At 43.0% G+C, this 57,671-nt stretch carries 50 protein-coding genes (1 of these 50 running past the window's edge); 23 read left to right on the top strand and 27 right to left on the bottom strand.

Annotated features, from left to right (window positions below; translation table 11 throughout):
- The 5 genes from R7P80_RS21245 to R7P80_RS21225 all read right to left on the bottom strand — a co-directional run.
- A protein-coding gene (locus tag R7P80_RS21245; protein WP_005388172.1) for a sulfite exporter TauE/SafE family protein crosses the window boundary here: on the bottom strand, nucleotides 1-110 show its 5' portion. It extends 661 nt beyond the left edge of the window; the window shows 110 of its 771 coding nt (coding positions 1-110); the start codon lies at nucleotides 108-110; the stop codon falls past the left edge of the window.
- Between the two features lie 81 nt (nucleotides 111-191).
- Nucleotides 192-707 (bottom strand): adenylate kinase, encoded by a 516-nt coding sequence (locus R7P80_RS21240; protein WP_149192504.1) that lies wholly within the window; start codon nucleotides 705-707, stop codon nucleotides 192-194.
- Between the two features lie 279 nt (nucleotides 708-986).
- Entirely contained in the window at nucleotides 987-2,513 is a 1,527-nt protein-coding gene (locus R7P80_RS21235; protein ID WP_005388177.1) for a tripartite tricarboxylate transporter permease, read from the bottom strand.
- A 19-nt stretch (nucleotides 2,514-2,532) separates the two neighbouring features.
- Nucleotides 2,533-3,027, bottom strand: a complete 495-nt coding sequence (locus R7P80_RS21230) for a tripartite tricarboxylate transporter TctB family protein (protein WP_005377273.1) — start codon at nucleotides 3,025-3,027, stop codon at nucleotides 2,533-2,535.
- Between the two features lie 238 nt (nucleotides 3,028-3,265).
- Nucleotides 3,266-4,237: a tripartite tricarboxylate transporter substrate binding protein gene (locus tag R7P80_RS21225; protein WP_005388181.1), complete on the bottom strand. Its 972-nt coding sequence runs from the start codon at nucleotides 4,235-4,237 to the stop codon at nucleotides 3,266-3,268.
- A 266-nt stretch (nucleotides 4,238-4,503) separates the two neighbouring features.
- Between R7P80_RS21225 and R7P80_RS21220 the strand changes: the two genes are divergently transcribed.
- From R7P80_RS21220 to R7P80_RS21175, 10 genes are all read left to right on the top strand, one after another.
- Nucleotides 4,504-4,902 carry a GFA family protein gene (locus tag R7P80_RS21220; RefSeq protein ID WP_213969897.1) on the top strand — a complete coding sequence of 133 codons (399 nt, stop codon included), beginning with the start codon at nucleotides 4,504-4,506 and terminating at the stop codon, nucleotides 4,900-4,902.
- 264 nt (nucleotides 4,903-5,166) lie between these two features.
- A complete protein-coding gene (locus R7P80_RS21215) occupies nucleotides 5,167-5,880 on the top strand; it encodes a GntR family transcriptional regulator (protein WP_005377279.1) in 714 nt (237 codons plus the stop codon).
- A 12-nt stretch (nucleotides 5,881-5,892) separates the two neighbouring features.
- The gene (prpB, locus tag R7P80_RS21210) at nucleotides 5,893-6,789 is read left to right on the top strand and encodes a methylisocitrate lyase (protein WP_005388185.1); all 897 of its coding nucleotides are present in this window, start codon (nucleotides 5,893-5,895) and stop codon (nucleotides 6,787-6,789) included.
- A gap of 132 nt (nucleotides 6,790-6,921) precedes the next feature.
- Nucleotides 6,922-8,064 (top strand): 2-methylcitrate synthase, encoded by a 1,143-nt coding sequence (gene prpC / locus R7P80_RS21205; RefSeq protein WP_005377283.1) that lies wholly within the window; start codon nucleotides 6,922-6,924, stop codon nucleotides 8,062-8,064.
- Nucleotides 8,065-8,220: 156 nt separating this feature from the next.
- Complete coding sequence (gene acnD / locus R7P80_RS21200; RefSeq protein ID WP_033906151.1) at nucleotides 8,221-10,812, top strand: Fe/S-dependent 2-methylisocitrate dehydratase AcnD; 2,592 nt, start codon at nucleotides 8,221-8,223, stop codon at nucleotides 10,810-10,812.
- 9 nt (nucleotides 10,813-10,821) lie between these two features.
- Complete coding sequence (prpF, locus tag R7P80_RS21195) at nucleotides 10,822-12,018, top strand: 2-methylaconitate cis-trans isomerase PrpF (RefSeq protein ID WP_005377286.1); 1,197 nt, start codon at nucleotides 10,822-10,824, stop codon at nucleotides 12,016-12,018.
- A 77-nt stretch (nucleotides 12,019-12,095) separates the two neighbouring features.
- Nucleotides 12,096-13,973, top strand: coding sequence for a propionyl-CoA synthetase (locus R7P80_RS21190; protein WP_170893401.1), 1,878 nt, complete (start codon nucleotides 12,096-12,098; stop codon nucleotides 13,971-13,973).
- A 189-nt stretch (nucleotides 13,974-14,162) separates the two neighbouring features.
- Nucleotides 14,163-14,642, top strand: a complete 480-nt coding sequence (locus R7P80_RS21185; RefSeq protein WP_005377290.1) for a GNAT family N-acetyltransferase — start codon at nucleotides 14,163-14,165, stop codon at nucleotides 14,640-14,642.
- A 191-nt stretch (nucleotides 14,643-14,833) separates the two neighbouring features.
- On the top strand, nucleotides 14,834-16,165 hold the full coding sequence (locus tag R7P80_RS21180; RefSeq protein WP_205461545.1) for a trypsin-like serine protease: 1,332 nt from the start codon (nucleotides 14,834-14,836) through the stop codon (nucleotides 16,163-16,165).
- Nucleotides 16,166-16,550: 385 nt separating this feature from the next.
- Nucleotides 16,551-17,996, top strand: coding sequence for a bifunctional NUDIX hydrolase/phosphatase PAP2 family protein (locus tag R7P80_RS21175; RefSeq protein WP_205461547.1), 1,446 nt, complete (start codon nucleotides 16,551-16,553; stop codon nucleotides 17,994-17,996).
- Nucleotides 17,997-18,156: 160 nt separating this feature from the next.
- Here the strand turns inward: R7P80_RS21175 and R7P80_RS21170 are convergent, their stop codons facing one another.
- Nucleotides 18,157-18,966, bottom strand: a complete 810-nt coding sequence (locus R7P80_RS21170) for a Cof-type HAD-IIB family hydrolase (RefSeq protein ID WP_017821691.1) — start codon at nucleotides 18,964-18,966, stop codon at nucleotides 18,157-18,159.
- A gap of 216 nt (nucleotides 18,967-19,182) precedes the next feature.
- Between R7P80_RS21170 and queE the strand changes: the two genes are divergently transcribed.
- Nucleotides 19,183-19,833: a 7-carboxy-7-deazaguanine synthase QueE gene (queE, locus tag R7P80_RS21165; RefSeq protein ID WP_205461549.1), complete on the top strand. Its 651-nt coding sequence runs from the start codon at nucleotides 19,183-19,185 to the stop codon at nucleotides 19,831-19,833.
- A gap of 312 nt (nucleotides 19,834-20,145) precedes the next feature.
- Here the strand turns inward: queE and queC are convergent, their stop codons facing one another.
- The 3 genes from queC to eamB all read right to left on the bottom strand — a co-directional run bounded on the left by queC (nucleotide 20,146) and on the right by eamB (nucleotide 22,101).
- Nucleotides 20,146-20,802, bottom strand: coding sequence for a 7-cyano-7-deazaguanine synthase QueC (gene queC / locus R7P80_RS21160; protein WP_005377298.1), 657 nt, complete (start codon nucleotides 20,800-20,802; stop codon nucleotides 20,146-20,148).
- A 67-nt stretch (nucleotides 20,803-20,869) separates the two neighbouring features.
- Nucleotides 20,870-21,208: a helix-turn-helix domain-containing protein gene (locus tag R7P80_RS21155; RefSeq protein WP_005388200.1), complete on the bottom strand. Its 339-nt coding sequence runs from the start codon at nucleotides 21,206-21,208 to the stop codon at nucleotides 20,870-20,872.
- A 308-nt stretch (nucleotides 21,209-21,516) separates the two neighbouring features.
- Nucleotides 21,517-22,101 carry a cysteine/O-acetylserine transporter gene (gene eamB, locus R7P80_RS21150; protein WP_005388201.1) on the bottom strand — a complete coding sequence of 195 codons (585 nt, stop codon included), beginning with the start codon at nucleotides 22,099-22,101 and terminating at the stop codon, nucleotides 21,517-21,519.
- Between the two features lie 112 nt (nucleotides 22,102-22,213).
- Between eamB and R7P80_RS21145 the strand changes: the two genes are divergently transcribed.
- Complete coding sequence (locus tag R7P80_RS21145) at nucleotides 22,214-23,113, top strand: LysR family transcriptional regulator (protein WP_033906147.1); 900 nt, start codon at nucleotides 22,214-22,216, stop codon at nucleotides 23,111-23,113.
- A 1,224-nt stretch (nucleotides 23,114-24,337) separates the two neighbouring features.
- Here the strand turns inward: R7P80_RS21145 and R7P80_RS21140 are convergent.
- From R7P80_RS21140 to R7P80_RS21130, 3 genes are all read right to left on the bottom strand, one after another.
- The gene (locus R7P80_RS21140) at nucleotides 24,338-25,267 is read right to left on the bottom strand and encodes a LysR family transcriptional regulator (protein ID WP_205461551.1); all 930 of its coding nucleotides are present in this window, start codon (nucleotides 25,265-25,267) and stop codon (nucleotides 24,338-24,340) included.
- A 145-nt stretch (nucleotides 25,268-25,412) separates the two neighbouring features.
- Nucleotides 25,413-28,553, bottom strand: a complete 3,141-nt coding sequence (locus tag R7P80_RS21135; RefSeq protein WP_225491910.1) for an efflux RND transporter permease subunit — start codon at nucleotides 28,551-28,553, stop codon at nucleotides 25,413-25,415.
- 12 nt (nucleotides 28,554-28,565) lie between these two features.
- Nucleotides 28,566-29,735 carry an efflux RND transporter periplasmic adaptor subunit gene (locus R7P80_RS21130; RefSeq protein WP_053307041.1) on the bottom strand — a complete coding sequence of 390 codons (1,170 nt, stop codon included), beginning with the start codon at nucleotides 29,733-29,735 and terminating at the stop codon, nucleotides 28,566-28,568.
- 378 nt (nucleotides 29,736-30,113) lie between these two features.
- Here R7P80_RS21130 and R7P80_RS21125 point away from each other — a divergent pair, with 378 nt between their 5' ends.
- The gene (locus tag R7P80_RS21125) at nucleotides 30,114-31,037 is read left to right on the top strand and encodes a LysR family transcriptional regulator (RefSeq protein WP_017821684.1); all 924 of its coding nucleotides are present in this window, start codon (nucleotides 30,114-30,116) and stop codon (nucleotides 31,035-31,037) included.
- A 140-nt stretch (nucleotides 31,038-31,177) separates the two neighbouring features.
- Complete coding sequence (locus tag R7P80_RS21120; protein ID WP_225491911.1) at nucleotides 31,178-32,152, top strand: porin; 975 nt, start codon at nucleotides 31,178-31,180, stop codon at nucleotides 32,150-32,152.
- 610 nt (nucleotides 32,153-32,762) lie between these two features.
- Here R7P80_RS21120 and R7P80_RS21115 read toward each other — a convergent pair.
- The gene (locus R7P80_RS21115; protein WP_005377323.1) at nucleotides 32,763-33,107 is read right to left on the bottom strand and encodes a DUF3316 domain-containing protein; all 345 of its coding nucleotides are present in this window, start codon (nucleotides 33,105-33,107) and stop codon (nucleotides 32,763-32,765) included.
- Between the two features lie 461 nt (nucleotides 33,108-33,568).
- Between R7P80_RS21115 and R7P80_RS21110 the strand changes: the two genes are divergently transcribed.
- The 4 genes from R7P80_RS21110 to R7P80_RS21095 all read left to right on the top strand — a co-directional run bounded on the left by R7P80_RS21110 (nucleotide 33,569) and on the right by R7P80_RS21095 (nucleotide 37,367).
- Nucleotides 33,569-34,357, top strand: a complete 789-nt coding sequence (locus tag R7P80_RS21110; RefSeq protein ID WP_005377324.1) for a transporter substrate-binding domain-containing protein — start codon at nucleotides 33,569-33,571, stop codon at nucleotides 34,355-34,357.
- Nucleotides 34,358-34,492: 135 nt separating this feature from the next.
- Entirely contained in the window at nucleotides 34,493-35,440 is a 948-nt protein-coding gene (locus R7P80_RS21105) for an amino acid ABC transporter permease (protein WP_005377325.1), read from the top strand.
- Between the two features lie 14 nt (nucleotides 35,441-35,454).
- Nucleotides 35,455-36,189, top strand: a complete 735-nt coding sequence (locus tag R7P80_RS21100; RefSeq protein WP_005377326.1) for an amino acid ABC transporter ATP-binding protein — start codon at nucleotides 35,455-35,457, stop codon at nucleotides 36,187-36,189.
- Nucleotides 36,190-36,464: 275 nt separating this feature from the next.
- Complete coding sequence (locus R7P80_RS21095; RefSeq protein WP_053304412.1) at nucleotides 36,465-37,367, top strand: homocysteine S-methyltransferase family protein; 903 nt, start codon at nucleotides 36,465-36,467, stop codon at nucleotides 37,365-37,367.
- A gap of 147 nt (nucleotides 37,368-37,514) precedes the next feature.
- Here R7P80_RS21095 and R7P80_RS21090 read toward each other — a convergent pair whose 3' ends face one another.
- On the bottom strand, nucleotides 37,515-38,507 hold the full coding sequence (locus tag R7P80_RS21090) for a zinc-binding dehydrogenase (RefSeq protein ID WP_104975339.1): 993 nt from the start codon (nucleotides 38,505-38,507) through the stop codon (nucleotides 37,515-37,517).
- Nucleotides 38,508-38,842: 335 nt separating this feature from the next.
- On the opposite strand from R7P80_RS21090, the gene R7P80_RS21085 reads away from it, so the two are divergent.
- Nucleotides 38,843-39,916, top strand: coding sequence for a permease (locus tag R7P80_RS21085; RefSeq protein ID WP_263856727.1), 1,074 nt, complete (start codon nucleotides 38,843-38,845; stop codon nucleotides 39,914-39,916).
- Between the two features lie 98 nt (nucleotides 39,917-40,014).
- Here the strand turns inward: R7P80_RS21085 and R7P80_RS21080 are convergent, their stop codons facing one another.
- The gene (locus R7P80_RS21080; protein ID WP_005388903.1) at nucleotides 40,015-40,776 is read right to left on the bottom strand and encodes a transporter substrate-binding domain-containing protein; all 762 of its coding nucleotides are present in this window, start codon (nucleotides 40,774-40,776) and stop codon (nucleotides 40,015-40,017) included.
- Between the two features lie 120 nt (nucleotides 40,777-40,896).
- Complete coding sequence (locus R7P80_RS21075; protein ID WP_005377333.1) at nucleotides 40,897-41,415, bottom strand: cysteine hydrolase family protein; 519 nt, start codon at nucleotides 41,413-41,415, stop codon at nucleotides 40,897-40,899.
- A 114-nt stretch (nucleotides 41,416-41,529) separates the two neighbouring features.
- Here R7P80_RS21075 and R7P80_RS21070 point away from each other — a divergent pair, with 114 nt between their 5' ends.
- On the top strand, nucleotides 41,530-42,441 hold the full coding sequence (locus R7P80_RS21070) for a GlxA family transcriptional regulator (protein WP_115386010.1): 912 nt from the start codon (nucleotides 41,530-41,532) through the stop codon (nucleotides 42,439-42,441).
- Nucleotides 42,442-42,646: 205 nt separating this feature from the next.
- Here R7P80_RS21070 and R7P80_RS21065 read toward each other — a convergent pair whose 3' ends face one another.
- The 3 genes from R7P80_RS21065 to R7P80_RS21055 form a co-directional block, all read right to left on the bottom strand.
- Nucleotides 42,647-43,696, bottom strand: a complete 1,050-nt coding sequence (locus tag R7P80_RS21065; protein WP_182039736.1) for an alcohol dehydrogenase family protein — start codon at nucleotides 43,694-43,696, stop codon at nucleotides 42,647-42,649.
- Nucleotides 43,693-44,214: a TetR/AcrR family transcriptional regulator gene (locus R7P80_RS21060; protein WP_031777252.1), complete on the bottom strand. Its 522-nt coding sequence runs from the start codon at nucleotides 44,212-44,214 to the stop codon at nucleotides 43,693-43,695. The genes R7P80_RS21065 and R7P80_RS21060 overlap by 4 nt, the downstream gene beginning before the upstream one ends.
- A 143-nt stretch (nucleotides 44,215-44,357) precedes the next feature.
- Nucleotides 44,358-45,539 carry an MFS transporter gene (locus R7P80_RS21055; RefSeq protein WP_017635963.1) on the bottom strand — a complete coding sequence of 394 codons (1,182 nt, stop codon included), beginning with the start codon at nucleotides 45,537-45,539 and terminating at the stop codon, nucleotides 44,358-44,360.
- Between the two features lie 159 nt (nucleotides 45,540-45,698).
- Here R7P80_RS21055 and R7P80_RS21050 point away from each other — a divergent pair, with 159 nt between their 5' ends.
- A complete protein-coding gene (locus R7P80_RS21050) occupies nucleotides 45,699-46,583 on the top strand; it encodes a LysR family transcriptional regulator (protein WP_005377338.1) in 885 nt (294 codons plus the stop codon).
- A 115-nt stretch (nucleotides 46,584-46,698) separates the two neighbouring features.
- Here R7P80_RS21050 and R7P80_RS21045 read toward each other — a convergent pair whose 3' ends face one another.
- Together R7P80_RS21045 and R7P80_RS21040 are read right to left on the bottom strand one after the other, a co-directional pair.
- On the bottom strand, nucleotides 46,699-47,604 hold the full coding sequence (locus R7P80_RS21045) for a TIGR03571 family LLM class oxidoreductase (RefSeq protein ID WP_047102674.1): 906 nt from the start codon (nucleotides 47,602-47,604) through the stop codon (nucleotides 46,699-46,701).
- 132 nt (nucleotides 47,605-47,736) lie between these two features.
- Nucleotides 47,737-48,642: a LysR family transcriptional regulator gene (locus R7P80_RS21040; RefSeq protein WP_005377343.1), complete on the bottom strand. Its 906-nt coding sequence runs from the start codon at nucleotides 48,640-48,642 to the stop codon at nucleotides 47,737-47,739.
- Between the two features lie 112 nt (nucleotides 48,643-48,754).
- On the opposite strand from R7P80_RS21040, the gene dkgB reads away from it, so the two are divergent.
- Nucleotides 48,755-49,555, top strand: coding sequence for a 2,5-didehydrogluconate reductase DkgB (gene dkgB, locus R7P80_RS21035; RefSeq protein ID WP_047102673.1), 801 nt, complete (start codon nucleotides 48,755-48,757; stop codon nucleotides 49,553-49,555).
- 198 nt (nucleotides 49,556-49,753) lie between these two features.
- Here dkgB and R7P80_RS21030 read toward each other — a convergent pair whose 3' ends face one another.
- From R7P80_RS21030 to R7P80_RS21005, 6 genes are all read right to left on the bottom strand, one after another.
- Complete coding sequence (locus tag R7P80_RS21030) at nucleotides 49,754-50,446, bottom strand: SDR family oxidoreductase (protein ID WP_054575005.1); 693 nt, start codon at nucleotides 50,444-50,446, stop codon at nucleotides 49,754-49,756.
- A gap of 106 nt (nucleotides 50,447-50,552) precedes the next feature.
- Nucleotides 50,553-51,251: an IclR family transcriptional regulator gene (locus R7P80_RS21025; protein WP_225491913.1), complete on the bottom strand. Its 699-nt coding sequence runs from the start codon at nucleotides 51,249-51,251 to the stop codon at nucleotides 50,553-50,555.
- Between the two features lie 87 nt (nucleotides 51,252-51,338).
- Nucleotides 51,339-53,309, bottom strand: a complete 1,971-nt coding sequence (locus R7P80_RS21020) for a diguanylate cyclase domain-containing protein (protein ID WP_213899504.1) — start codon at nucleotides 53,307-53,309, stop codon at nucleotides 51,339-51,341.
- 186 nt (nucleotides 53,310-53,495) lie between these two features.
- Nucleotides 53,496-53,849, bottom strand: a complete 354-nt coding sequence (locus tag R7P80_RS21015) for a DUF2750 domain-containing protein (protein WP_005377352.1) — start codon at nucleotides 53,847-53,849, stop codon at nucleotides 53,496-53,498.
- A gap of 175 nt (nucleotides 53,850-54,024) precedes the next feature.
- Nucleotides 54,025-54,639, bottom strand: coding sequence for an OmpA family protein (locus R7P80_RS21010; protein ID WP_005377354.1), 615 nt, complete (start codon nucleotides 54,637-54,639; stop codon nucleotides 54,025-54,027).
- A gap of 2 nt (nucleotides 54,640-54,641) precedes the next feature.
- Complete coding sequence (locus tag R7P80_RS21005) at nucleotides 54,642-55,952, bottom strand: TolC family outer membrane protein (protein WP_017821962.1); 1,311 nt, start codon at nucleotides 55,950-55,952, stop codon at nucleotides 54,642-54,644.
- Nucleotides 55,953-56,352: 400 nt separating this feature from the next.
- Between R7P80_RS21005 and R7P80_RS21000 the strand changes: the two genes are divergently transcribed.
- Nucleotides 56,353-57,671, top strand: a 1,319-nt coding sequence (locus R7P80_RS21000; protein ID WP_225491914.1) for a cadherin-like domain-containing protein, incomplete at its 3' end; no start/stop codon positions are given.

The raw sequence follows: 57,671 nt of genomic DNA, 5'->3' as shown, positions 1-57,671 counted from the left end.
CCTACTGCCAATAGAGCCGGAAAAGTAATAAAGCTTCCGCCTCCCGCTATGGAGTTAATGATCCCACCAATTACGCCAGCAACGAATAAAAGTGCTAGTTCTAAAAGCATAAGCAATCCTTGTTATGTTCTTTTTCATTGTTAGAGCTTCAGATGATCTAACCCACATGCTCTAACGTTCTGATATGAGGTTTACTTTACCCGCTCTAAAACAAAATTGTTCAGTTCTGTAACGTTTTTGATGACATGAACGGCTTTAGTTTGAGAGTACCCCTCGAGGCGAGACATAAAGTCATCATTCCAGAATGCAGGGCATTGCTGAAGAACTTTGTAGCTTTGTAACGTTCCTTTCAGTACCGAACTACCATCAGGCCATCCTTCAGGTTTAATGAATAGTCCTTTAAGGAGACGTTTCGTCACAAACCAATAGCTTACTGAGTATGGTAGATCAATATAAATGAGAGTATCGGCTGCATCTAAACGAGCGTTGAAAGAGCTGATCGGTCCAAGGCCATCTATAATCCAACGATCTGAGCTTAGTATATTGCTATGAGCTTCATCAAAAACGCTACGCTCAACGGGATCACCGTTTGGTTTATAGACTATTGAATCTAATTGATGAAGAGGAAGACCGGTAGCAGACGCGATTGCTTTACTTACCGTCGATTTTCCACTGCCGGGTTTACCAAAAACTGCTATTTTTTGCATTGTGACCGCCTCCAAGAGAGCTTTTCCCATACGGTAGAGACAGAAAACCCACCGCTATGGGTGGGTTCGATAAATACTGAGCGCATCAAAAAATCCCACCATTCCTATGGAATGATGATAATTCGTTGGTTAAGTTGCGCTAAGTGTGTGTTCATACAATCACCTTCATATAACGACAGTGATTTGTCAATACCATCTGCACAATAAGCGAACGATTTGGAGGGCGGAAGATAAAGCCATCACGATGGATGGCTTTATCTAGGTTGAAAGAGACAGCGATTACTGCTCAACGCTGACTGGCTGTGCTTTAAACTTTTGAATCAGCTTTACGATTAGTGGACTTGCCAATACCAATACAGCTAAAACAGTAAAGGTAAGGGTAATAGGACGCTCCCATAGGAAACTCAGTTCTCCATCTGAAATCATTAATGCGCGGCGTAAGTTCTCTTCCATTAATCCTCCAAGGATGAAGCCCAGCAATAAAGGTGCGAGCGGGAAGTTAGCGAGCCGAAGTGCAATGGCAGCCATAGCCACAATCAGCATCACGAACACATCCATAGTGTTAAAAGAGACCAAATAAACCCCGGTGATTGAGAAGAATAAAATCATCGGTAGAAGCACCGTTCTTGGAACCGCCAAAAGCTTTGAAATGTACGGAATCAATGGTAAGTTCAGGATCACAAGTACGATGTTGCCGAAGTACATGGAAATGATCACTGACCAGAACACATCTGGGTGTTCAACAAATAGGCGAGGGCCAGGTTGAATACCATAAGCGATCAGCGCACCGAGCATTATTGCTGTTGTACCAGAGCCCGGAATACCAAGCGTTAATAGCGGTACAAATGAACCACTAGATGCTGCATTGTTCGCAGACTCTGGCGCAACCAAACCACGGATACTGCCTTTACCGAACTCATCCTTTTTCTCTTTAGGTGCGAGGTTGCGCTCCATACCGTAGCTTAAAAAAGCAGCAATGGTTGCCCCTGCGCCAGGAAGAACGCCAGTGAAGAAACCTAATATTGAAGAGCGAATTGAAACAGGCGCAACATCTTTGATTTCTTCCTTGGTCACTTTCATTGAGCCAATGTTGCTCAGCTTTTCTTGTTCTTCATCGCTGGTGTCTTTTGATGGTTTAAGGATGCCCATCAGTGTCTCACCCAGTGCGAATGTCGCCATTGCAAGCAACAAGAAGCTAAAGCCATCCATTAAATCCGTTAAACCGAAGGTAAAGCGTTCAACGCCTACGCCTTTATCGATTCCAACTGTAGATAGCATCAAACCAAGAATGGTCATCATCCACGCTTTGATTACCTGACCTTTCCCCGCAAAAGCCGCGACTGCTGATAACCCAAGTAGCATCAACGCAAAATAGTCCGACGATTGGAAGCTAAGAGAGACGCTAGCCAATGCTGGTGCGGCAACAAGCAACATAATGGCAGATAGCGTACCGCCAGTGAAAGACGAATAAGCTGCCAAAGCTAATGCTTTACCTGCCTGGCCTTTTTGAGCCATTGGGTAGCCGTCGAATGCTGTGACCACGGTTGAAGAACAACCCGGCGCGTTAATTAAAATCGACGATGTAGAGCCACCAAATACCGCACCGTAATAAACACCCGCCATTAAAATAAGGCCAGAGGAGGGCTCTAGGCCATAAGTAATTGGGATCATCAAAGCAATGGCTGAGATCGGCCCAAGTCCAGGTAACATGCCGATAAATGTACCGACGAAGCAACCAACGATCACCATCATAATGTTCATTGGCATTACTGCGGTGGATAAACCTTGTAGAATTCCATCTAACATAATTCAGTCCTTTCTTTGACTACCAGATGGTGAAAATCAAACCCGGTTCGAGATAGATGTCCAAACCTTGAGTGAGTAATAAGTAGAACGCGATCACGAATGGAAACGACGCGCCAAACAGAACGGGTTTACGTCTTTCCCCGAGCAGATAAAAGCCAGCCAATAAAAACAAGCCAGTAGCTATCACAAAACCTAGATAAGTCAGGCCCACGCCGTAGAGCGCCATTAAAATTAAAAAGGCAATCAGTAACTTCCAATTGAAGGTCAGCACTGCGCCACTTTGTTTATCTGGTTGTCCTGTCACCAGCAATAGCAAAGAAAGGCCGACACCAACGTAAGTCAGGATGGTTGGCAGAGTGCGTGCGGTGAATGGTTCATACTCATCACCTGGAAACAATGGAATCTGCGAGGTTTGATAACCGTAGCAAAGACAGAAGAGTAGAAAGATCATTGCGCCGACGCGGTCACGACAGAGCAAGTACTCTTTGGTGAAAAAGTTGGTTGAACGAGGCATATTCAACTCCTAACAAAAGTAAAAAAGACCGCATATGGACGTCAATGAATAAACTAAACCATTAACAATTAAGCATTTCGCTGCTAGTCGAGCCGCTTTGGGTATATAAACAAAGGAGTGTGCATGCCGATTGTCGACAATGTCCATATGCGGTGAAACTTAGAGTGCAAATACAATGGGGAAATACCAACCTACGTTATTCATTGAGGTTGGTATCTGAGGGACCCCAATTCGACTGTTACTTCAGGAAGCCTAACTCGCGCATTAAGTCACCCATCTGTTGCTCTTGATCTTCAAGAAACGCGAAGAATGCTTTATCCGCTTTATAGTTGTCGATCCAACCATTGCGGTCTCGAACGACTTGCCATTCGTCGGTGTTATACATTTTAGTAAATGCGGCATTCCATTCATCTAGCTTTTCTTGGCTTGTGCCTGGTGCTGCAAAGAATCCACGCCAGTTAGCAAAGACAGTTTCATTACCATATTCGGTGAGAGTTGGAATGTTAGGCGCAGCTTCTAAACGTTTTGGTGCTGTAATCGCTAACACTTTCACTTGCCCAGACTTAGACATTTCGAGTACTTCACCTAGCCCTGTAGAGAGCAGTTGTGTTTCGCCTGAAAGTAGGGCAGCCATGGCTTTTCCACCTGCATCATAGGCAATGTAACGAACTTTGCGCGCATCAAAACCTTCACCTTTGAAAGCTGCTGCTATAACCAAATGATCCATAGAACCACGAGCAGAGCCACCAGCAACCTTCACCTTACGTGGGTTTTCTTTAAAAGCTTTAACGACATCTTCCCAAGAGCTGTAAGGAGAATCGGCTGATGTAACAATGGCGCCATAATCGGCAACCGTTGCGGCAACAGGAGTCAAGTCGCGGAAAGATTGTGGGAAGATCCCACTGAGCGAACGAACGACGATCGGTGTTGAGTTCACCATGAGTGTATCTTCTTGACGATCAGCCGTTTCAATCAAATGTGCGATTGCCTTGCCACCGCCGCCACCAGATAGGTTTTGAAATGATACGGTTTCGACGATGTCTGACTTTATTAATACATCACCAGTACCTCGGGCGGTCATGTCCCAACCGCCACCGGCACCTCCAGGGATAAGAAAGTGCATTTTTTCAATATCTGCAGCAAGAGCGTTGAATGAAAATGAAGCTGCGATGATTGAAGCGGCGAGCGTTGGTTTGAGTACCTTTAACATGTTCACGTTCCTTATGTTAGCGACTCTATTTAGTTGAGCCTTATTGTTTTTGCTCAGTTGTTATGCCTTGTAAGCGTTAAAGCTGAACTTGGTGTAAAGGTTAATTAAGTGTTAAATATCTGTCTGTAAAAGAGATATAAAGAGAATATTGAGCATTTCGGTTATTTTGTTCATAAAGTTCACGGCGAGAAGTTGGTGTTAGGTCACGCGGCTTTACGCTTTGGTAGGCCATAATAAAATGACGGAAAATGAACGAGGAAAAGAGAATGAAAGGGACGTGTTTGTGCGGCGCAATTGAAGTCATCGCTGAGGTTAAAAATGAGGTTAGCCTGTGCCATTGCTCTATGTGTCGAAAATGGTCGAGTGGCGCACTTCATGCGGTGCATTGTGGGCCTAACGTGACGTTTAAAGGTGGCGAACCTAAACGTTATCAGTCGTCAGACTGGGGAGTGAGGGGGTTTTGCGGTGAGTGTGGCACAAACCTTTTCTACCATTTGTTGCCGACAGGTGAGTACATTCTTTCCGCTGGTTTGTTCGATAACCCAGATTTCAAACTCACTTTAGAGATTTTTACCGATGAAAAGCCAGCTTATTATGACCTCAATTCCGCTTCACAAAAGATGACTTCGCAACAAGTCTTTGATCAATTTGTACCTGAAGAATAGTTTTTTATCCGATTATTGTTCGACAGCTGAGCTTTTAGTTTTTAGATCATAAGCTTAAAGGTTTATAAGTTGTCGACAATATGAACTCACCATTCTTTATTTCTGCTAAAAAAGGCACTTAATGGGCATTTTAGGCCCGTTTAAATTACGACCTTAGTCTAAATTGTCGACAATTTACTTGATTGTCGACACTTTGATCGACTACTTTATATTCAGGTTAAGAAATTGTAGACATTTCGATGTCGGTAACAAGAGTATCTGAATATGAACTCTGAGTTGAAAGCTCGTTATAAAGTGCTGGGTTCTGAGAAAGAACACACCAAATCCGAAACGCTGACCGAAACACTGATTGAAGTCATTGTTAATGGCGATGTGAAGCCTGGCCATAAGATATCAGAGCCTGAGCTAGCAAAGAAATATCAAGTCAGTCGTGGGCCTTTGCGTGAAGCATTGATGCGCTTAGAGGGGCTAGGGCTCATCGAGCGAATTCCTCATGTTGGGGCTAGAGTGACCACTTTTTCTCCGGAAAAGCTGATAGAACTTTATGCCGTTCGAGAAGCATTGGAAGGCATGGCGGCAAGGTTAGCTGCGCGACACATTACGCAAGAAGAGCTCTTAAGCTTGGAAATGCTATTGTCGACACATTCCAAGCATATAGACCAAATGGAAGGCGCGTCTTACTTCCATCAACATGGTGACTTTGATTTTCACTATCGCATCATCCAAGCGAGCAGAAACAGTAAGTTAATATCTCTGCTGTGTGATGAACTCTATCACTTATTACGGATGTATCGTTACCAGTCGCCACGTGCGCAATCTCGCCCGAATGAGGCGCTCACCGAACACAAATTCATTTTGGAAGCCATTCGCAATCGCGATGAAGAGCTTGCAGAAATGTTGATGAGAAGACACATATCAGGAAGTCGAAAGCTCATCCAATCTCAAATTATACATACAGAAAGTTTAGACAAAGACTAGAAGGAATTCGTCATGAGCTTAACACCGGGAGCGAAATTCAGACTCGCCATTGAACAAAATAATCCACTACAAATTGTCGGCACTATAAACCCGTATTGCGCCATGATGGCAAAAAACTTGGGTCACCAAGCGATTTACTTGTCTGGTGGCGGTATCGCAAATGCGTCATACGGATTGCCGGATCTCGGTATCACAACATTAAACGACGTTTTGGTTGACGTTGACCGCATCACTAACGCATGTGATTTGCCTCTTTTGGTTGATATCGACACGGGTTTTGGCGGTGCATTTAACATTGCTCGCACGATCAAAGCGATGGAAAAAGCGGGCGCGGCAGCGGTGCACATGGAAGACCAAGTCGCACAGAAACGTTGTGGTCATCGTCCGAACAAAGCAATAGTCAGCCAGCAAGAGATGGTTGATCGTGTAAAAGCCGCGGTTGATGCACGCAATGATGAAAGTTTCGTGATTATGGCTCGTACTGACGCGTTAGCTGTTGAAGGCATGGACAGCGCAATCGAGCGCGCGATTGCGTGTGTGGAAGCTGGCGCAGACATGATCTTCCCAGAAGCGATGAACAAGCTGGACCAGTACCTTCAGTTTTCAAATGCGCTTGAGCAAGCGACCGGAAAGCACGTTCCTATTCTGGCGAATATTACAGAATTTGGCGCGACACCGCTGTATGGCTGCGATGAGCTAGCGAAAGCAAAAGTGGACATGGTGCTTTATCCATTAAGTGCGTTCCGTGCCATGAACAAAGCTGCTGAAACGGTCTACAAACATTTGCTAGAAGTGGGTAATCAGGAAGCACTGGTTGATTCGATGCAAACACGTAAAGAGTTGTATCAGCACCTGAATTACCACGACTACGAAGACAAACTTGACCAGTTATTCTCTGAAGGGAAATAGCGGGGGAAAAGCAAAAATAAACGGAAGCCTAAGAAAAAGATAATCGGAATTTATCTCATCTAATAACGTGAAATTCGTTTGGCTAAAAACACCCCAGAGAGGGAAAAGTCAGACAGAAAAGGAGTTCAAACAATGTCTCAAACTGCAGAAAAGAAAGCAGAATTAGGTGGCGCAGGCCTTCGTGGTCAAAGCGCAGGAAGCACAGCTTTATGTACTGTCGGAAAAACGGGAACTGGTTTAACTTATCGTGGATACGATATTACTGATCTTGCGAACAACGCACAGTTTGAAGAAGTGGCTCACCTTCTGTTACGCGGTCACTTGCCAAATCAACAAGAACTTGATGCGTACAAGACACACCTACTCAGCCTTAGAGGTTTGCCAGCCGAGCTAAAACAAGCTTTAGAGTTAATTCCTGCAAGCGCACACCCAATGGACGTAATGCGCACGGGTTGTTCTGTATTGGGTAACCTAGAGCAGGAAATGAGCTTTGAGGAGCAACTGAAAGCAACCGAACGTATGCTAGCCTTGTTCCCTGCCATCATCTGTTACTGGTACCGCTTTAGTCATGATGGAGTGCGTATCAACACCGAGGATCAGACTGAAGATTGCATCGGTGGTTACTTCTTGCGATTACTTACAGACAAAGCGCCATCTGCGCTGCACAAACAAGTGATGCATTGCTCGCTCATTCTTTATGCTGAACATGAGTTTAATGCTTCTACATTCGCGGCACGCGTTTGTGCATCAACGTTGTCAGACATCCATTCTTGTATCACGGCTGCAATCGGTACGCTTCGTGGACCACTTCACGGCGGTGCGAACGAAGCGGCGATGGAAATGATTGAAGATTGGCAAACGCCCGATGAGGCGGAAGCGAACATCATGAAAATGCTAGCCAATAAAGACAAGATCATGGGATTTGGTCATGCGATTTATCGTGAAAGTGACCCTCGCAACGCCTTAATAAAACGCTGGTCCAAAGAGCTATCGAAACAAGTTGGTGATACTCATCTATATGCGGTTTCTGAGCGTGTTGAATCAGTGATGAAGCGAGAGAAAGGTCTGTTCTGTAATGCGGACTTCTTCCATGCATCGGCTTACCACTTCATGGACATTCCAACCAAACTATTTACCCCAATCTTTGTGATGAGTCGTTTAACGGGCTGGGCTGCACACGTTTATGAACAGCGTGCCAATAACCGTATTATTCGCCCAAGTGCCGATTATACGGGCCCAGATCATCAAGAATGGGTGCCTATCGAGAATCGCTAGCGCGAAGGTCAACGAGGGCATTATATGCTTTGGTTGACCACCTCCTTCCTTTGTCATTCTCTCTAACAGAGGAAGGAGATCCTCTCATCACTGTGTTTCTGGAGCAATGGAAAACCTTGATGAAGGCAAGATGTAAAGACTGAATGGAAGCAAACCATGAACACAAATATTAATACTCAATATCGTAAGCCGCTTCCGGGAACTCAACTGGATTATTTTGATGCACGCGAAGCCGTCAATGCCATTTCTCCTGGAGCCTATGAAACACTCCCTTATACCTCTCGCGTGCTAGCTGAGCAACTGGTCCGCCGCTGTGACCCGAACACATTGACAGATAGCCTGAAACAGTTAATTGAACGCAAACGCGATCTTGATTTTCCTTGGTATCCAGCACGCGTTGTTTGTCATGACATTCTTGGTCAGACCGCTCTAGTCGATTTAGCGGGTCTGCGCGATGCCATTTCAGATCAGGGCGGTGATCCTGCAAAAGTGAACCCAGTGGTTGAGACACAATTGATCGTTGACCACTCTTTAGCGGTTGAACATGCGGGCTTTGACCCTGATGCCTTCGACAAAAACCGCGCGATTGAAGAGCGCCGTAATGAAGACCGATTCCACTTTATTGAGTGGTGTAAAACAGCGTTTGAAAACGTCAGCGTGATTCCAGCTGGGAATGGCATCATGCACCAAATCAACTTGGAAAAAATGTCTCCTGTGGTACAAGCAAAGCAGGGCATTGCCTACCCAGACACCTGTGTGGGTACGGACAGTCACACACCTCACGTAGACGCTCTTGGTGTTATTGCGATAGGTGTCGGTGGTCTGGAAGCTGAAACCGTCATGCTTGGCCGACCATCAATGATGCGTCTACCAGATATTGTCGGTGTCAAACTGACGGGTAAACGTCAACCGGGCATTACCGCAACGGATATTGTCCTCGCGATTACTGAGTTTCTGCGTAATGAGCGTGTGGTATCTTCATATCTTGAATTCTTCGGAGAAGGCGCACGTGATCTAACGATCGGAGACCGCGCAACGATTTCAAACATGACACCAGAATACGGCGCAACAGCTGGCATGTTTTATATTGATGAGCAGACCATCAATTACTTGAAACTAACTGGTCGAGATGAAGAACAAGTTGCTCTAGTAGAAAATTACGCAAAACAAACCGGTCTTTGGGCAGACGATCTTGATAGCGCCGTTTACGAGCGCGTACTTGAGTTCGATTTATCATCAGTTAGCCGTAACTTGGCTGGTCCGTCAAACCCTCATCGTCGTTTACCAACTTCTGAGTTGGCACAGCGCGGTATTTCTGGAGCGTGGGAAGAGAAAGAAGGCGAGTTGCCAGATGGTGCAGTGATCATCGCTGCTATTACCTCATGTACGAATACCAGTAACCCAAGAAACGTGGTTGCTGCTGGCCTTGTCGCGAAGAAAGCCAACGAACTTGGTCTTGTACGTAAACCTTGGGTGAAATCGTCTTTTGCTCCGGGTTCTAAAGTTGCACGCTTGTATCTGGAAGAAGCGGGCTTATTACCAGAGCTAGAGAAGCTTGGCTTTGGCATTGTTGGTTACGCATGTACAACTTGTAACGGTATGAGTGGTGCGCTGGATCCAAAAATCCAACAAGAGATCATCGACCGTGATTTATATGCAACAGCGGTGCTTTCTGGTAACCGTAACTTTGATGGTCGAATCCATCCTTACGCCAAACAAGCTTTCTTGGCTTCACCACCATTGGTTGTCGCTTATGCACTAGCCGGTACAATTCGTTTTGATATCGAGCGCGATGCGCTTGGCACGGACCAAAACGGCAAACCAATTTATCTCAATGATTTGTGGCCAAGCGATGAAGAGATCGATGCAGTTGTCGGTACTCATGTTAAACCTGAGCAGTTTAAGCAAGTTTACATTCAGATGTTTAAGCTGAATGATCAAGAGCAAAATCCCAACCCGCTGTACGACTGGCGTCCGATGAGTACCTACATCCGCCGACCACCGTACTGGGAAGGTGCGCTAGCGGGAGAAAGAACATTGTCTGGTATGCGTCCATTGGCGATTCTGGGCGACAACATCACCACTGATCACTTATCACCATCCAACGCGATTCTCGCAAGCAGCGCAGCAGGTGAATACTTAGCGAAAATGGGTGTGCCAGAAGAAGATTTCAACTCTTACGCGACTCACCGTGGTGACCACTTAACGGCGCAACGCGCGACCTTCGCTAACCCAAAGTTGTTCAATGAAATGGTGAAGGAAAACGGCGAAGTCGTGCAGGGATCTCTGGCGCGTGTAGAGCCAGAAGGACAGGTGGTTCGTATGTGGGAAGCGATTGAAACCTACATGAATCGTAAACAACCATTGATCGTGGTGGCTGGCGCGGATTACGGTCAGGGGTCATCCCGTGACTGGGCAGCAAAAGGCGTTCGACTGGCGGGCGTAGAAGCCATTGTTGCTGAAGGCTTTGAGCGTATTCACCGTACTAACTTGGTTGGCATGGGCGTACTACCACTGCAATTTAAGTCGGGCGTTAACCGCAATACGCTAGAGCTGGATGGTACGGAACTTTACGACGTGGTTGGAGAAATCAAGCCGGGCGCTGATTTAGCGCTGGTTATCACACGCACCAACGGCGATAAAGTCGATGTTCCGGTTACTTGTCGCTTAGATACCGCTGACGAAGTTCACGTGTACAACGCAGGCGGTGTTCTGCAGCGTTTCGCGCAAGATTTCTTGGCACAATAAGGAGTGCGTATGTCAAATAATACTCCGAATCAAACAAGCCAAATAAAAGTGCCCGCGACGTACATGCGTGGCGGCACGAGTAAAGGTGTCTTTTTCAACCTAGAGGATTTACCTCAAGAAGCGCAAGTGGCTGGAGCCGCACGTGACAAACTGTTGCTACGCGTTATTGGCAGCCCTGATCCTTACGCGAAGCAAATTGATGGCATGGGGGGCGCGACGTCAAGCACCAGTAAAACAGTGATTGTTTCGCGCAGCAGCAGAGCCGATCACGATGTTGACTACTTATTTGGCCAAGTGTCGATCGACAAACCATTCGTCGATTGGAGCGGTAACTGCGGCAACTTGTCTGCCGCTGTCGGTCCTTTCGCCATTCATGCTGGTCTGATCCCACAAGATCGCATTCCAGAAAATGGCATTGTGACGGTGCGTGTTTGGCAGGTGAACATCAGCAAAACCATCTTGATTCACGTGCCAATCGTCAATGGTTTTGTCCAGGAAACTGGAGAGTTTGAACTCGATGGTGTCACGTTTCCAGCTGCAGAGATTCAAGTGGATTTTGTTGACCCTTCCGATGGCGAAGGAAGTATGTTCCCAACGGGTAACTTAGTTGATGATTTGGTGGTGCCGGATGTGGGTACGTTCAACGCGACCTTTATTAACGCGGGCATACCAACCATTTTTATTGATGCTGAATCGATAGGATATCAGGGCACCGAGCTGCAAGACGATATCAACAACGATGACACAGCATTAGCGATGTTCGAATCCATCCGTGCATATGGCGCGTTAAAAATGGGCCTGATTTCTGATTTAGAAGAAGCTCAAACACGCCAACATACGCCGAAAATAGCGTTTGTTTCTAAACCGAAAAGTTACCTGTCTTCAAGTGGTAAAGCCGTTAATGAGTCGGATATTGATGTGCTCGTTCGCGCGCTGTCGATGGGCAAGCTACATCATGCAATGATGGGAACAGCAGCCGTTGCTATTGCTTCTGCTGCGTGTGTGCCCGGAACGTTAGTGAATTTAGCCGCTGGTGGCGGTGAAAAAGAGTCCGTGACTTTTGGTCACCCGTCAGGAACGTTAAAAGTTGGGGCACAAGCGAAGCAAACTGAGCAGGGCTGGGTGGTGCAAAAAGCCATTATGAGCCGAAGTGCGAGAATACTGATGGAGGGATTTGTGCGTGTACCCTTCTATGTCTTCGATTAAAAGAGACGATCTTTGGATTAAAAGAGCGATCTTTGAGTAGAACGAGAGCAATGTCAGGACATACTGGAGGAAGCAATATGTCTTCATACGAAAAAGAATACTTATGGGCGAAGAATGAACCGGAGAGTTTTTGGCGCGCTCAAGCGGAGAATCTCGATTGGTTTGAATCTCCTAAAACTATCTTGAAATCTGATGAAAACGGCATAGAACGTTGGTTTCCAGATGGTGTAATGAATACGTGCTGGTTAGCATTAGATTACCATTGCGAGCAAGGACGCGGTGATAATACTGCACTCATTTATGACTCGCCAGTGACAGGTCGTAAAGCCACGTACACCTATAGCGATCTACGTGACCAAGTAGCAAAAATTGCTGGCATGCTGTCTGCTCAAGGTGTTGAAAAAGGCGACCGAGTCGTTATTTATATGCCGATGATCCCAGAAGCCGCAATGGCGATGCTTGCCTGCGCGCGTTTGGGGGCGATTCATTCCGTAGTATTCGGTGGTTTTGCACCTAATGAGCTTGCTGTACGAATTGAAGATGCAGAGCCGAAAGTGATCATGACGGCGTCGTGCGGGATTGAGATCAACAAAGTCATTCCATACAAACCAATGGTAGACAAAGCCATCATGGACAGCCGTTGGAAGCCTGAGAAAGTGTTTGTTTTCCAACGTCCAGAGTGCGACGCTGAGCTAAACCAAGAAAGAGACTTAGATTGGCAGCGAGAGTACAACCAAGCGCTGCCACATGGTTGTGTTCCGGTGTTAGCAACCGAGCCGCTCTACATACTTTATACATCGGGTACGACAGGTAAGCCGAAAGGCGTTGTGCGTGATAACGGTGGTCATGCTGTCGCGATGAAGTACTCCATGAGCGCAATCTATAACATTCCTCAAGATGGCGTCTTTTGGGCGGCATCTGATGTGGGCTGGGTAGTAGGGCACTCTTACATTGTTTACGCTCCACTGATTCACGGTTGCACTACTATCCTATTCGAAGGCAAGCCTGTTCGAACACCGGATCCTGGCGCATTTTGGCGAGTGTGTGATGAATATAAAGTAGATGCGTTGTTCTCTGCACCAACGGCGTTTCGTGCGATTAAGAAAGAGGACCCGGAAGGTGAGCACTTAAAACAGTACGACTTGTCGAATCTGAAAACCATCTTTATGGCGGGAGAACGCCTCGACCCTCCGACACTGGAGTGGGTTCAGAGCAAAGCGGACAAGCCCGTTATTGACCACTGGTGGCAAACCGAGACGGGCTGGGCCATCGCGGGCAACCCGACAGGTGTCGAAATGATGCCAGTTAAAGCTGGTTCTTCGACGAAGCCCATTCCGGGTTATCAGGTCGAGATTCTGAATGAACTTGGAGAGGCTGTCGGGCCTAACCAACAAGGCTTTGTCGCATTAAAACGTCCGCTACCACCAAGTTGTCTGCCAACGGTTTGGCGTAATCATGACCGTTTTGAAACTGGTTATCTTAGCCAATTCCCAGGCTACTACGTGTCAGGTGATGGTGGCTATCTGGATGAAGACGGTTACCTGTTTATTATGGGACGTATTGATGACGTGATTAATGTCGCGGGACACCGATTGTCGACAGGTGAAATGGAAGAAATAGTAGGAGGCCACCCAGCGATTGCAGAATGTGCGGTGGTCGGTATCCACGATGATCTAAAAGGTCAGCTTCCACTTGGTTTTGTTGTACTGAAAGACGGCGTCAAAGTGGATGAGCTAGACCTTGAAGGTGAGCTTGTTGGCAAAGTGCGTAGTGAGATAGGTGCAGTTGCTTGCTTCAAGCATGCGTTGGTTGTAGACCGTTTACCGAAAACACGTTCAGGTAAAATTTTGCGTCGAACTATACGTCAAATAGCTGATGGTGAAAAATACACCGTTCCGTCAACGATTGATGACCCAAGTAGCTTGAACGAAATTGAGCGAGTGCTACGACGCTGATAAAAACTCAATTCTAACTAACCCCTGATCCTCGAACTCTGTAGGTTGGTTCTGCCTCTGTACGTTTATTAAGTACAGGGGCCTTTTTGTTGTTCAAACAGTACAAACGTATCGTGAAAGCATTTGTGACTTGCCAATACGACGTTTTCCTCACAAACTACAGCCATTCCATTTTTAGTGACCCTTTGTATGACCACGTTTGCGATTAAACCTGCGTGTTTTAGCGACCTAGAGTTGCTCAACGATCTTATGTTCGAGCTTCATGATGAGCATCATCTTCAATCTCCTGAGCTTTTCAAAACGGCAGAGGAGATAGAACAAGAAAAAAGCATTGCTCGATATATTGACGACCCTGAGTGCCTTGTTTACGTAGCAAAACAAGGAGATGAAATTATTGGCTTTATCTCTGGTCACTTCTGTGAACTTATTTCTACCGTCAGCCAGCCAGTTATGATGGGAAGTGTGGATGAGCTCTATGTGCTGCCTGAATATCGAAAACAAGGTACGGCGCAGGCATTGATTAATAAAATTGAGTCAACGTTCTCTGATTACGGTGCAAAACAGATGTTTGTTGAAGTATGGCATTTTAACCAGGGCGCAATATCTTTGTATGAAAAACAAGGATTTGCACATCATATCCACTATTTAAGAAAACCGCTGAACGAATAATTGTATTTAACTTTAATATTGTGATTTAGGTTCTATCGAATTGAAATCATTCAGTTCGTCAATAGACTTTTCTCTATAAGTTGCTCGCAATGTTAACAAATTGATATGCACCCATATTGGTATCGGCGTTTTTGTCTGCTTGTTTATTAGTAGCACGAGGATCGTGCTTACAAAAACAAGAGGACAATATTTTGAAACTAACAAAATCGTTACTTGCTTTAGCCGTTTTGCCAATGTTCGCAAGTGCTGATGATTTGTCACAGACGCAAAATCATACTATCCAACCCCAGATCGTAGGCGGAGTAACTGCCGACCCACGTGACTGGAAATTCTACACCCAAATTGTTAGTCGTTATGGTAACCGATCGTATTGTGGGGCCAGTTATATCGGGAATGGTTACGTCCTGACTGCTGCGCATTGTGTTGAGGGTGATTCTCCGAATCAGATAGCGGTTAAAATCGGTGGCGTTGTTTATAACGGTAGTGATGGTGTTCGTGCAAACGTCAGTGAGATCCACATGCACCCGGCATATCGCCGCGCGACGCTTTCTCATGACCTCGCGGTATTGAAGCTCGACTCTGTGCCTCAAGGTGTTTCTTCAGTTGAGATTGCGAATGGTAGTCTAACGCAATACGCGAGCATCGGAGATTGGCTTAGTGTTGCTGGCTTAGGGCGAACTTCTGAAGGAGGAAGCTCTCCGTCTCGATTGCAAGAGGTTGACGTCCCACTTGCGTCGGATATGACTTGCCGTCAAGCCGGTGGCAACTACACAACGGTTGGAGAAGTGTCATTCTGTGCGGGTATTCCTCAAGGTGGGATAGATTCTTGTCAGGGAGATAGTGGTGGTCCAATCGTTATTAATCGCAGTGGTGTAATTATTCAACTTGGTGTGGTCAGTTGGGGAATAGGTTGTGCTCGTCCTGGTATGTATGGGGTTTATAGCGATATCGCTGCTATGCGCAATTTTGTCGATGGTGTTATCGGAACAGCAACACCACCAAAAGAGAATGTTTCTGTTGGATACACCACCGAACAGACACTGGCATCATTTAATGTTGGGGAGTTACAGCAACATAGCTTTGTTATCCAGAATTCAGGGAACACCACGTTCACTGTGGAAAATGTTCGCGCGTTTGCTTCGGGTGTTACTGATGCAGCTGTTATTGCCAATGATCAGTGCTCTCAGGCGACGTTAGCAATGAATGCAAGTTGTCGTGTTGATGTTGAATTTGGTGCTACTCAGAGCGGAGAAGCAAGAGTGGCTTTGAACTTCAACGTTGATAAGACCAGCACACAATACCAAGCGTTAGTATCCGCTCAAGCGAAAACGGTGACAACGCCTCCCACAGATAGCTGTACAACTGTATGGCAAGCCAGCTTAGTGTATCTCAAAGGAGATACGGTTACTTGGAATGGTAAAGTTTGGCAAGCGCAGTGGTGGACTCAAGGTGATAATCCAGCAGACTCAGGGCCTTGGGGTGTTTGGCAAAAAGTAGGCGATGCGAATTGCAAGTCTAACTAACTATCGGGCCAGTGAATTTGATTCGTTGACCATGAGATAAGATTCATTCTTGGTTTCAACGATCAGTACATAGTTATTATAACTGGGGTTTATTGTTTGCGAATAATAAGCCCTTTTTTATTGTGTCAACTATGAGAACCCACAAAATGTGTATGACTTTGTCCTGACGTTATCTTTATATAACTGGCAGAATTGCGATCAACATTTTATGTTTTGTCTGATCTTTGTCAGGTTTGCATTAAATTATTCTCCAGTGAGCGTTGAGATCGTGTTTTACGCGATCAACTCAGTTTGGCATAACTCGTTACTTAATTTTTGTCGAAAAAGATAAGATTAACTGCCATGATTCATTGGTTATCATTATGTTTATTTAAGGTCATATTTTGTGTTGAGACAGCTGTTATTACTCATCCTTTGTTTTATTTTGTTACCTGTTTCACCGATCTCTACGGCTAAAGCCACTGCGAGCGAAGTTAAAGGAGCGCTCTGTATTGTTCGCGCTGATGACAAGTTAGTGCTAGTTCATGAAGTATTAACGGATAAGATTTCTCTACCTGGCGGAACCATCATTGATGGTGAGTCTCCACAAGTTGCTGCTCAACGAGAAACGTGGGAAGAAACCGGTATAGTGGTTACGGTTGGAGAGGAGCTTGGCAGAACGGACACTGCAGTTTTTTACGACTGTATATCAGACTCTGACATTATCGCTTTTTCTATGAATAATTCTTTAGGTGGAAATGAACTGCCTATTTGGTTTGCCCCTCATTATGGAGTAGAAGTTGCGTCAGCGATGTTGCTTAGCCCATCTGAATTATCATCATCTTTATATCGTTATCCTGAGCAATGGCCACAAGCCACTCAGTTTTTTGATCAAGCTACAAAGCAATCTGTATCTTATGTGACTCAGTTGATCGAATCCGCGCCTTCATTTCGTCAGGTTGAATTGGCGTGGCTGATAGATTTACAGAGTTGGGTAGGGGCGTTGTCAGAAACGAGTTACGAGGTAGCTAGTCAGATCTCGAAACTGGTTATAGACCTGACAGAACCGACGGTACTACTCTTTCTATTTCCTTTTGCCATGATGCGCTTTGGTAGCCGGTTTGTGTACCGACTCTTTTTTGCAATTAGTGCAACGTCGCTTATGGTGCTTGTCGCTCAACAAGGCTTTTCGTTACCGCGCCCACATGTCTATATACCAATGATGGAGTTAACGCACAGCTTTGGCTTTAGTTTTCCTAGCTTGCCTATCGCTGTGTGGTTTTGTGTTCTGACGTTCTTGTTTCATAGAACCCAGTATTTCGGTTTGAATGGAACAACGGCAGTCTTCGTGTTCATCACTCTTACAGTGGTGCTAGGTAAGTTTTTCCTCGGCAGTGCCTTTATTTTAGATATGTTATTTGGCGCGCTGTTAGGCAGCTTGGTGGCTTGGCATGTTCTTCGATTGGAAACAAATCAAGATGTGAACGTTGATCAAGTTCTAAGCTCAAAAGGCGTCTGGTTCATTATGACTGCGGCAACAGCGGTCATCTCCGTCATCTGGCCATTACCTGTGTTTGGTCGCTGGCTAGCAATTTTAATCACTGCATCAGCGTTGGTCATGACATTTAAAGAGTCGAAAGCACATTTAGATACTCGGCAGATGATCTTTGTGACGCTGGCATTGTTGCTTGTTGATCAACTCTATTTGTACTCGGCTAATATCGTATCGTTTAGCGGTTTGTGGTCATTAGTCTTGTCGACGTTACATTATCCATTATTAATGTTGTTATTTATGCTGCTTGCAAGGAAGCTGACTTGTGAAAACCAACCGAGCAAAACGTTGCTAGATTGATGGCTGTATTTGTTATCTATTAGTATTTAAGTAAAAACAAAGCCTTGCATTACAGCAAGGCTTTTACACGTTTAGTCCACGAACAACGCCGCTTGCCTATCTTGGACGGCTAGGGATGTTAAACGTAAGAAGCTTAACGCAACAGACATGGCGGAAAGGGCTATGCATTGAGCACGAACTTTTCTATAGCTTTAGCGACACCGTGCTCATCATTACTTGCCGTAATGTAGTCAGCGATTTGCTTGGTTTCTTCCATTGCATTTGCCATCGCGATACCAAGGCCAGCGTATTTCAGCATGTGGTGGTCATTTTCTGCGTCACCCATACAGATAACTTCTTCCGGTTTAATTCCCAGATACTCGGCAATTGCGGCAACACCAATACCTTTGTTGCTCGCAGGGTTAAGAAACTCAAGGAAAAACGGAGCGCTTTGAACAACCGTAAACGCTTCGCGCATTTCAGCTGGCAGTGCTGCTATAACTTCTGTTAGTTTGCTTGGCTCTGCAACCATCATAGCTTTGATGATTGGATGATCGTCTTCTAGTGATTCGAAGTTCATCTCGGTGACATTTAAGCCATTTATCTTTGCTTCAATATCGGTGTAAGGGTTGTGTTCGTTGGTGATTAAACCATGAACTTGACTAAAAGCATGGACGTACGCACCTAGCTCTTCGGCTTTTCGCGCCACCAATTTTGCAGCTTTACCATCTATGATTTGCTGGTGGATGATGTCGTTTGTGCCTACGTTCTTGACCATCGAACCGTTGTAGTAAAGAACAAAATCTCGATCGGAATGGATATTCAGTTCGTCGAGCTTGTCTTGCATTCCTTCTAATGGGCGACCAGAAGCGAGAACGACAGTAACGCCTGCTTCTCGAGCTTTTGCGATCGCTTGTTTGTTTTCTTCAGAAATGGCTTTATCACTATTGAGTAGCGTGCCATCCATATCTAGTGCGATCAGTTTATACATCATTTCTTACCTTAAAGTTTTTTGGGAGCTGTCAGTGAATAAGGCTTGGTTTAACGTTAACCAGAAACCTATATTCATTACGCTATGAAACTACAAAATGGTCTATTTTAACAATTAATTTTTGGTTTAAATTGACCTAGACACGCGTGTCCATTATGGTCTTCGCCTCGAAATGTTATGAGTTGAGTGAGTTCTGCGTTGTATAAGCTAAATGAGATGTTTGAAACCATCCAAGGGGAAGGGGTTTTTACTGGAGTCCCTGCTGTTTTTGTTCGGCTTCAAGAGTGTCCGGTTGGTTGCTCATGGTGCGATACCAAACAAACGTGGTATGCAGATGAGAATGATCAACGTCAAATAGGCGATATTCTGGTGAAAACGGAAGACTCTCCGACGTGGTGTGTTGCATCTGCCGAGAACATCGTAGAGCAATACCAACAGCAAGGCTTTAATGCTAAGCATATCGTGATTACTGGTGGAGAGCCTTGTATTTATGATCTGCGCCCTTTAACAAAGGCGTTTGAAGATATGGGGTGCCAATGCCAAATTGAAACCAGTGGCACATCAGAAGTGATTACTTCAGGAAACACGTGGGTGACAGTGTCACCAAAAGTGGCAATGAAAGGTAAATTGCCGGTGCTTAATAGCGCGTTAGAGCGAGCAAATGAGATTAAGCATCCAGTCGGCACCCAGAAAGACATCGACCACCTTGATGACCTTTTAGCAAATGCGAACGTAGCGGCTGAGACTATCATTGCACTACAACCAATTAGCCAGAAGCCTCGTGCTACGCAATTGTGTATTGATACGTGCATTGCCCGCAATTGGCGTTTGTCTGTTCAAACTCATAAATATTTGAGTATTGCTTAGACGAGAGACTCGTCATCATTCGAGGTAGCTTTTCTATCTAATTCCGGTTTCGCGAGTAATGCCGTTAGTAGCTTTGCTATCGAAACATTGTCGATATATCTAAACAATTTATAGCGTTGTAAAAGCTAAGCAGTGTTGGCTGTTGTGGTGTGGTGCTATCTTTGGTTCGACAATCGTTTCGCATTTAATTGATGCCACCAATCTGGCGGCATCAAAATGAAGCTCTGTTGGCTGGAGTTTCACGCTGAGATAAAACGTTTAGAAGCGAACGCAAAAGGTTTTATCCACCGCTATTATTACCGCTAACAAAGACTATTTGCTCGCTAAGTATTCTTCTAAGCCGCTTTGTCGCAGTAGGCACGCTGGGCATTCACCACAGCCTTTACCAACGATTCCGTTGTAACATGTTAAAGTATTGTTTTGGACAAACTCCAACATATTGTGCTTATCAGCTAGAGCCCAGGTCTCTGCTTTAGTAAGCCACATTAAAGGAGTCTTAATATTGAAGGCTTTATCCATACCTAAATTGCAAGAGAGATTTAGAGAGCGAATAAAGTTGTCTCGGCAGTCAGGGTAACCACTAAAGTCTGTTTCGCAGACTCCCGTAATGATGTCTTGAATGCCAAGCTGGTAAGCATGGATACATGCGTAAGTAAGAAAGAGAATGTTTCTCCCTGGAACGAATGTATTGGGTACGTTAGCGTCGCTTAAGTCATTAGATACCGGAATGTTGTCTCTTGTCAGCGAGCTTATCGCTAACTCATTAATTGATTTTACATCCAGGACTTTGTGGCTTTTGATGTTAAGTTGCTTACCTAATTCGATAGCGATATCTATTTCATCTGAATGACGCTGGCCATAATCAAACGTTATAGCATGAACTTCATCATATGTATTTAATGCATCGATTAAGCAGGTCGTAGAGTCCTGCCCACCGGAAAAAACCACAAGTGCTTTTGTTGTAGCCATGTTGAACCCTTAGTTATGCTCTTTGATTCTTTGGTATTGATACGTATTCTTAGGCGTTTAATCCCAATTACGTACTCGACTTCGTGGCGATTGCGTCTGCAATCAGCTGGGCTGTGCTCTCAAGCACTCTTTGCTTGTCATCATTTGACAGCTTGTGGAGATTCACAGCAAGTTCAGCGGTGATTTCATCTTCACAAAAAAAATAGTTTAGAGGCACGTTTAGCTCATCTGCGATAAGTTTGAGCGTTTTTACGTCGGGAGTATGGCGCTCCCTTTCGTATTGATTCATCCTTGCACTTGCAGAACTATCATCCATGCCGATACGGATGCCCAGTGCTTTTTGGGACAGATTCGCTTGTTTACGCGCATGCTTAAGGCGGGCTGGGAGTGGGTTATTAAACAACACTTAAAGTTCACACTAAGGACTTGGATGACTAAGATTATCTTAGTTTTTCTGATTTGTGTATACTAAGTAATGCTTAGTTATTGCCGAGGTCGACAAGGCCGTGTCTGTATAACTAAAAAAGATTTCGTCTCTTTAGGTTGATTAAGTGACGTTGAATCTACTTCTTCAAAAACTGCCGTATGAAGGAGCGGGAGGAGCGAGTAAGGGCACGAGAAACCGCAGCGATTTGTAGAGCAGAATTTGCTCTTCACATAAACGTAGTCGTCTAAGTTGAAGAGCAATATTGTTCTTGATGATCAACTATATACTTAAGTAAATAACTGTGTCGCACAATAGATCAGAGCTGCTGCTAAGCTCATATTGATGACTTTGCCATATCTCTGGAATTGCGATTGAAGTAGCTTTCCTGCAACGGCCCAAACTACGTTGCTAAGGAGTGCGATCAAAGCAAGAATGAGGCTAGTCGCTAAGATCCAGTAGATATTCTGAGTGTGGGGCAGTACGAACGTAGAAATAGAGGTAATTCCATAAAGAATGATTTTCACATTAACGAACTGCAAACCGAAACCTGTTAAGAAACTGATACCTTTAGAATTATCCGATGAAGTTTTGATCTCACTCGTAGCAAGCCCCCAAGCCAACCAAACAATATAAGCTGCTCCAATCCATGTTAGCCAAGGTGTAATCACGGGCAAGAGGCTGATCATGTTATACGTGAAAGCGCCACAAAGTAGCATCAAAACAACATAGCCACAAAACATCCCCGAAATCACTTTTGTTGAGCGTTTTAGTCCATATTGCGTCGCGATGCTGAGCGATAAAATGTTGTTTGGCCCTGGTGTAATTGAAGTAATGATTACGTAAGTAAAAAATGCGGTGTAGATGGCTGTCATCTCTATCTCTCCTGTTTTTACTGCACTATACTTCGCTACAATTGATTAAAAAATTGAATAAATTAAAACTAAGACTTTTAATTTATTGAACTGTTGGTTGTGGAGTCTAGTCATGAATCTAAAACGCTTTCTTACTTTTAAAGCTATTGTTGAAGAAGGATCGTTTCTAAAAGCGTCACAGAAGCTTTATTGCACGCAATCAACCGTCACCTTTCAAATCAAGCAGTTGGAACAAGATCTGTCTCTACAGCTGTTCGAAAAAATAGGGCGTAAGATGGTTTTGACTCAAGCAGGAGAAAAGATACTGCCTTACGTCTATGAACTGGCGCGAGTGATGGAAAATATTGAGGGAACAGCACAGCAAGAAAACTCGGAGCCGACCGGTGAATTGAAAGTGCTGGTTGCTGAGACTCAACTTGCTTATAAGATGGCTAATGTTTTAAAAGAGTTCAGGATCAGAGCGCCCAATGTCAGACTCTCTCTGCAATCACAAAATTGCTATCAGATTCGAGATGAGTTGATAGCGGATAAAGCTGATTTAGGTGTGTTTTATCGAGTAGGTAATGACGATACGCTCAAGGTCCACGAGTTTGAGCAGGAGCCACTGGTATTGGTTGCTTCACCGCTTTTAAAAGGGCTAGATTTAAAGAAGAGAGAGCAACATATTGATTTAGGGTTTATAAGCAATGGCCCTAAGTGCCTTTTTCGACAGATGTTTGAGAGCATTATTCAAGAGCGTGATATTAGCATCGACAACATGATCGAACTTAGCAGTATTAATACGATCAAAAATTGCGTTGAGAGTAATATTGGTATCTCTTACTTACCTCGTTTTACGGTTGAAAAAGAGTTGCAAGAGGGCAGTTTACAAGAGCTTGAGTTCACCGAATTTTCACAGATGATCAAGCCACTCTGCGCTTATCATGCTGGGAAGTGTGTGACGCCGGCGATGGAAGTCTTTATTGATTGTATGCGTAACGAGTATGAACGGCTTTCTACTCAGAGTCGGTGATCTTTAATATGTTCTATCTGATATAGTTTCGTTTTACTCCTTTTTATTTTTTAAGTGGCTACTTCTAATTTATTGATTTTTATTGCTTTGTTTTGAATCCGACTGTTGTGGGATGATAAATGGGATCTGATGTGAAGAGCTATTTATTGACGGAAAGAGATAAGATATAAAAACGACGGCGTGTGATAACTAGATTAGATTACATAATTAACAGTGTAATAAATGCCATTCTTTATGGATTATTTTCAACGAGACTTAATTGTTACGGTTCGTTATTATTAACTCGTTAACGCATCCATTGCTAGGAAGTTAACTTACGCATATTGTTTTTTTCATCATTTGCAGCAAATATAATTTGCTGCTTTTTTTTAACCAAAAAAGTTCAAAGCTTGAACTACAAGCTATGAACTTTTATTTATACTTAGTGGTTTTCTACTTTAATAAGTAAAACACCGTTTAAAAGTATCGCGTAACCTAGTAACTCTAAGCTTTCTTCGACCAAGTTTTTCACGTCTCTATTGTATGAGTTCCCCATAAACTCGACCCAAAAATCACCATACCCTGCAAAGCGTGAGAATAAGAAAACAATGAAAAAGCCAATCGTTAATGTCGTGAAGCTAGAATGAGAAATGAAAAATTTGACCTCATTTTTTATGTTAACTATGTTATTAAAACAAAAATAACAGACCGAGACTATTATAATCCAAGCAGGGTACTTCCATGAACCGTGAGAGAAATACTGCTCTATGTGGTAGTCCATTTCTCTAACGAATATAACCATAAAAAATGAAGACATTATTACTAATATGTGTTTGAGTTCAAGATATTCCTTAGATTTATACAAACACATTAACGATGAAAAAAGCACAAATGCTATTTGAGTCATTTCTATAAGAGAGTTCTCCGATGTGCTTTTGTCCATTTGTACGCTAAAATAAATCGTTGCTAACGTATAAATAACCAAAAAAATAAGATAAGATATTTTATATACTAACAAACTAGTGATCGAGGTGTGTTTTTCTTTAATATACATCGTAACTTGTATAGGTGATGGATTTGTTAGTATTATAAACCAAGAATGTTTTATATTTAGTGAATTAAGCGCCATTTAGAATGGAACTTAATTCACCTAACATTAAACTTCGTTGAATCTTAAATTCTTTATGGTTTAATTTGTTGATTTTATTTGATTTTTTTCTGTTAATTTTGGTTAAATAGAATCACCTAGCTTTTATTGAAATGCTTTTCCCATATTGGTGGTATGCCAACTTCTTCTTGAACGATATCAATGAATGCCCTAACCAATGGTGATTGCTGACGGTGTGAGTACATGGCATAAATATCACCAAAATCTTGAGTTTCATATTCTGGTAAAAGTTGGACTAAATTAGAAGACTCTAGGTTTTTAGGAAGCATAAATTGACCTATAAGTGCTGCGCCCAGACCTGACTTTACGCTTTCAATTATTAGCTCAGCTTCATTGACCATGTATGACCCTGATATTGGGTATGTATCTAAACCATCTGATTTTGCTTTGTCGTAGAATTTAAGTTTATCGACAATAAAATTACCATTTGAATAAATAATAAAAGGTAGCTTAACTAACTCATCAGGCGTTTCTGGGTTACCATGTTTTTCAATTAAATTTCGAGAAGCAATGATTGCAGTCGTATTTTTTGCTAATTTTCTTGCTACCATTGATGAATCCCTCATAGGTCCGATTCGAAAAGCAATATCAAAATTACTTCTAATCACGTCTACATGAAGATCATCTAGCATTAGTTCAACACTTGCTTTTGGGTACTTATGTAAAAACTTCTCTATCGAAGGTTGTAGATAGAGTTTTCCAAATAATGTTGAGCTTGAAATTCGTACTTTCCCTGAAGGCTCAGTCTGAAAGTTCTCCGCTATTTGTTGAGTATCATCAAGGAGTTGAGATATTTGGTCTGCTTTTTCAACTATTTGCTTGCCGACTTGTGTTAATGAAAGAGAGCGAGTTGTTCTGTTTAATAGCCTAACGCCTAAGTGCTCTTCTAACTGCTTGATGTGTTTAGATAAAACAGAGCGGTCGATATTCATCCCATCTGCTGCTTTTGCAAAAGATCCAGCTTTAGAGACTTCTAAAAGCAGGTGTAGTTTATTTGCTAAATCCACAATGTTTATCCAGGTTAGATATTAGCGTATTAGTTTCATGTATAACTGCTGCTCTGTCTAGAAATTATTAATATACTTAATAACCAAAAGAAAAGGGAGCAATAGCTCCCTTTAGTATGAATATAAATGAGTATTTATATTATGGTTATAGTGTTTGACGTTTTTTGTTTCGACTCACTAACATGTAAAAAACAGGTGTGAGTAGTAATCCAAATACCGTTACGCCTACCATACCCGAGAATACGGCAATACCCATTGCTTGTCGCATTTCCGCTCCGGCCCCTGTACCAATCATTAATGGAATAACACCAGCGGTAAATGCAATTGATGTCATTAGAATCGGTCGAAGACGTAAACGACATGCTTCCAAAATCGCTGATAAGGTATCTTGGCCATTGTCTTTAAGTTCTTTAGCGAACTCCACCATCAAGATGGCATTTTTACACGCTAGAGCCACAAGGACAATCAAAGCAATTTGTGTGAATATATTGTTGTCACCACCAATGAACCAAACACCTGCTAGTGCAGAAAAAATGGTCATAGGAACGATCAAAATGATAGCGAATGGCAGTTTTAAACTCTCGTACTGCGAAGCTAGCACCATGAAAACTAACAAAACAACAAGTGGGAATATATACACCATCGTGTTACCAGCCAAAATCTGCTGGTAGGTTACATCAGTCCATTCATAAACCATTCCCTCTGCTAGGTTTTGATCCAGTACTTCCTCAATAGCCGTTTGGGCTTGGTCAGAACTGTAACCAAAAGCAGGACTGCCGTTTAGTTCTGCACTAGGGTAGCCGTTATAGTGCATCACGCGGTCAGGCCCAATCGTAGGTATGATCTCCAGTACAGCGCCGAGAGGAACCATTTGTCCGGCAGCATTTCTTACTTTGTAGTTAAGTATTTGGTCAGGTTCGAGACGATAGTTCATGTCTGCCTGGGCATTCACTTTGTATGTTCTACCAAACATATTGAAGTCATTGACGTACAACGATCCTAAATAAACTTGAAGCGCATCAAAAACCTGCTCTAGAGGAACACCTTGCAGCATCGCTTGTTCACGATCTATTTGGATGTCCATCTGCGGCACTTGTATACGAAATGTGGAATATAATCCCATCAGCTCGGGTCTTGTTGATGCCTCACTTATTACCAAGTTCAATTGCTTGAAGAGCTCATCAAACCCCTTGTTCGCACGGTCTTCGATTTGAAGCTTAAAGCCGCCAGTAGATCCAAGTCCTTGGATTGGTGGTGGTGGAAAAATCGCAACGAAGGCTTCATCAATAATTGAAAAGCTCTTATTTAAAGATGCAACAATCGCATTTGCGCCGAGAGTTGGATCATTTCGTTTATCGAAGTCCTCAAGCGTAACAAAAACGATGCCACTATTCGGACTGTTAGTAAAACCATTGACCGATAAGCCTGGGAAAGAAATGGTTTGTGCTACGCCAGGTGTTGCCAGCGCGAGGTTTTCCATTTCTTTAATAACGGACTCTGTTCTATCTAAACTTGCTGCATCTGGAAGTTGGGCGATCGCAACTAAATACTGCTTATCTTGTTGAGGAATGAATCCTCCAGGAACCGCTTTGAATAGAGAAACCGTTCCCCCGAGTAACGCAATGTATACCACCACAACAACAAGGCTAAAGCGAATCAGCTTCTTGACCAGAGCTTGATATTGGTTCGAGCTGTACTCAAAAATTCTATTGAATGGCGCAAAAACATACTTACCAAAAACCGCATCCAATAGCTTGGTTAGCCGATCGGGTTTTTCGTTCTTATCTTGTAATAGCAGTGCTGATAAAGCAGGCGATAACGTCAACGAGTTAATTGCTGAAATAATCGTCGAGATCGTAATTGTTAGTGCGAACTGCTTATAAAACTGACCGGATAACCCTGTAATAAAGGTCGTCGGGATGAACACCGCACATAACACTAAAGCAATTGCAATAATTGGCCCGGTAACTTCGGTCATTGCTTGTTTAGTTGCTTCTAGTGGTGCAAGACCATTATGGATGTTCCGTTCCACGTTTTCGACGACGACAATGGCGTCATCGACGACGATGCCTATGGCGAGAACAAGTCCAAACAACGAAAGCGTGTTAATCGATACTCCGAGCATTTGCATTACGGCGAACGTACCGATTAATGAAACAGGCACCGCAATGATAGGGATGATAGACGCGCGCCATGTTTGCAAAAACAAAATGACTACAACAACAACTAGTACAATTGCCTCCAGCAGAGTATGAACCACCGCGTCTATCGATCCACGAACAAAGACGGTCGGGTCGTAGGCTATTTCATATGAAACTCCAGCTGGAAAGGCTGCTTGTAAACGGTCCATGGTTGAACGAACCTGATTAGATAGCTCAATAGCATTAGCACCAGGGCGTTGGAATACGGGCATCGCCACCGCTGGTTTACCATTTAACAAGGCGCGCAGTGCATAAGAGTTTTGACCTAGCTCTACGCGTGCAACGTCTTTAAGACGTGTCAAAGCCCCTGTTTCGTCAACTTTTACTACAATGTCGTTGAATTCATCAATATTCTCCAAGCGGCCCTTTACGTTCAACAAAACTTGGAATTGGTTTTCATTAGCGGCTGGCTGCGCACCTAATGAGCCTGCTGCCACCTGTTGGTTTTGAGATCGGACGGCGGAGACAACATCCATTACGGTTAGATTTCTAGAAGCGAGCTCATCTGGATTTAACCACAAGCGCATTGAGTACTCGTCACCACCGAAAAGGCGCACATCACCAACGCCTCCGAGCCGAGCTATCTCATCTTTCAAGTTTAAATTAGCGTAGTTAGCTAAATAACTGACTTCACGGCTAGAATCTGGAGAATATATATGCACAACCATGGTGAGATCAGGAGAGGCTTTTTCGGCAACAACTCCTAACCGTTGGACGGCTTCTGGTAATCGGGGCAAAGCTGTAGTGACGCGGTTTTGAATTTGAACCTGAGCTTTGTCCAAGTCCGTACCCAAAGCAAAGGTTACGGTCAATGTCATTCTACCGTCACTGGTTGCTTGCGAAAACATATATAACATGTTTTCTGTACCATTAATTTCTTGCTCCAGAGGCGTAGCAACTGTTTCTGCGATTACTTTTGGGTTCGCACCAGGATAGTTTGCTGTAACTACCACTGTAGGAGGGACAACCTCTGGATATTCACTCACAGGCAACTGTAAAAGTGAAATTGCGCCTACTATTAATATCAATAGCGATAACATAGAGGCAAATATGGGTCTTTGAATAAAAAAGTGTGCAAATTTCATTCGGTTGTCTTCTTAGTCTTGAGCTAAACGTTTATTTGGCAACGATGTTGAGTTTGAAGCCATAATCAATGAGGTGTTGCTGATATCTAGCGTGACATTTTTTGGTGAGATTTTGCTATTTGGGCCAACTTTTGCTGGGCCATTTACCGCAATAACTGAGTCGGCGTTCAAGCCATTCTCGATGGCACGAAATGTTCCGTAACGTTCGCCTAAGGTTACGATGCTGTATTGCAACGTATTCTCTTCATTGAGTGTTAATACAAAGCGGTTTTCTAGATCTGTGCCAATAGAACGCTCTGGTACGAGAACTCGTTCAACTGGTTTGGTTGTTGATATCTGAACTCGGCCAAACGATCCCACTTTTAAGTTTGATTTTGTTGCATCGAATACCGCTCGAACCTGCAAAGTACCGGTGTTTTCGTTGATGGAGTTGTCGACAAAGTCAACGCGTCCAAAAAACTCCTGCCCATTTTGTCCAGATAGTTCAAGACGAGTAGGTAAGTTAGAGTCGGCATTGATTGTCGAGAAGTAACGGTTCCAAGTTCGCTCATCGACATCAAAGTATGCATATACCTGATCGTTAGAGACAATGTTTGATATAACGCTTTGATTTGCGTTTACATTGTTTCCTTTAGTAATGAATGCTCTTGAAATAGTGCCGCTAATAGGGGCATATATCTTCGTAAACTCAAGATCTAACTTTGCGGATTCTAACTGAGCACGCAAAGCCATTAGTTCTGCAGAGCGTTGTTTTACTGCGGTATCTCGGGCCTCTGCTTGTTCCGCTGAGATGGCTTTTCGCTTAACCAGTTGAGCGGCTCTCTTTTGTTCGTTTGCTGCTTGCTCTAGCGCAGCTCGAGCACTCTTAACTTGCGCTTCAAGTCGTGAGACCTGAGCTTTGAAGGTTCGATCATCAAGAGTGACGAGTAAGTCACCTTTGTTGACACTCTGTCCGTCTTTGAATTCTACCGTTTCAATAACTCCGGAAACGCGTGGCATTAAAGAAACTTTCTCTGGGGCTTGAAGCCTTGTTGTAAAGGTGAACCACGATTGAACGGGCTCATAGATGACTTTGGAGACGTCTATCGTAGGTAAGGGAGTATTAGGTTGTTTGGTTATCTCTTCGTCTGCACAAGCAGCTAAAACGGATAAAAGGCCAATGCCGAAAACTTTCTTTAACATTTGTCGCGCCCTAAATGATTCTGTTCATACTAAAAGGAACGGCATTGTATTCATTGTACCTATGGGTAAATAGGCCCTCAGCGAACATAGAGTAGTGATAAAAATGCACGATTAAATATTGGTCAAAATGCTCGCATTTTGGTTTGAAAAAGGTCAGTTTAGGGTTTTAAAGACGTGGAGTATTGTTAAATGTAATAAGCCATAATAGATAGGAATAACTAAACAGAAGCTAAAGATAGCGACGAAAATTAAAGCGTTTTTAATTCGTGCATTATTTGCAATTCACTGATGCAATTTGAACCATAAAAAATTGAAATTAATTTTGTAAAATCCATTTCCCATCACATAAAGAATAAAAACTAAATAAGGAATTGTGCAGTGGATCTCGCAAGCCAACTTGAATTACTACTGGATGTCTCTGAATACGGAACTTTTGCTAAAGCTGCTGACAGAAATCATATAGATCGTTCAGCTTTGTCAAAACAGATCAAAAAGCTAGAGGATGAATTGGGCTTACGGCTGTTAAACCGTTCCACGCGTTCGCTATCCCTGACCAATGCTGGTGTTGAGATGGTGGCGCAAGCTAAGAAAGTAAGAGAGGTTCTAACTGAAACTCGTAGTATTGCTGCTACATTTCAGGATGAACCGAAGGGTAACCTGAAAATATCAAGCTCCACTTTCTTTGGCAGAGCTTACTTAAATCAGGCAGTTAAAGAGTTTATAAAACAGTACCCAAACATTACTGTAGAGCTGCTGCTCGATGATAATCGAGTCGATGTTATCCACGAAGGTTTTGATGTTGTGTTTCGTATCGGACCAATCCGAGAGTCCAACATGATAGTGCGTAAGTTGGCAAGCAATAATATGGCACTGGTTGCATCGAAGAGTTTTATTGACAAGTATGGAACCCCGAGCTCTCCAGAAGAGCTTATAAAAATGCCAGCAGTAATATACTCTAATGCTAACTTTAAGGCGGATAAGCTACGTATAGCGCCAAGCCAGTCATCAAGCGACGTTAGAACGTATAATATCAACGGGCAGTACTTCGTGAATGAAACTGAGTTAATGCTCGATGCCGTAAAATCTGATCTAGGGTATGCTTTAATAGGGCAGTTCTTTCTTCAGGAGAGTTTGAGTAAACAAGATCTTGTACAGTTGCTTCCTGATTATAATCTTCCCGCAATAGGGGAAATATATGCAATGTATACTCACCGAAATCAACAACCATTAGCCAAACTGTTCATTGATACTGTTCAAAAAATAATAGGAACGCCTCCTGTTTGGATGGATTATCTCGACTAATATGAGTACTAGGACATAATGTTTTAGATTGAGAGCTTGTTTATATTTATCCATAGAATATGGTTGAATTTGCACTTTAAAAATAATTGCCACTGTTCATAATTTCACTCGATTCAAACAACACAAGTAGTGGTAATTAAATGAAAATGACAAGAACGTCGATCGCAATCGCAGCACTTTTCTCTGCAAGTTCTGCAAATTCATCCGTAGTTTATGAAGATCAAGAATCAGTATTAAATATTCATGGCCGAGCGCAAGGGATGTATTATTTCTCTGATGATAAAAATGCTGACGGAGATAATAGCTACATTCGTGTAGGACTTTCAGGTGAGTCTAAAATAAATGAAGATCTTTATGCATTCGGCTTATATGAGTTGGAATTTAAGTCTAATCGCAGAGATGCTAATGGGATTGAAGATGATGAATTTGATATCCGAAAAGGCTATGTAGGAGTTGGTGCAGATTACGGAACAGTAAGTTATGGACGTCAATACGGTGCGGTCACTTTAGTATCTGACTACACGGATATTTTCCCGGAGTTTGGTAATGAAGCTGCTGGCGTAAGTGCGGATCTATATGGTACCGGTCGCTCCGAGTCAGTATTTAAGCTAACGACAAGCTATGAAGGTTTGAATATTCATGTTAGCTATCAGGCTGAAAACGATGAAGTGTCAACAGATGCAGCCTCTTATGGTGCGGCGGCGGACTACAAGTTGCCATATGGCTTCAAAGTTGCGCTTGGTTACAACGAAGGTGAAGGGCAATCGGGTGCAGAAGATGCAGAGCTGCTAACGGGTGCTATTGCATTTGAATACGACAAGTTTTATGCCTCTGTTTTATACAGTGATGGTGAAAACTGGGCTAAAGATGGTTCTGAAAGTAATATTGATTACACCGGTATTGAAGCAGTTGCCACTTATGAAGTAACAGATAAGCTTTGGGCACTAGTTGGCTATAACAATCTGGAGCGTGATGATGAAGATGTCGTCGATTACTACTCACTAGGTGCAGAGTACGATTTGACTTCTAATTTTAAAGCACTAGCAGAATACAGAATTACAGATGTAGACAATGAAGACGATATTCTTGCAATAGCTGCGAGATATTCATTCTAAAAAATTAATAAATCTAAAAAGCCTGAAACTATTTTCAGGCTTTTTTATTTATCGGTGTAATTTCATAAGTGCTGATTTTCATCCATATATAATGGATTATATTGATCGTTACTTGTTTAAGTGTTTTGAATATAATGGTTTTGTTAGCTAGTCCACTGCTAGTTTTCATTTTCATATTTTTTGAATGATGTATTTTTTCTTTGGCAACAAGAAGTGTCTTGTTGCCTTTTTTTATTTTCACGCTTTATGGTTAATTAAAACAAAAAGAGTTTTTTATATATTGCTATAAACGAGAAAAATATAACGACAATTGTCAATCTTAGGTTGAGTTAATCTTCATAAAAAAGTGAACTCAATTTCAAGGGTCTTTTTCATTTAAGTGATGTGGAATCCATATGGCGAACCAAGTGAATGATAAAGCGCCAAACGACGAAATGTATCTCAATGAAGATTGGAAAAATGATTTTTATGTAAACGATAGATGTAGGGATTGATACTGTTTATGTAAGGAGAGAGCGATTTATGAAAAGCAGTCGTTTCAATGTGATTAGACACCTTTACTTTCTTAAAATAGGAAGGGCTCTAAGAAAGTAAAGGTGCAGATGATTTTTTAGTTTTTACCGCCGTCACTTGTTCTGAAGTGATAATCGAAGTTTATGATTGCACGATATTTAACTTCATCACGGTTAAGTGCGTATTCTTCAACTCTCACCTTACTATCATCGATTGCAATATCACGAGGGAAACCGCTTCCAATGATGTTTAGACGATTTCTAAGTTCATGTTTTGATAGCGTTTGGTATTCATCGACAAGATCAAACGCAGAGCTATAAGCGGCATCTTTTGTCGTAAAGTCATTGAGAACAACTTTGTTTGTAGAGTGTTCGACATGAATACCAGCAGTAGCAGATAAACTGAATAATAATAGTGATGAGAGCGTCATTAGTTTTTTCATATAGTCACCTTTTTATTTGTATTACAAAGTCAAGATGTCCAACGAATCCTTGTTAATATCTCTCGACAAAGGTGATAGTGCCATTATAGAAATGTGCTGTACATCACATTTGTGACCATTGACTATGGAAGAATTGTCAACAATAAAACTCAAGCACTTTTGACATTACGGTCAATGTGAAAAAGCGAATATCTGTATGGTTTCGTCAATAATTAAACCACTCTCGGAAACGCTGACTATTCAGTCAAAGCGTATGTTTCTTGTCGTTATAGTGACCTGCCTACAACTTAATCACTTAATGCATGCAATTCAATTGCAATGGCTTGGTATAGATTTTCATTCAGATCTTCCAGCTTAGTAACGATCCTACAAATTCTAGTGATTAAAAAGTCATTATTTGTGGTTTTTTATTCTTTTGTCGTGTATAAAAAAACTTTACAACAAATGATAAAGGAATATCCATGAAAAAGTTATTGTGTTTTGCTGCACTGGGGTTAGCTGTTTCGACGACGGTTAATGCAGACCCAATTTTAGACGACATCAAAAGTACAGGGGAGCTAAAAGTCTGCTTTGATTCTGGGTATATGCCTTTTGAAATGACAGCAAAAAATGGGCAGTACATCGGGTTTGATATCGATTTGGGTAAGCAAATGGCGCGTGCCATGGATGTTAAGTTTGTGCCGGTAAACACTTCATGGGATGGCATTATCCCAACACTGTTGACTGGTAAGTGTCACATGATTATGGGCGGGATGACGATCACACCTATGCGAAATACTCAGGTGAATTTCGCTGATCCCTATGTGGTTATTGGCCAATCCATTCTCGTAGATCTCAAGCATGAAGGTAAAGTGTCTAGTTACCGTGATCTCAATAGTCCAGAATATGTTGTTGCAACTAAGCTTGGGACAACGGGTGAGCAAGCGGTAAAACGATACCTTCCGAAAGCTAAGATAAATCTATACGAAACTCAGTCTGAAGCGGTACTTGAGGTTGCCAACGGAAAGGTAGATGCGTTTGTTTATGACTTTCCTTACAACTCTATTTATGTGGCGGAAAACAAAGGGCAGTTAATGCACTTGGCTAAACCGTTTACTTACGAGCCTTTGGGTTGGGCTGTGCCGCAAGGAAATCCAGATACGCTCAACTTCTTAAACAACTATTTACGTCAAATTAAGGGCGATGGAACTTACGATCGCATTTACGATAAGTGGTTTAACGACGATAAATGGTTAAAGCAAGTCAAGTAATCATATTGTTATTGTAGAGGAGCGGTTAGCTTCTGGCTTGGTTCATCGCCAACCAAACGGTTCGCGCTGTGAAGCTAACGCTTTTCTTTATTCAAATACCCAACCAACTTTAATCAAAGTCATTCTCGGAATCACATGCAAAATAACTTTAAATCCCTATTGTGGAACGCTGTTTTTGTTCTTGTTTTGCTATCAATTTGCGGTCTTGTCTATCTGTCAGGTAAGCGAATCGATTACAGCTGGAATTGGGAGCGTGTCCTTCCTTATATTGCCACTAACGCTGCTTCATCCATTACCGCGCCTGTCGATGGGAACATCATTCTCGACGAGAATAACCAACTGGCTCTGGAGAGTATTCATGGTGATATTGTTCTTGAACTAAGCCAATATAAGTCTGTCGACGTCTATGAAGGTGATCTTATTTTTGAAGGAGATACCTTAGCAACTATAAAAGAGTGGCGCTCTGGCCCAATTTTAGATGGTGTTGTGACGACCATTAAAATCTCACTCTGGTCACTTATCATTGCTCTAGCGTTGGGCTTAGTTGTCGGACTAATGCGTATATCCAGCAATCCGGCATTAAAAAAGCTGGCGCTTGTGTATGTCGAGGTTATTCGTGGAACGCCTCTTTTAGTACAGATTTTTATCGTTTACTTCTTTATTGGTACTGTGCTTGACCTTGAGCGTTTTACTGCGGGAGTGATAGCGCTCTCCGTGTTTACCGCCGCTTACGTCGCAGAAATTGTGCGGTCAGGAATCCAGTCAATCCCAAGAGGACAAATGGAAGCGGCGCGTTCACTAGGAATGAATTATCCCAAAGCGATGATTTATGTCATTTTACCTCAAGCGTTTAAGCAGACATTACCTCCCTTAGCCGGGCAGTTTATCAACCTGATAAAAGATTCCTCACTTGTCTCCGTGATTTCGATTACTGATCTGACAAAAGCGGGCAGGGAAGTCGTAAGTGGTAGTTTTGCCCCATTTGAAGTTTGGTTTACCGTAGCGGCCCTTTATTTGCTTCTGACTAGTACCTTATCTTGGGCAATACAAACGTTAGAAAAGAAATTGGCAGCAAGTGATTAATGGTGGAGTCATTAATGGAATACATTATTTCAGCAAAAACAATTAATAAAATTTACCCTAATGGCTGCCATGCGCTCAAGGACGTATCGGTAAATGTAGAAAAAGGGGAAGTGATTGTCATCGTAGGACCGTCAGGTTCTGGTAAGTCAACATTCTTACGGACGATCAATCAATTAGAGACAATAAATAGTGGGTCTATTATCGTAGATGGTATCGATATGTACCACAAATCTACGGATATCAATAAACTACGCGCTGATGTGGGCATGGTATTTCAAGGCTTCAACCTTTTTCCACATAAAACGGCGATAGAGAACGTCATGTTAGCACCTTTAAAGGTTTCTAAACGTGACCCTGAATCGGTGAAGAAAGAAGCAAAAGATTTGCTTTATAAAGTTGGTCTGTCGGAGAGAATGGATAATTATCCTAATCATTTATCAGGCGGACAGCAGCAGCGCGTCGCAATCGCTCGTGCGTTAGCAATGAAGCCCAACATTATGTTGTTTGATGAACCCACATCAGCACTAGACCCTGAAATGGTTGGAGAAGTTCTTGATGTGATGAAAGATTTGGCCAAGGACGGAATGACCATGGTCGTGGTTACTCATGAAATGGGTTTCGCAAAAGAGGTCGCTGATAGGGTGTTGTTTATGGAAGATGGTGAGCTTTTGGTTTCTGACTCTCCTGAGCGATTTTTTGATAACCCCTCCAATCCTAGATTACAGAAGTTTTTATCTAAGGTCTTATAATAAAAAGAAAATTTGATTGAGGGTTAGTCCCTCAATCACTTCATGCACTATTGTGGCTCGTAACGCCCGCCTCGCCGAGAGACATAGATAATGGGCTTTTTACTCGAAGTTAATGGCGATAACATTATCTTGGTCCGAATGAAAGGTCTGGTAAATACTAGAGTGTTTAATCAGCCATTAAGTTTTGTTCACTTTAAACATAACAATTTCATTTTGAATTGATAAAAATTGTGTTTGAATAGAGCTTATGGATGTTTGGCGGTATGGATGTCTAAATGAAGAAAGTAACAATTTTAGATGGTGGCATGGGGCGAGAGTTAAAACGTATTGGCGCCCCTTTTTCTCAGCCGCTTTGGAGTGCACAAGCGCTAATTGAATCACCACAACATGTAAAAATGGCCCATGAGAATTTCATAGACGCTGGCGCAGAGATTATCACTGTCAACAGTTATGCATGTGTCCCATTTCACTTAGGCGAGGAACTCTATGCAAAACGGGGGACTGAGTTAGCAAAATCTGCAGCTAAAATTGCCAGAGATGTAGTCACCAGCTCTAACGATAGAGTGCTCGTTGCGGGCTCTCTTCCTCCTGTAATGGGGTCTTACAGGCCTGAATTATTCGAGCCGAAAAGGGCACTGGAAGTGGCCTCTGAGTTATTTGAAGCTCAAGATCAATATGTTGATATTTGGTTAGCTGAGACCGTGTCTAGCCTCGCTGAAGTTGAAGTTCTATCAATAATTTTAGCCAAAACAGATAAGCCCAATTATATTGCTTTCACCTTAATGGATGAGCCTAACTCTTTGCCTCGCCTTCGCTCAGGGGAATCTCTTAAAGTCGCGGTTAATACGCTGTTGAAAACAAATGTTTCAGGTATCTTTTTCAATTGCTCTATTCCTGAAGTTGTCGAGCAAGCGATCATAGATACACAAGCAGTATTGAGTGAGTCAGGTAGAGAATTGACGATAGGTGTTTTCGCAAATAGCTTTGCTCCGATAAAGCAAGCGCACCAAGCCAACGAGACCATTCAGGAAGTTCGTCATTTCTCTCCGACTGAATATCTTGAGTATGCTAAAAAGTGGCATGCGCAGGGAGCGAGCATTATTGGTGGTTGCTGTGGGATTGAACCACGTCATATTAAATTGCTAGCGACTTGGAGAGACACTCTCGAAAACGCTTAATTTTGGTGAAGCGCAGGGAAGTATGGCAAGAGGTTTTGTTTTTCATTCATCGTTATAGGCAAAATAAAGGTCTTTCATATCTGGCAAAGTAACAAGATGCTTTAACTTGCTCATTACTTTGCCAGTTTTCCTCGAGATCTTTATTAATTATTTTTGGTTCAGATTAACGACAATCTTTCCAACTGTTCTCTGATTTCGCATGTCCAAGAGTGCGTTACCTACATCCTCTAAGCCGATGATCTTCAGTTTCGGTACTTCCAATTCTCCATTTTCTAATAGCTCAGACACTTCCTTTCCGGCATTAACGATACTTGCAAACCCTCTCTCGCCAAAGACATGACCAGAGCCCAAACTTATTTGGTGGAAGCCCAAGCCTTTTAAGAAGGCATCTGGATATTGAGAAGGGTCGACAGTCTTGACGAGCTCCACCATTTCTCCCTCAAAGGTTAATACCGAGGCTGCAATTCGGTCGTTATCACCGCCTACACAATCGAGTGCAACCTCAACGCCATGATTTCCGGTAATGTCCATTACTCGTTGAACTACATCTTCATGATGATAATCAATCGTATGGGTTGCTCCTAACGAGGACAAATATGCGTGATTAGCTTCTGAACTAGTAGCAATGATCTGTTCAACACCAAATGTCTTTGCTAACTGAATAGCAAAGCTTCCAACGCCGCCAGCACCTCCGGCGATAAAAATGCTGCTTCGATTTGAAATATCGAGCTTGTCTACCAAAGCGCGATATGCGGTCCAGGCTGCGCAAGGTGTAGATGCTGCTACTTCAACCGGAACCTGAGGGTGTTTTATAAGCGTTCTTGAATCATGGATTGCAAATTCAGCGAATCCTCCGTGATGGCGTCTCATGTTTCCGTGATACAACACTTTATCGCCAACCTTCCAATCAACGACCGCATCGCCTACAGAGACTATTTCTCCTGATACGTCTAACCCGCCAACAAAATTGTTATCCATGTTAGTGACCATGTCTGACCAATAATGAATTTTTGCATCGACAGGGTTCAAACCAACAGCGTTAACTTTAACCAATACATCAAATTGGGTTTCTAGTTTTGGTGTAGGTAATTCGGATAAAGAGAAAGTATCTTTATCTCGTTGGTAAGTTATCGCTCTCATAGGTTTTCCTTATTATTAAGAATGGTCGAAAGTCATACTAGCTCAGAGCGTGGTGCTGCAATAATTATGGTTTTTTCTTATTTTGATAATTTTAGGTTATGTTTGATAAAAAGGATTCGAGATGCTCTGAAATTATCATCGACAACCAGTCTGCATAGCTAACGACATGTAACTTTTTGATAAGTATTGACTAGTCTTATTATTCCATTTTTATGGAAATATTTTGTTGATCTTTTTTTGTGATTCTAGAATCATCGAAATAAAAGCTTATCTATCAGGTAAGCTCGTTAGCGAAAATGACGAGGAGAGTAAATGTGAATACAGAAATTATAACTATGGCTAAAGAAGCGCTGGATATGTTTGCGTTTCTAGCAACCGAACTTATCATCTTATTTCTGGCAATTAGCTACATTGTCGGTGTGTTGCAAGATTTTCTAACGCCAGAAAAAATTCAATCTATTCTCAGCTCGAAAAAGGGTAAAGGTTACTTCATTGCTGCGTTGCTAGGTTCGATTACGCCTTTCTGTTCGTGTTCGACCATTCCTTTCTTAAAAGGCTTGTTGCGTGCAAGAGCAGGTTTTGGACCTATGATGGTGTTCCTATTTGCAAGCCCGTTGCTTAACCCAGTGATTATTGCCTTGTTTGTGGTGACTTTTGGTTGGAAAGTTGCGGTATTTTACTTTGCTATTGCGATGTCAGTATCAGTGGTAGCAGGTTATGTACTTGAAAAACTAGGGTTTGAGCGTTACGTCAAACCAGAAGCATATCAAGCGGTAGGTTCTTCTTCGTGCGGTACTTCTTGTGGCGATTCAAGCAAGAAAAAAGAAGAAGCGAGACCAGCATCAAGCTGTAGTACCAGCGCCTGCAATGAACCTACGCCAGTTGCGGCGAAAACATCTTGTTGTGGTGATGCACCAAAACCTGAACCTAAAGTGGAAGTGTCCTGCTGTTCATCAGACGGTAGTGCAACAGCGACAGTCGTGGAAGAGAAAGAGCCTAGCCGCTGGGTACGTATTTGGCAATCAACTTGGAAAGACTTTAAGCAAGTGTTCCCTTATCTCATGATGGGCATTGCGATTGGTTCATTTATCTATGGCTTCATCCCGACGGAGTTCATTGCGGAGTTCGCTGGTGAAGCGAAGTGGTACGCGATTCCGGTCGCAGCAATCATTGTTATTCCATTGTACATCCGTGCAGAGGCGGTCATTCCACTTAGCGCGGCACTAGTACAAAAAGGTATGGCTCTTGGATCTGTTATGGCGCTTATTATTGGTAGTGCTGGCGCAAGTCTTACAGAAGTAATTTTGTTGAAATCAATTTTTAAGAACCAGATGATTGCTGCCTTCCTAATCGTTATCTTAACGATGGCCATGGGAGCGGGTTACTTATATACCTGGGCTTTTTTATAAAAATAACCCTCGGGCGATTGCTCGAGGGCTCTGTTTTTGTCGCCATATAGGGAAAGGGAAGTTTCCTATACCGCGCAGGCTATAAAAAGATAAAGAGGTTACTCGTAAATACTATAGGAGAAATACTTGCTGGCGATGGTTTTATGCTTACCGCTCTGGATCAATTTTTGTATTCCGCTATCGAGTAATGCTTTTAATTCTTTGTCTTGTTTTCTCACTGCTACGCCAATGCCACGGCCGAACCACTTTTCCTCTGTAAACGCTGGTCCAGTAAAGTGATAGCCTTCACCTTGTGCAGTTTCAAGAAAACCAGCACTTAAACCGATTGAGCCGCCAAATACAGCATCTAACCGTCCATTGAGTAGATCAGTAAATGCCTCATCGAACGTACCATAACGACGAATATCAATATCTGGATACAAGGCCGAAAGGTACTTATCACCAATTGTGGCTCTTTGAACTCCAATAGATAAACGATTTAGGCTGCCGTCATCCATGTTGATTTCTCTATCATTTTTCATTACAAAACGAGTCGGTACTTTTGCATAAGGGACGGTGAAATCGACTTTCTTTTCTCGTTCTTCTGTGATTGTCATTGCAGCAATAATCGCATCGTTCTTGCGACTAAGGAGAGAAGGGATGATGCCATCCCAATCCATTTTTGAGATAACGCACTTTACTTCTAACTCTTTGCATAACGCGTTAGCGAGGTCGACTTCAAACCCTTCTAGCTTTCCCTCTTTTGTCGTCCAGCTAAATGGGGGGTAAGCCCCTTCAACAGTGAAGCGAATTTGTTTCCACTCTTTCGCATGGCTGAAAACTGAAAATAAGCTAATAAACAATACGACTATCCATTTCATAAACGTTTCCTTGTAACTATTTGGAAACCAATGTTTAACACAAAGTAAGCAAATATCAATGAAAGTGCATATATGTGTGACCTTTCGCCCGCATTGTGTGAGCGAAAGGTTTTACGTGTATTACAGCTTATCTTCAATAGTTACGAGGGGAACTCTCGTTGAGACAGCGTGAAGTGCAATGTTGTGAATCATTTCATCGACCGTGGTACAGCTATCCATTAAGATCGAAACATCATACTTGTCCGCAGATTTTGAGATAGCAGTATGTGTCACGCAGTTTTGTGTCATCATTCCGCATACAAGTAACTCCGTTACATTTTTGCTTGCCAATACTTCTTCTAAACGTGTTCCTTCAAAGCTATCTGCGAAGTGCTTTACCACGATTTCGGAATTCGGCGCTAAAGCAAGAACTTCTGGGTGAATATTGGCACCGTCGCTGCCTTCATTGAAGAATGGGGCAATACCCATGGCAGGGTCGGCAATATGCTGAATATGAATCACAGGAATGTTTTGCTCATTGGCTTTAGTTATTGCTCTCTTAACATTGTCTAAAGTCGATTCTGTATTCCATAAAGGAAACTTTCCTTCTGGGAAATAGTCGTTTTGCAAATCAATTACAAGTAGGGCTTTTTGAGTCATTTTCTTTTCCTTTTATTGAGGATCATTGCGGTACGAATAATATAAAGACTTTTAGCTACCTTCTTTAGAGTCTAAAATGACACAAAAGAGTCAAAAAGCGACACTTGAAGATAAATGAAAATAGCACTCGTTAATTACCCAGATAGCTCGCAAGCCTCCGTATATGGTTTAAGCGAACTCTTCGAGATGGCAAACCGTGCGGCGGCTAAATTGGGCGTTGATGTGCACTTTGAAGTAGAGATATTGGATCACTGGTCAAACACGCACTTCGATGTGAAAACAGCGGTAATGATTCCGCCTAGCGGCACTGGTCAATATTACTTAGAACCAGAGCCAGAGCTACTCGACTGGTTAAATGTCCAATATAGTAAAGGTGCGATTTTAGCCTCCGCCTGCGCTGGTACTTTTATTCTTGCTCAAACCCAGTTGTTGACCAATAAGTCTTGTACGACACACTGGGGCTTGGCTCCTTCATTAGCGAGTCAGTTTCCCGATATCCACGTAAGACAAGAAGCCATCCTTATTAACGAAGGAACGATCATTACGGCTGGGGGTATGATGTCATGGGTGGATTTAGGTTTGGAGTTGGTTTCCTTATTTGCGTCACCGGAAGTAATGCGCCTGTTAGGAAAAATGTTGGTTATTGATACTGGTCCGAGAGAGCAACGCTTTTATCAACAGTTTACTCCAAACTTCCAACATGGTGATGAGGTAATTGTTCAAATACAGCACTATATAAACGATCATTATCAAGGAAAACTGAGCAATAAAGAGCTTGCAGAGTTGAGTTGTTTAACAGAAAGGACATTGCAGCGACGCTTTAAAAAGGCGACAGGTTTCAATGTTAACCAATACATACAAAGCTTAAGAGTACAAAAAGCTTGTGATTTACTTGAGTCGACAACCCTAACATTTGACGCAATATCATTTAGAGTGGGTTACCAAGATGTGAGCGCGTTCAGGAAAATATTTAATAGAATCGTAGGTTTAACACCGAAGTCGTTCAGATCTCGGTTCTGTTCATGAACGCCAGAAGTAAGATAATGTTGGTATTAAACATTTATAACTCAGAAGCAAACACCGCATATTTTTACAAGCTGGCTTAGCGTGATGAAAAGGGATAACAAGCTAAGCCAACCGTAGCGCACTCCTAATTACTGAACATTTTGTAGAATGCTTAAAGGGTTCTCAAATTACAATGACTTGTATAGGTCGTTGTTAATCACAAAAGCTATGTGATTTCCAAAACCAGTTTCCCAATATGTTGCTTGCGTGAAAATACTTCTTGCGCTTGACCTATCTGGTTCAAGGGAAATGACTCCGCGACTAAGGGACGAATTGCGTTCTGTTCGATATAGCGAACCAAGTTACCGAATACTTCTGGTGCCAAAACGGTACAACCAAATAACGCTAGGTCTTTAAGGTAAAGAGTTCTTACATCCAGCTCGACAATTGGGCCGCCTATGGCGCCGGAAACAGCGTATCTTGATCCTGGCTTTAGTACCTGAAGAAATTGTGGCCACTGCTCTCCTGCGACCAAATCAATCACTACGTCAACGCTGTTTTCTCCGAGAGTCGCTGTTAAATTTGCATCGCGAGGGATAACTTGGTTTGCTCCTAATGCCGTGATCTGTTCTTTCTTTTCTGGGCTGGCGATAGCAATGACGTATGCTCCACGCGCCTTCGCCAGTTGGATTGCGGCAGAGCCAACACCGCCGGATGCCCCTGAAATCAGTACGGTATCGCTCGCTGTGACATTAGAGCGGACAAGCATGTTCTCGGCAGTTGAATAAGAACAAGGGAAGGAGGCCAAATCGATATCCGATAAACTACTATTCACAGCATATGCATGTTTACTGTCAACAACAGTGAACTGAGCAAAGCCACCATCACATTCTGAACCGAAGTACCAAGGCGAGCTAAGTGCTTGACTGTTGAAGCGCGTAATACATGGTTCGATGAGCACACGCTGACCGATTCGTGATGGGCAGATATTCTCACCAACAGCGACGATGGTACCGCATACATCGGCACCTTGGATTCGAGGGAGAGATAGCGCGTCTCCTGACCAACTTGCATCCATGCTATTGGCGTCATTTTTAGAATACCATGCTGTTCGGGTATTGATGTCGGTGTTATTGACTCCGGCGGCGGCAACTTGGATCAATACATCATCAGGCGAGGGGACTGGCACAGGTATATCATCGCGGTAACGAAGCATATCTGGCCCACCATGACCGATAAGTTGGACGCCTTTCATGACTTTCGGGATTGTGGTCATTGATTGTTCTCCTTCATTAGTTCTAGCAGAGTGTGTTCAGCGGATGCAAAGGCAGCGTGACCGAGAACCGGCCATGCGTTGGATAGACCTTCATGTAACAAGAAGAGTGTGGTTGCGAGGTCTTCTCGCTGACTTAGTTGGACCATAAGCTGACGAACCGCCAATTTGTGTTGTTTTACTGCTTGATTAATAGATAGATTTTCTGGATAGGCTGCTAATGCATTGATGGACATGCAGCCATTCGGTGCAAACTCCTTCATCCAATCCTCGAGGCGAGTGAATAGGTGTAATACAGCCGGTGTTCCATTGGCAGGGGCGTCTTCGAGCAAAAAACTCAAATACCTTTGATGGCGATGCTCGAGAGCTGCAACAATCATCGCTTCCTTGGAGGGGTAGTATTTGTACAGGGTTCTCAGGCTGACTTCGCAGGCGTTTTTGAGTTGGGGTACGCTCGGCTCGGCGAAGCCATACTGACTGAATGCTTTTTCTAGGCTTGCTGCGATTTTTTCTTTCACTATTTGACATACCAGGTAGAACGTTTGTTTTACCTAAGGGTAGAATAAACTTTCTACCTCTGTCAATGGTGTATTTAAACTCTGTATTGAAAGCCCGACGTAATGCCGGGCTAACTTAAGTGATTTTTATCGATTCGGAACGTGAATCAGTGTGCCGTTGCGTGCTGCTCTCCACGCTTGTCTAGCATTCCGCTGAAACGGGTTAGTAGTAGAGCACCTAATACTACGATCGCGCCAATCCAAGGTGTGTGCATCAGCCCAGCATTGGCCACGATAAGGCCACCACCCCAAGAACCCAGTGCAATACCTACGTTAAATGCAGCAATGTTGAGACCAGAAGCGACGTCGACTGCATCAGGTGAATATTTCTCTGCTAGTTTGACAACATAAACTTGAAGTCCTGGAACGTTACCAAAGGCAAAGGCACCCCAGACAAGAATGGTCACTACTGCAGAAATTGGATTAAATGCTGTGACACTAAACACGAGCAATACCACAATTAGGCCCGAGAAAATCGCTGTCAGAGCTTTGATTGGCCCCATAGAGTCGGCCATCTTTCCGCCCCAGATGTTGCCGAATGCGACTGATACACCATAAACCAACATAATTAGGCTGATAGCGCTAGAGCCAAACCCCGAAACTTCTTCCAAAATAGGAGCCAAGTAAGTGAAGGCTGTGAACGTACCACCGTAACCGAGCGCGGTGATTGCGTACACCAAAAGTAGACGAGGTTGAGTCAAGACTTTTACTTGCGATGACAGCTTGGTTGCTGGTGGTTGTTTCAGATTACTCGGCACTAGCAGAGCGCTTCCTATCAGTGCGATGATTCCAAGGATCGCGACGATTAGGAAGGTTGCCTGCCAACCAAATGTCTGGCCAATCCAGGTGCCAAGTGGCACGCCCGTCACTAGAGCTACGGTCAGACCGGTAAACATAATAGCAATTGCGCTAGCGGCTTTTTCTTTTGACACTAGGCCAGTGGCGATAGTCGAGCCGATCGAAAAGAACACACCGTGTGCAAGCCCGGTCAGTATCCTTGCTGTGACTAGAGTGTTGTATCCAGGTGCTTGCCAGGCTAACAGATTGCCAAGAACAAACAGTGCCATAACAGAAAGCAGAACGTACTTTCTTTTCCAGTTACCAGTCAGCGCTGTTAAAACGGGAGCACCAACCGCGACACCAAGTGCGTACAGGCTAACTAAAAGACCCGCTGAAGGTAATGATACGTTGAGGTCGGAGGCCATAGTCGGTATCAGACCGACAATTACAAACTCCGTGGTTCCAATAGCAAAGGCGCTAAGCGTCAATGCAAGTAAAGCTAAAGGCATAACAACTCTCTCTTATAATCATTGAATATGAATGGATAAACGAATAGCCCGTTTCCATGCCGTGTATTATTAAAGAGTTATTCGTTGCGAAAAATGGTGTTTATTACAAAATACTTTTGCTATAAATGATGGAAATGCGCAATTAAGAAAGGGGATGAAATGTTAACCCGATCAGATGAATTAGAGATTCTTATGGCAGTTGTGGATAGTGGTGGATTTTCTTCCGCTGCTGATGCACTAGGTATTCAAGTCGCTAGGGTATCTCGTGCGGTTAGTAAAGTTGAATCACAGTTGGGGGTAACCTTGCTGAATCGCACGACACGCAGAGTGGAAGTTACTGAGGAAGGGCATCAGTTTGTTGAAGCGGTTCGCTTAGGTTTACTACAAATACAGCAAGCTGAAGAAGAGATCATCACACGAGGTGAATTACCCAAGGGGCGCTTAAGAGTTGATGCCGCTAGCCCATTTGTTTTACATCAACTCGTGCCGTTAATTCAGCCATTTAAAGAGGCTTATCCTGATATTCAACTCGATCTTACCTCTAATGAGGGTTTTGTGGATCTATTGGAAAAAAGAACCGATGTGGCAATACGTATTGGACGATTATCGGATTCAACACTGCATGCTAAACCTTTAGGAACAAGCCCACTATTTATCGTTGCCACGCCTGGTTATTTATCTAAACGAGGTTTCCCTGAAGCGGTGAGCGATTTGCGCAGTCATAACTTGATCGGTTTTTCTGGCGCTAAAGTGTTAAATCAGTGGCCATTACGAGGGTTTGAGATGATAGAGCCTGATATCCTATCCAGCAGTGGTGAAACGGTTAGACAGTTAGTGCTGGCAGGGAACGGCATTGCATGTTTATCTGGCTTTATGGTGAAAGATGATCTTGATTCTGGACGGTTAGTGGCATTGTTTGAATCGGAAAAAATCACAAATACTGGACGAGAACAGGTCAATGCTGTCTTCTACAAATCTTCTTCAGTCTCTAAACGTATTTCCGCGTTCATCGACTTTATTCAACCAAGACTTACTTTAAAATAACTCTATTATTGTTGTTTTAACAAAAGATTTTTGTCGTTATTGCAGCTTTTGTTTTTCCAAGTGCCAAGCCTAGCGTGCCACCCCTTAGTAAGGTGGCACATATTTTTATTTGATCTTAGTTAAAGCGTGGCAACACGTACTGAGCGATCTGTTCCATTGATTTCTCAATTGGTTGGCTATTACGACGGAAATGCAACCCGATGTGATTGACTCCTGCTTCTTGCATTTTTTCTAGCTCATCGCTCAAGCCATTGACTCCAGCCCGGATACCAAAGTGATGCCGAACGACTGGTGCATTTGGGTTATCGACTAAATCAAGATGAATAAAGCTGGCGTAGGGTTTGTTTCCCGCTACGGAGCGCCAAAGTACAACGCGGTGTTCATGATCATCAGGTGTGCCTGGGTAGGCGAGCCAGCCGTCTAGGTTTTCTCCTATCCATTGTGGACTTTGCTGCGCTAACCCTGCGACATAGATAGGAATATCAGCAAACTCGGGTAATAACTGTAGATCGTTACCCAGCTTATCATTTTGCGTATCTTTCAAAATCTCTACACTTTCTCGAAAAGCCGAGCCACGGCTGTCAAAGTTAGCGTTAAAAACGGGATATTCACTAGGACGGTCTCCACTAGCCACACCGAGTATCAGGCGGTCACCACTTAACTCGTTGATGGTCGCAGCGGCTTTTTTCACTAGCCAAGGTTGTCTTAACGGTAATACTATCGCTGCTGTCCCTAGTAGAATGTTGTCGGTGCACGCAGAGAGATAGCCAAGATAACTGAACGGTTCATAAATTTGTGCCGCGTCTCCAAAGTTAGGGTCGTACAACGGGACATCTCTCACCCACGCTACGTTAAAGCCTAACTTATCGGCTAACATAATACGCTGTTTATGTGCACTCATGTCTGGTACGCCGAACGGTTTTCGTTGGAGCAGGCGTTTTTTCTGGCCTTCTTGGGTCCAGTCATTATCTAGGGGGAGCTCAACCCCGATGGTGAATCTGTTACTTAAATCTTTATGCATTATGAAGCCTGACTATTACTGTGAGTACTAGGAGGCAAGGTGCCTCCCTGATATTCAGGACACTATGAGATTTTTGTTGTGAGAAAAAGCGGCAAAAAGACAAAAGTGTTTTGCCACAAACAGCGGTGGTCTTTAAAGGAACTGGTGGTTCTCTACCTTGATTTCTTGCTTGATGAAGTCAATAAAAGAGCTGATCCGGCGTGAGGTACTGGCATTTTTGTAATACACCGCATGAACGGGCTGTTCGACATTATGCGTGTGTTCACTAAGCACGCCCACTAAGCGACCAGCTTGTCGGTCAGAGTAGGTCATAAAGTCAGACAGGCAAGCTATCCCCGCACCATGTAAGGCTAAACACCTTAGCGTCTCGCCATTATCAGATCTTAGGCTACTCATAATACGCAGAAGTTTGTTCTTATCATCCATGATCGGCCATTCCTTAAGATACTCCGGCTTGTTGAATCCAAGTAGCTTGTGATTGAGTAACTGATCTATTGAGGTTGGAGTACCATGTTGTCTTAAATACTCTGGACTCGCGACGATTCGAATCCGACTTTTACCAAGAAATATCGCGCGCATGGTTGAGTTTTGTAGCTCACCGATACGAAAAGCAATATCGGTTTTTGTTCCCAAAAGGCTAATATTTTCCTCATTGGAATTGAGATCGATTTCGACTTCTGGATACAAGCTCTGATATTTAGCAATGTGCGGCGTTAGTACGTGCAGTAAGAAGGGGGTAGCTGCGTTTATTCGTAGGAGGCCAGAGGGCTTATATTTCTGGCTTTTCAGTTGTGCTTCGGCATTCTCTACTGCTTCTACAATATGTCTGACTTTATCGAGGTATATCGTTCCTTCATTAGTAACATCTAACTTACGGGTTGTGCGATTTAACAAAGTCGTTTCGAGTTTGGCTTCTAGCCGAGATACCGATCGACTCACCGCCGAGACGGTCATCGATAACAGTTCAGCCGCAGAGCTGATTGAACCCGTATCGACCACGGCCATAAAGGTGCGCATTTCATCTAGAGTAGCTTTCATTGTTGAATATATTTCAAATTAGATTTGAGTATTGTTAACTTTACGGAAAGTTTCTTGCGGCGTAAAGTTTTGCTTCGAATCAACTATAAAATCGATAATTCAGGAGATTTAGATGAAAGTACCATCATTTGGCGTCGGCACGTTTCGTTTAGAGGGTGAAGTAGTTAAGGATTCAGTCCGTAATGCGTTAGAAGTGGGTTACCGCGTAATTGATACTGCACAGATTTACGGTAATGAGGCAGAAATCGGTGAAGTATTGACACAGTCCGGTATTGCACGTGATGAGCTATTCATTACGACCAAGATCTGGGTTGATAACATGAACACGGAACAACTCATTCCAAGTCTAAAAGAGAGCTTAGAAAAGCTAAATACAGATTATGTGGATTTGACCTTGATCCACTGGCCTGGCAATAACAATAACTTGAGCGAATACATGGCTTCATTACTTGAAGCTAAATCGCAAGGGTTAACCCGTAATATTGGCGTCTCCAACTTTAATATTGACTTGTTGCAACAAGCGATAGAAGTGGTCGGTAAAGAGAATATTGTTACTAACCAAATCGAGCTTAGCCCTTATTTGCAAAATCGTAAGTTGGTCAGCTTCATGCAGGAAAACGATATTCAGGTAACGTCTTACATGACCTTGGCATATGGGAAAGTACTTGGGGACCCAACTATTGCAGGTATTGCTGAGGACTATCAGGCCACGCCAGCTCAAGTCGCGCTTGCTTGGGCGCTGTCAAAAGGTTACGCGGTGATCCCGTCTTCAACTAAACGAGAGAATTTGGCAAGTAACCTGAAAGCACTTGAACTTAATCTGAGTGAAGAGGCGATTGCTAAGATAGATGCGTTGGAAAGAAATGGCCGCGAAGTAAACCCTGAAGGGCTAGCGCCTGAGTGGGATGATTGAGTGAGTTTCACGGGAAATCATTGCCTAAATGACACCTCTGCAATCGCTGACTTCCTCAGCGTTTGACGGTAGTACAACACCATAGACGATAACGGCTCGCTTGTCTGACGATAGTGCGAGCTTTTATCTTTTTGGCCTATTAGTTTACTGTATTCTCCCGGCCTTCAATTTGGCCGGGAGACGTCATTTAGAGATCAGTTACCAGTCAATTGTAGAGCCATCAAATACGCGGAAGCTTCCGGATTGCTCAAGTGTTAGCTGTTCTGCGACCGAAACAATGCCTGCAACACTTTCCTCGGCAGAAAAGGTTGCGTCCTCACCGCCCATATCGGTTTTTACCCAGCCGGGATGAACTGCGACAGTTTTTACTCCTCGCGATTCGAGATTGCGTGCTGCTGATACTAGAACCTGATTAAGCGCTGCTTTAGATGCTCGATAACTGTACATGTTACCTGAACTGTTATCGCTTAAACTCGCAACTCGGGTTGAGATTCCCACGATGGTTTTGTGCTGACTTTTCGCAACGTTGTCTTGTAGGGCTTGAATTAGCAGGGCAGGTGCGACGGTATTTATGTTTAGTACTTCTAGCCATTTTTTCTGGGTCATTTCGCCAAGCTTTGCACACTCTTCGCCTAATACACCTGCATTAAGAATTAAATGATCGAGCGGACGATCCGCTAATTGAGTGGCTAACTGATCGATATCTTGTTGGTTAGTGACGTCTAGAGCCATCAGTTGAAGTTGATTGGATTGGGTTACTAGTTCATTGAGCTGCTTAGCATTTTCTGGTGAACGACAAGTTGCGATAACTTGCCAACCTTTTCCAAGGTAGTGGCGGACAAATTGCAAGCCTAAGCCACGGTTAGCGCCAGTGATTAATACAGTAGACATCGCTTCTCCTACGTTGTTGAGTTGAACAACGACCATATTAGAGGCGACGTATAAGCATGTAATCAAAACAGTATAAAAATGGCCTAGGATTCGACATTGTCAAATCTTAAAGTTTGAGAAAGATTCTTGCAAAGTGTTTTAGCCTAGTGACCGTCAGTTCGGAGGCAGCACCGCTAACACCTGCAACAGCAACGACTTTACCATCCAAGTAAAGGGGGATCGCTAAGCAATTGAGGTTTGGCTCTGCCTCTTCTAAATCGAGTGCGTAACCTGATAATACAACCTGATTAAGTTCAGTTTCTAACGTGGGGGATATTTGGTTTTCAAGGCGTAATGTTCGACGAAGCTCATCATCAAAACTAAGAAAAACTTTGCCGATCGCAGATGTTGTGAGTCCTTCTCGTTTCCCTCTCGGGCTACGGATAGTAAGAGGGTTATCCTGCTCTATAGCATCGATATACAAGTACTCTTTAGCGCCACTTTGTACAGCGAGGTAAGCTGTGTTGTTAGTCATTTGGGCCATTTTTTTCAGCAATGGAACAAAATGTTGTCGGATAGCTTCGTTTTTTTGTTCAATCGGCTTAGACAGTTCATAGCATCTAAACCCTAGGCTGTAGCTATGGTTGTGTTTGGATACATATCCAAGAGAGTGTAGAGTCGCAAGTAACCCGTGAACAGTCGTCTTATTTAACTGGATCGCATTACTGATCGTCTGTAATGATAGGGGAGACTCACTCATCGAGAGCAACTCGAGGATTAGAAAACCTCGCTCTAGAGACTGAATGTTTTTTCTTGCCTTGGGCACAAAGACTCCTTGATGATGGTGTTGCATCTGAATGGCTTACTGATGCTTCCACCTATAACAAACCACTACGCTGGTGGTTTGGTTTTATTAGAGAATATACTCAGCACTTAAACTGATCGGCTCGTTGTATGCGTCCACAAGGGAGTTTTTTCCTTGCTTCTTAGCATTGTATAACGCTTGGTCTAATATCGAATAGAGCTCATCAAAGTTGGTGAGTGGCATTGAGGTTGATAGATAGGCCAGACTCGCAGATATATTCAATTGATGGTCATTAAGCGAATGTACACTCTTTTCTGAAATTGTTTTATGCAGACTTTGTATTCTAAAGGGAACGTCAATCTCATCGACGTTTTTCAATAGCAAGATAAACTCTTCTCCACCTAAACGACCCAAGTAATCTCCCTTATTAAGTTTAGCTTTAAGCGCTTTGCATACCTGTTGTAGTACTAAGTCGCCAGTCGGATGACCGTACTGATCATTAATCGCCTTAAAGTCATCTAGATCGATTAATGCTAGAACGTAGCGGAAGTCTCCTTCCGCTTTGGAGGTTTGGCTTTTAATCGTCTCTATAATTGCCGCTCTGTTTAATGCACACGTTAAGCTGTCTATTTTGGCTTTTAAGCGTGTTTGTCGCTGAACCATCAATGCCAGAGCGAGGAGAATCAATAAACAGAAAACAACAAAATTATAAGTGCGTTGTTGGTCTGTGAGTTTTTCAAACTGGTACTGACTTAGAAGAGTTTCGTTGTTCAACTGCGCGACTTGTAGATCATATTCATACTCTTTTTTAGAGAGATCTAGTGCCTCTAACGCCTTGATATTACTCGCGTCTCGGTTCGTTAGTTCAATCGTCGAGTAGGCCTTGTGATGCTCCAGTGCCTTTTTGTAATCATTTTGAGCTTGGTATGCTTTTGAGAGGAGTAATTGGGCTTGCGCTTGCAATAAGGGCCTAGCGTTTTTTACCGCTAATCTTAACGCAATTGTACCGTGTTCAATCGATTTTTCGGGTGTATGGTTCTTTAAATATGCCAATCCAGCAGCCAAATGACCCTCTGTTTCAAGGTGCGTATTCTCATAAGTTTGGGCAATGTTTAATGCTCTTCCAATGTAATCTACCGCGGTATCCAATTGCCCAGAATCGGCCAAAGCAGCAGATAACCCTAAATAGGTCAACCCTTGCCCGTATGGGTAATGAAGTTGTTCGAGAATCGTTAATGCATTTTTGTAGTGGCTGATGGACTTATCGAGTTCTTTGGATTTTCTGTACATCGCTCCTAGACTATGTTCGACTTGCGCAACTTCAAGAGGTGTCCCTTCATCTTGGCGAACCAGTAAGGCTTGAATGAGATATTGCTCTGATTGTTCAAATTGCCCCAGCTCTGCAAGTAAATTGCCGACGTCATTGTAAATCCCTGAAGGATCGCTTTGCGTCGACATGTTGGCCATCAACTGTCGATACAAACTTAAGGCTTTTTCATAGTCACCGCGGTAATTGTAGTTATTTGCTACCACGCGCAAAGCAAGATCAACAGGGAAGTTTTCTTGATGCTTATGATTTAAGTGGCTCTCTAAGGATGAGCAATAAAAGTTTGCTTTGTGATAACGACCTTGTTGATTCAGCGTGTAACAAAGTTGATAGTTCATCAGAGCCTTGCCTTCGGAATCGGATATTTTCTTCATTGTCTGTCGCAAAGAAGAAAAGCTATCTACTGAGGCCTCGTAACTACCATGCTTACGTTCATTTAAGGCAAGAATATATTCTGATTCTAATTGAGAAAAATGGTTGTCTAAGACTTGACTGCTGCCGTAGTAAGGCTGATTTATGTTTGACATATATTCATAAATCAATCCACTTACGTAGAGCTTTTCGCTGTCCGATTTCGCTGTATGGTAGCGATCTTGAAGCATGCTCAATGCCGACTCAGGGTTGCTTCGTAGTGTGGTTTGGTAGACAGAGTGCCACTGTGTGATATTTTGGTTTGGTTCAATATCTTGAGTGTCGCTTGCATATACTGGAGTGAGCAAAAGTGACGCAAGCAAGGGATAGAGCACGCGCATGTTTAAACGAGCCTTTAATTTAAGGTGCCTTTAAAGTTGAGTTATCATAGCGCTTTTAACGCATCAGCGTTGTGATTAAGTTGGGTGTACTAAGAAAAAGAGTAGTAAAACTATGCACTTGGTCGAGATATTGAAAGAAGAGGCATAAAAAGAAAGACCTCAACATAAAGTTGAGGTCAGAAATCTTTAATCAATGTAAAGCTTTGCTAGATCTTGAGGCTCCATTTCTTTGCCTTCTAACTGATCGTTCCAGTTAGTTCCAACAAGAACACCATCTTCTGCAAGAGTCAAAAGCCAATCTTCAACAAAGATATCTAATGGGATTTCTAGTACAGTAAAATCTGCCCATTCTTCAACATTATGTGCTTCTGCATCTTCTTTAGAAGACCAGAAAGGCATGACTTCGCTGTTTTCGAATTCAGTTGAATCGCAAGATAGCCAACCTTCTTCATTGCGTAAACCCCAAACCAATTGGTTTTCTTTCGTTTCTGCAACAAAAAGGTCAAGGTTCGCTTGGATATCTGATGTAAGTTTGCTCATTTCAAAACTCTCGTTGTTATGACGTGGCTAGAGTAACACTAAAGTGCCGATTCCTAAAGCATAATACGGTTGTCGAAATGAGTAAAAATAAAGGAGCCGAAGCTCCTTTTCTGAGGTTAAGTATTCACTCGTTTTTGTTTGCTTTATGCTTGCAGAGCAAACAAAAACAGGTACTTTACCTTTCTGGAAGAGTTGTGAATATTGTCCACTCTCTTTTTATCTCGCCTTTGTAACCAACGACTGATGCGGTTACTCGACGATTTAAAGCATGGCTGACTTCATCGGTCCCTTGTTGTGCTAAGTGAGTGTCACCAAAACCAACAATGCGGACTCTACTCGGTTCGATGTCGTAGCTTAGTAGGGCTTCACGGACATTGCGTGCTCGTCTTTCAGAAAGATCTTGGTTATGCTTTGAACCACCAACTTTACTAGCATAGCCGTGCAGCTCTATCGAAGTAGTAGGGTACTCTTTTAAAAAGTCGGAAAGCTCTCGGACTTGTCTTCTGAAGACTGGATTGATCTCATCAGAGTCGTTAGCAAAAAGTATCCGCACTTGCATGTTATCTGATGCTTTAATGTATTCTCCACAACCGTCGTTGTCGACCTCTGAGCCTTCAGGTGTACCTGGGCACATATCTCGAGCATTGATGACACCATCGTTATCGTCATCTTGCAAATCTGCTATTTGTTCTGCATTTGGTACAGGACGATACTCATATTCGTCTTCAGCAACAACGTGTTGAGTGATGGCGAGCATACCCAATGCAAATAGAATCTTCACTGGTTTCATGATCAGTACTCCACCTTTTCATTCCATTCTGTAGGTACATCGACACGCAAGGCATTTAACAATTGGCCAGTCGCGTTCATAACGCGGTACTTGGCGTACTGCTCTGAGTATCGAGCATCCAAGTAGTTCTTTCTCGCTTCGAAAAGTTCGTTTTCAGTATTTAACAAGTCCAGCAGAGTGCGTTTTCCAATGCGATACTGCTTTTCGTAGGCGATGACAGTTTCAGAGGCCGAATCTACGTGATCCGCTAGGAACTCTTTTTGTTGAAGTGTTAAATCTAACGCACTCCAAGATAGACGAAGGCCTTCTTCTACTTGGCGGTATGCACGTTCTCTTAGGTCTTTTGCTTTGTTTAGTTGGTAGGCAAAACTTTCGGCGTTGGCTACGTCACTACCACCGTTAAAGAGGTTGTAACGCATGCGCAACATCGCTGTTGTCTCTTCGCTGCTTCCTTCAATACCGCTTGCATCATCACGCCATGTTTGAGCCGCTTCTACCGATATCGTTGGGTAGTAAGCTCCCTTAGATTGCTTGTATTGGAACTTTGCAGAGTCCACATCAGCTACCGAGATTTTGATTACTGGGTGTGACTCGAATGCCAAGTCAATCGCTTCATCGATGGTGTAGGGAATAAAGTTTTGGTCCGCTCTTGGGAAAATCAATCCTTGTGGTGACTGTCCGACAAGGCGTGTAAAGGTGGTGTGGCTGTCATATAAGTTGTTCTGAGCTGCCACCAAGTTACCGTGAGCCTTTGCTAAACGAGCCTCTACCTGGGTTAGGTCTGCTGTAGAACCGATACCTGAGTTAACTCGCTTTTTAATGTCTTCATAGATCTTCTTATGCACTTTCAAGTTATTCTCGGAAAGTGTAAGAATTTCATAAGCTTTTACTGAGTCTAAATAAACTTTCGCGACCTCTAGAGCGGTGTCTTGGGCATCAGCTAGAAGTTGATAACGGACCGATTCAGCATCAGCTGCTGTTCGATCCATATCATTAAGTGTCGCTGAACCATCCCATATTAGCTGGGTTAGTGTCACGGTGGCTTCTTTTCTTGTCAGATCGGTTGAATCTCGCCCTGACTCTGCAGGTTTGATTCCTTCGTAACCGATACCGGCATCTAAGTCTACGGATGGGAGGTAAGCACCACCAGATGCTTCATTCACATACTGCTTGCTAACGAATTCATTGAACGCACTTTTGATGTCAGGATTGGTTTTTAATGTGTTTTCAACCGCTTGCTCTAGCGTTTGCCCAAAAGCATGACTAGCGGTGAACATACCAATACAAAAGGCGTTGGCACGAGTCCACTTCACTGTGATTCTCCTAGATAATGGTAAAAATTCTCGAGGTGATAGGGCTTATAAGTGGAATACTTATAAGGGCGTCAATAATTTAGCGCACAATAACATTAATATGCGATGAAGTAACCTGTTGATTCGCTGTTCATTTGTTTCAATTTTGATAAATCAACCTACTAAATCTGCCTAAAACTTGAATTAAGATCTCAAATTAAAGATGGAGGTAATGGCTAGAAACGAGTGTCCAGATTTTAATAAAATAAAACACTTATGCATCTGGATTCTTATTGATGTATGACACATAATTACTTTATTGAGCATCAAATTGCTGTTATTGCACTATATATTCGGGCAATATATAGCAAATTAGTATTGTTAGTCAAAAACTTGACAGTTATTTAGGGTTAAGGTTTATATGGATCGTACAGCATTAGTGCCACTCGGTAATCAAGTCGTCGTAATAGGTTTGGATGGGCAGCTGAGAGTCCTTGCAGAAGGACAGCAGCCTCTACCAGGTGAAGTGATAGTGGCAATGACAGATGCTGCGCCTCAAGACCTGAAAATTCAGCTTGCTCAAGAGCAAGGTTTAAAAGATATTTCAGACGATGTAGCACAGATTATTAGTGCTATTGAGCAAGGTCAAGACCCTTCTGCTATTGATGAAGAACTCGCACCTGCAGCGGGTGAAAATAGTGGCTCCAGTTTGCAAAATAGTGCCACGATTGTACGAGATGGTACTGAAGTGCTAGCCTCAACAAACTTTGAAACTATTGGCCTAGAATCCCTCGGCTTATCTGAAACACAAGCGTTGACCTTAAATGACTTCTTCACAACAGGTATCGAGACAAGTGGGGATGGCTCAAGTAAGCCACTTACTAATTCTCCAGTGACATTAAGCGCTGTTGAGGAAGATAGCGATCCAATCACGATAACTACTGAAGAATTACTATCTAATGTCAATATTGATGATGCCGATACTCTTGTCATTACAAACGTCACTATTGAGAGTGGGAATGGCACCTTAATTGATAACAGCGATGGCTCTTGGACTTACATCCCAGAAGCTGATGATGACACTGAAGTGTCATTCTCCTATGACATCATTGATGATGATGGTGGTGTTATTAATGGCACTGCTAACTTAGATATTACGCCTGTTAATGACGCGCCAATAGCAACTAATGATGCGATTCAAACTGACGAAGATTCCCTGGTTGTAATTGATGTGCTCGCTAACGACAGTGATATTGAAGGTGATGATTTAATCATTACCTCTGCTTCTGTACCAGAAGAGCAAGGTATCGTTGAGATTATCGATGGTAAGCTTGTTTTCACTCCGGCTGAAAATTTCAACGGTAATGCAACGATTAGCTACACCATCTCAGATGGTGAGTTAGAGGATGAAGCTCAAGTTTCGGTAACAGTAAACTCAGTTAACGATGCGCCTATTGCCTCTAATGATACAACAATTACAGAGGAAGATAGCTCAGTAACGATTGATGTCCTGCCAAACGACACCGATATTGATGGTGATAAGCTGTCGATTGAATCAGCGTCTGTACCTGAAGCACAAGGTACAGTTGAGATTGTTGATGGCAAACTGGTCTTCACACCGGCTGAGAACTTCCATGGTGACGCCGAAATCACTTACACCGTGACCGATGGTGCACTGACTGACCAAGCGACGGTTAACGTCACTGTGAATGCGGTAAACGACGCGCCTGTGGTTGAAAG

Source organism: Vibrio sp. 2092 (assembly GCF_033339635.1).
Taxonomy (GTDB): Bacteria; Pseudomonadota; Gammaproteobacteria; order Enterobacterales; family Vibrionaceae; genus Vibrio; species Vibrio alginolyticus.
The sequence above is the reverse complement of the archived record's forward strand: the minus strand, read 5'-3'. Positions and strand labels throughout refer to the sequence as shown.

Bases quoted from the DNA above. Each gene is read 5' to 3' on its own strand.
- R7P80_RS21240 (WP_149192504.1), bottom strand. From the start codon at position 707: ATGCAAAAAATAGCAGTTTTTGGTAAACCCGGCAGTGGAAAATCGACG.
- R7P80_RS21135 (WP_225491910.1), bottom strand. From the start codon at position 28,553: ATGAAATTTGCACACTTTTTTATTCAAAGACCCATATTTGCCTCTATG.
- R7P80_RS21185 (WP_005377290.1), top strand. From the start codon at position 14,163: ATGACCACGTTTGCGATTAAACCTGCGTGTTTTAGCGACCTAGAGTTG.
- R7P80_RS21110 (WP_005377324.1), top strand. From the start codon at position 33,569: ATGAAAAAGTTATTGTGTTTTGCTGCACTGGGGTTAGCTGTTTCGACG.
- dkgB (WP_047102673.1), top strand. From the start codon at position 48,755: ATGAAAGTACCATCATTTGGCGTCGGCACGTTTCGTTTAGAGGGTGAA.
- R7P80_RS21070 (WP_115386010.1), top strand. From the start codon at position 41,530: ATGAAAATAGCACTCGTTAATTACCCAGATAGCTCGCAAGCCTCCGTA.
- R7P80_RS21045 (WP_047102674.1), bottom strand. From the start codon at position 47,604: ATGCATAAAGATTTAAGTAACAGATTCACCATCGGGGTTGAGCTCCCC.
- R7P80_RS21115 (WP_005377323.1), bottom strand. From the start codon at position 33,107: ATGAAAAAACTAATGACGCTCTCATCACTATTATTATTCAGTTTATCT.
- R7P80_RS21010 (WP_005377354.1), bottom strand. From the start codon at position 54,639: ATGAAACCAGTGAAGATTCTATTTGCATTGGGTATGCTCGCCATCACT.
- queC (WP_005377298.1), bottom strand. From the start codon at position 20,802: ATGGCTACAACAAAAGCACTTGTGGTTTTTTCCGGTGGGCAGGACTCT.
- R7P80_RS21120 (WP_225491911.1), top strand. From the start codon at position 31,178: ATGAAAATGACAAGAACGTCGATCGCAATCGCAGCACTTTTCTCTGCA.
- R7P80_RS21130 (WP_053307041.1), bottom strand. From the start codon at position 29,735: ATGTTAAAGAAAGTTTTCGGCATTGGCCTTTTATCCGTTTTAGCTGCT.
- R7P80_RS21055 (WP_017635963.1), bottom strand. From the start codon at position 45,539: ATGCCTTTAGCTTTACTTGCATTGACGCTTAGCGCCTTTGCTATTGGA.
- prpB (WP_005388185.1), top strand. From the start codon at position 5,893: ATGAGCTTAACACCGGGAGCGAAATTCAGACTCGCCATTGAACAAAAT.
- acnD (WP_033906151.1), top strand. From the start codon at position 8,221: ATGAACACAAATATTAATACTCAATATCGTAAGCCGCTTCCGGGAACT.
- R7P80_RS21145 (WP_033906147.1), top strand. From the start codon at position 22,214: ATGAATCTAAAACGCTTTCTTACTTTTAAAGCTATTGTTGAAGAAGGA.
- R7P80_RS21015 (WP_005377352.1), bottom strand. From the start codon at position 53,849: ATGAGCAAACTTACATCAGATATCCAAGCGAACCTTGACCTTTTTGTT.
- queE (WP_205461549.1), top strand. From the start codon at position 19,183: ATGTTTGAAACCATCCAAGGGGAAGGGGTTTTTACTGGAGTCCCTGCT.
- R7P80_RS21040 (WP_005377343.1), bottom strand. From the start codon at position 48,642: ATGAAAGCTACTCTAGATGAAATGCGCACCTTTATGGCCGTGGTCGAT.
- prpF (WP_005377286.1), top strand. From the start codon at position 10,822: ATGTCAAATAATACTCCGAATCAAACAAGCCAAATAAAAGTGCCCGCG.
- R7P80_RS21080 (WP_005388903.1), bottom strand. From the start codon at position 40,776: ATGAAATGGATAGTCGTATTGTTTATTAGCTTATTTTCAGTTTTCAGC.
- eamB (WP_005388201.1), bottom strand. From the start codon at position 22,101: ATGACAGCCATCTACACCGCATTTTTTACTTACGTAATCATTACTTCA.
- R7P80_RS21100 (WP_005377326.1), top strand. From the start codon at position 35,455: ATGGAATACATTATTTCAGCAAAAACAATTAATAAAATTTACCCTAAT.
- R7P80_RS21215 (WP_005377279.1), top strand. From the start codon at position 5,167: ATGAACTCTGAGTTGAAAGCTCGTTATAAAGTGCTGGGTTCTGAGAAA.
- R7P80_RS21105 (WP_005377325.1), top strand. From the start codon at position 34,493: ATGCAAAATAACTTTAAATCCCTATTGTGGAACGCTGTTTTTGTTCTT.
- R7P80_RS21225 (WP_005388181.1), bottom strand. From the start codon at position 4,237: ATGTTAAAGGTACTCAAACCAACGCTCGCCGCTTCAATCATCGCAGCT.
- R7P80_RS21170 (WP_017821691.1), bottom strand. From the start codon at position 18,966: ATGTATAAACTGATCGCACTAGATATGGATGGCACGCTACTCAATAGT.
- prpC (WP_005377283.1), top strand. From the start codon at position 6,922: ATGTCTCAAACTGCAGAAAAGAAAGCAGAATTAGGTGGCGCAGGCCTT.
- R7P80_RS21230 (WP_005377273.1), bottom strand. From the start codon at position 3,027: ATGCCTCGTTCAACCAACTTTTTCACCAAAGAGTACTTGCTCTGTCGT.
- R7P80_RS21065 (WP_182039736.1), bottom strand. From the start codon at position 43,696: ATGACCACAATCCCGAAAGTCATGAAAGGCGTCCAACTTATCGGTCAT.
- R7P80_RS21235 (WP_005388177.1), bottom strand. From the start codon at position 2,513: ATGTTAGATGGAATTCTACAAGGTTTATCCACCGCAGTAATGCCAATG.
- R7P80_RS21030 (WP_054575005.1), bottom strand. From the start codon at position 50,446: ATGTCTACTGTATTAATCACTGGCGCTAACCGTGGCTTAGGCTTGCAA.
- R7P80_RS21090 (WP_104975339.1), bottom strand. From the start codon at position 38,507: ATGAGAGCGATAACTTACCAACGAGATAAAGATACTTTCTCTTTATCC.
- R7P80_RS21220 (WP_213969897.1), top strand. From the start codon at position 4,504: ATGAAAGGGACGTGTTTGTGCGGCGCAATTGAAGTCATCGCTGAGGTT.
- R7P80_RS21075 (WP_005377333.1), bottom strand. From the start codon at position 41,415: ATGACTCAAAAAGCCCTACTTGTAATTGATTTGCAAAACGACTATTTC.
- R7P80_RS21095 (WP_053304412.1), top strand. From the start codon at position 36,465: ATGAAGAAAGTAACAATTTTAGATGGTGGCATGGGGCGAGAGTTAAAA.
- R7P80_RS21020 (WP_213899504.1), bottom strand. From the start codon at position 53,309: ATGCGCGTGCTCTATCCCTTGCTTGCGTCACTTTTGCTCACTCCAGTA.
- R7P80_RS21085 (WP_263856727.1), top strand. From the start codon at position 38,843: ATGGCTAAAGAAGCGCTGGATATGTTTGCGTTTCTAGCAACCGAACTT.
- R7P80_RS21050 (WP_005377338.1), top strand. From the start codon at position 45,699: ATGTTAACCCGATCAGATGAATTAGAGATTCTTATGGCAGTTGTGGAT.
- R7P80_RS21190 (WP_170893401.1), top strand. From the start codon at position 12,096: ATGTCTTCATACGAAAAAGAATACTTATGGGCGAAGAATGAACCGGAG.